This is a genomic window from Sorangium sp. So ce385, from assembly GCF_051474135.1.
GTDB classification, from domain to species: Bacteria; Myxococcota_A; Polyangia; order Polyangiales; family Polyangiaceae; genus Sorangium; species Sorangium cellulosum_D.
Genome location: NZ_CP150337.1, coordinates 14,223,713 through 14,275,612 on the forward strand (window position 1 = coordinate 14,223,713; position 51,900 = coordinate 14,275,612).

Annotated in this window: 35 protein-coding genes (1 of these 35 running past the window's edge); 13 read left to right on the forward strand and 22 right to left on the reverse strand. The window is 73.8% G+C overall.

The features are described 5' to 3' along the window. From WME83_RS52085 to WME83_RS52105, 5 genes are all read left to right on the forward strand, one after another. On the forward strand, nt 1-384 hold the 3' portion of the coding sequence (locus WME83_RS52085) for a Kelch repeat-containing protein (RefSeq protein WP_437317164.1). 1,884 nt of this gene lie to the left of the window's left edge; the window shows 384 of its 2,268 coding nt (coding positions 1,885-2,268); its start codon lies beyond the left edge, outside the window; the stop codon is at nt 382-384. After that, the gene (locus WME83_RS52090) at nt 384-4,499 is read left to right on the forward strand and encodes a kelch repeat-containing protein (protein WP_437317165.1); all 4,116 of its coding nucleotides are present in this window, start codon (nt 384-386) and stop codon (nt 4,497-4,499) included. The genes WME83_RS52085 and WME83_RS52090 overlap by 1 nt, the downstream gene beginning before the upstream one ends. Before the next feature lie 148 nt (nt 4,500-4,647). Continuing rightward, the gene (locus WME83_RS52095; RefSeq protein WP_437317166.1) at nt 4,648-6,345 is read left to right on the forward strand and encodes a protein kinase domain-containing protein; all 1,698 of its coding nucleotides are present in this window, start codon (nt 4,648-4,650) and stop codon (nt 6,343-6,345) included. Between the two features lie 250 nt (nt 6,346-6,595). After that, nucleotides 6,596-8,446 carry a vWA domain-containing protein gene (locus WME83_RS52100; RefSeq protein ID WP_437317167.1) on the forward strand — a complete coding sequence of 617 codons (1,851 nt, stop codon included), beginning with the start codon at nt 6,596-6,598 and terminating at the stop codon, nt 8,444-8,446. Between the two features lie 65 nt (nt 8,447-8,511). Further along, nucleotides 8,512-9,354 (forward strand): hypothetical protein, encoded by an 843-nt coding sequence (locus WME83_RS52105; RefSeq protein ID WP_437317168.1) that lies wholly within the window; start codon nt 8,512-8,514, stop codon nt 9,352-9,354. A gap of 16 nt (nt 9,355-9,370) precedes the next feature. Here WME83_RS52105 and WME83_RS52110 read toward each other — a convergent pair whose 3' ends face one another. Next, a complete protein-coding gene (locus WME83_RS52110) occupies nt 9,371-9,841 on the reverse strand; it encodes an SRPBCC family protein (protein ID WP_437317169.1) in 471 nt (156 codons plus the stop codon). Continuing rightward, nucleotides 9,838-10,428 carry a TetR/AcrR family transcriptional regulator gene (locus WME83_RS52115; RefSeq protein ID WP_437317170.1) on the reverse strand — a complete coding sequence of 197 codons (591 nt, stop codon included), beginning with the start codon at nt 10,426-10,428 and terminating at the stop codon, nt 9,838-9,840. The genes WME83_RS52110 and WME83_RS52115 overlap by 4 nt, the downstream gene beginning before the upstream one ends. Before the next feature lie 258 nt (nt 10,429-10,686). On the opposite strand from WME83_RS52115, the gene WME83_RS52120 reads away from it, so the two are divergent. Both WME83_RS52120 and WME83_RS52125 read left to right on the forward strand, forming a co-directional pair. After that, nucleotides 10,687-11,652 (forward strand): NAD(P)-dependent alcohol dehydrogenase, encoded by a 966-nt coding sequence (locus tag WME83_RS52120; RefSeq protein ID WP_437322142.1) that lies wholly within the window; start codon nt 10,687-10,689, stop codon nt 11,650-11,652. A 21-nt stretch (nt 11,653-11,673) separates the two neighbouring features. Then, nucleotides 11,674-12,165 (forward strand): N-acetyltransferase family protein, encoded by a 492-nt coding sequence (locus WME83_RS52125; RefSeq protein WP_437317171.1) that lies wholly within the window; start codon nt 11,674-11,676, stop codon nt 12,163-12,165. A gap of 78 nt (nt 12,166-12,243) precedes the next feature. On the opposite strand, the gene WME83_RS52130 is transcribed toward WME83_RS52125, so the two are convergent. Next, nucleotides 12,244-13,500 carry a CapA family protein gene (locus tag WME83_RS52130; RefSeq protein WP_437317172.1) on the reverse strand — a complete coding sequence of 419 codons (1,257 nt, stop codon included), beginning with the start codon at nt 13,498-13,500 and terminating at the stop codon, nt 12,244-12,246. 217 nt (nt 13,501-13,717) lie between these two features. Between WME83_RS52130 and mobA the strand changes: the two genes are divergently transcribed. Then, nucleotides 13,718-14,497, forward strand: a complete 780-nt coding sequence (gene mobA / locus WME83_RS52135; RefSeq protein WP_437317173.1) for a molybdenum cofactor guanylyltransferase — start codon at nt 13,718-13,720, stop codon at nt 14,495-14,497. 43 nt (nt 14,498-14,540) lie between these two features. On the opposite strand, the gene WME83_RS52140 is transcribed toward mobA, so the two are convergent. The 4 genes from WME83_RS52140 to WME83_RS52155 form a co-directional block, all read right to left on the reverse strand. Next, complete coding sequence (locus tag WME83_RS52140; protein ID WP_437317174.1) at nt 14,541-15,542, reverse strand: MBL fold metallo-hydrolase; 1,002 nt, start codon at nt 15,540-15,542, stop codon at nt 14,541-14,543. A gap of 8 nt (nt 15,543-15,550) precedes the next feature. After that, complete coding sequence (locus tag WME83_RS52145) at nt 15,551-16,201, reverse strand: hypothetical protein (RefSeq protein WP_437317175.1); 651 nt, start codon at nt 16,199-16,201, stop codon at nt 15,551-15,553. Nucleotides 16,202-16,208: 7 nt separating this feature from the next. Further along, nucleotides 16,209-17,312 carry a serine/threonine-protein kinase gene (locus WME83_RS52150; RefSeq protein ID WP_437317176.1) on the reverse strand — a complete coding sequence of 368 codons (1,104 nt, stop codon included), beginning with the start codon at nt 17,310-17,312 and terminating at the stop codon, nt 16,209-16,211. A gap of 177 nt (nt 17,313-17,489) precedes the next feature. Further along, nucleotides 17,490-19,571, reverse strand: a complete 2,082-nt coding sequence (locus tag WME83_RS52155; protein ID WP_437317177.1) for a serine/threonine-protein kinase — start codon at nt 19,569-19,571, stop codon at nt 17,490-17,492. Between the two features lie 493 nt (nt 19,572-20,064). On the opposite strand from WME83_RS52155, the gene WME83_RS52160 reads away from it, so the two are divergent. Together WME83_RS52160 and WME83_RS52165 are read left to right on the forward strand one after the other, a co-directional pair. Then, on the forward strand, nt 20,065-21,306 hold the full coding sequence (locus WME83_RS52160; protein WP_437317178.1) for a sugar phosphate isomerase/epimerase family protein: 1,242 nt from the start codon (nt 20,065-20,067) through the stop codon (nt 21,304-21,306). 160 nt (nt 21,307-21,466) lie between these two features. Then, entirely contained in the window at nt 21,467-22,609 is a 1,143-nt protein-coding gene (locus WME83_RS52165) for a Gfo/Idh/MocA family protein (protein ID WP_437317179.1), read from the forward strand. A 138-nt stretch (nt 22,610-22,747) separates the two neighbouring features. Here the strand turns inward: WME83_RS52165 and WME83_RS52170 are convergent, their stop codons facing one another. The 3 genes from WME83_RS52170 to WME83_RS52180 all read right to left on the reverse strand — a co-directional run bounded on the left by WME83_RS52170 (nt 22,748) and on the right by WME83_RS52180 (nt 32,341). Beyond that, a complete protein-coding gene (locus WME83_RS52170) occupies nt 22,748-25,156 on the reverse strand; it encodes a hypothetical protein (RefSeq protein ID WP_437317180.1) in 2,409 nt (802 codons plus the stop codon). A gap of 142 nt (nt 25,157-25,298) precedes the next feature. Beyond that, entirely contained in the window at nt 25,299-26,804 is a 1,506-nt protein-coding gene (locus WME83_RS52175; RefSeq protein ID WP_437317181.1) for a serine/threonine-protein kinase, read from the reverse strand. 161 nt (nt 26,805-26,965) lie between these two features. Further along, nucleotides 26,966-32,341, reverse strand: a complete 5,376-nt coding sequence (locus WME83_RS52180) for a cellulose synthase (protein ID WP_437317182.1) — start codon at nt 32,339-32,341, stop codon at nt 26,966-26,968. On the opposite strand from WME83_RS52180, the gene WME83_RS52185 reads away from it, so the two are divergent. Further along, entirely contained in the window at nt 32,283-33,497 is a 1,215-nt protein-coding gene (locus WME83_RS52185; protein ID WP_437317183.1) for a hypothetical protein, read from the forward strand. The two genes, WME83_RS52180 and WME83_RS52185, sit on opposite strands and share 59 nt — an antisense overlap. A 217-nt stretch (nt 33,498-33,714) precedes the next feature. On the opposite strand, the gene WME83_RS52190 is transcribed toward WME83_RS52185, so the two are convergent. Beyond that, nucleotides 33,715-35,292: a hypothetical protein gene (locus WME83_RS52190; protein ID WP_437317184.1), complete on the reverse strand. Its 1,578-nt coding sequence runs from the start codon at nt 35,290-35,292 to the stop codon at nt 33,715-33,717. A gap of 325 nt (nt 35,293-35,617) precedes the next feature. Here WME83_RS52190 and WME83_RS52195 point away from each other — a divergent pair, with 325 nt between their 5' ends. Together WME83_RS52195 and WME83_RS52200 are read left to right on the forward strand one after the other, a co-directional pair. Then, the gene (locus WME83_RS52195) at nt 35,618-36,517 is read left to right on the forward strand and encodes a penicillin-insensitive murein endopeptidase (protein WP_437317185.1); all 900 of its coding nucleotides are present in this window, start codon (nt 35,618-35,620) and stop codon (nt 36,515-36,517) included. After that, on the forward strand, nt 36,514-37,446 hold the full coding sequence (locus WME83_RS52200; RefSeq protein ID WP_437317186.1) for a DNA-methyltransferase: 933 nt from the start codon (nt 36,514-36,516) through the stop codon (nt 37,444-37,446). Before WME83_RS52195 ends, WME83_RS52200 begins: the two co-directional genes overlap by 4 nt. Nucleotides 37,447-37,504: 58 nt before the next feature. Here WME83_RS52200 and WME83_RS52205 read toward each other — a convergent pair whose 3' ends face one another. The 11 genes from WME83_RS52205 to WME83_RS52255 all read right to left on the reverse strand — a co-directional run bounded on the left by WME83_RS52205 (nt 37,505) and on the right by WME83_RS52255 (nt 51,081). Then, nucleotides 37,505-39,802 (reverse strand): tetratricopeptide repeat protein, encoded by a 2,298-nt coding sequence (locus WME83_RS52205; RefSeq protein WP_437317187.1) that lies wholly within the window; start codon nt 39,800-39,802, stop codon nt 37,505-37,507. Next, nucleotides 39,727-41,097, reverse strand: a complete 1,371-nt coding sequence (locus WME83_RS52210; RefSeq protein ID WP_437317188.1) for a hypothetical protein — start codon at nt 41,095-41,097, stop codon at nt 39,727-39,729. The genes WME83_RS52205 and WME83_RS52210 overlap by 76 nt, the downstream gene beginning before the upstream one ends. Nucleotides 41,098-41,739: 642 nt before the next feature. Next, nucleotides 41,740-42,345 (reverse strand): L-threonylcarbamoyladenylate synthase, encoded by a 606-nt coding sequence (locus tag WME83_RS52215; RefSeq protein ID WP_437317189.1) that lies wholly within the window; start codon nt 42,343-42,345, stop codon nt 41,740-41,742. A gap of 186 nt (nt 42,346-42,531) precedes the next feature. After that, nucleotides 42,532-43,500: an ATP synthase F1 subunit gamma gene (atpG, locus tag WME83_RS52220; RefSeq protein ID WP_437317190.1), complete on the reverse strand. Its 969-nt coding sequence runs from the start codon at nt 43,498-43,500 to the stop codon at nt 42,532-42,534. Nucleotides 43,501-43,506: 6 nt separating this feature from the next. Next, nucleotides 43,507-45,408, reverse strand: coding sequence for a F0F1 ATP synthase subunit alpha (gene atpA / locus WME83_RS52225; RefSeq protein ID WP_437317191.1), 1,902 nt, complete (start codon nt 45,406-45,408; stop codon nt 43,507-43,509). Nucleotides 45,409-45,524: 116 nt separating this feature from the next. After that, nucleotides 45,525-46,067 carry an ATP synthase F1 subunit delta gene (atpH, locus tag WME83_RS52230; protein ID WP_437317192.1) on the reverse strand — a complete coding sequence of 181 codons (543 nt, stop codon included), beginning with the start codon at nt 46,065-46,067 and terminating at the stop codon, nt 45,525-45,527. Next, complete coding sequence (locus WME83_RS52235; RefSeq protein ID WP_437317193.1) at nt 46,064-47,086, reverse strand: F0F1 ATP synthase subunit B family protein; 1,023 nt, start codon at nt 47,084-47,086, stop codon at nt 46,064-46,066. The genes atpH and WME83_RS52235 overlap by 4 nt, the downstream gene beginning before the upstream one ends. Next, nucleotides 47,083-47,565, reverse strand: a complete 483-nt coding sequence (locus WME83_RS52240; protein ID WP_236644363.1) for an ATP synthase F0 subunit B — start codon at nt 47,563-47,565, stop codon at nt 47,083-47,085. The genes WME83_RS52235 and WME83_RS52240 overlap by 4 nt, the downstream gene beginning before the upstream one ends. A 250-nt stretch (nt 47,566-47,815) precedes the next feature. Next, nucleotides 47,816-49,288 carry a hypothetical protein gene (locus WME83_RS52245; protein ID WP_437317194.1) on the reverse strand — a complete coding sequence of 491 codons (1,473 nt, stop codon included), beginning with the start codon at nt 49,286-49,288 and terminating at the stop codon, nt 47,816-47,818. A 9-nt stretch (nt 49,289-49,297) separates the two neighbouring features. Next, nucleotides 49,298-49,894 (reverse strand): tRNA isopentenyl-2-thiomethyl-A-37 hydroxylase MiaE, encoded by a 597-nt coding sequence (gene miaE, locus WME83_RS52250; RefSeq protein WP_437317195.1) that lies wholly within the window; start codon nt 49,892-49,894, stop codon nt 49,298-49,300. A 92-nt stretch (nt 49,895-49,986) separates the two neighbouring features. Next, nucleotides 49,987-51,081, reverse strand: a complete 1,095-nt coding sequence (locus WME83_RS52255; protein WP_437317196.1) for a hypothetical protein — start codon at nt 51,079-51,081, stop codon at nt 49,987-49,989. Nucleotides 51,082-51,900: the final 819 nt, after the last annotated feature.

Genomic DNA, 51,900 nt, shown 5'->3' on the forward strand with positions numbered 1-51,900 from the left:
CCGACGCAGTGCCGCGACGAGACGCACAGCATGGAGCAGGTCCTCTGCCCCGCCGATGGGGCCAGCTGCGCGGACCCGAGCAGCGAGGCCAGGGGCGTCGTGGACTGCGCGCCCTACGACTGCGATCAGGCCAGCGGCGCCTGCAAGGTCGAGTGCAGCTCGCTGAAGGATTGCGCCCCGGGCCATGTCTGCGACTTCTCCGGCCGCTGCGTGCCCCCGCCGCCCGCCGCGAATCCGGGTTGCGGCGTCGCGCCTGCCGTCGCGGCGGCGGCGGGCGCCTCCAGGGCCGGCCTCGGCGCCGCGTTCCTCGCGCTCCTCGCCGTCGCGGCGCGGAGATCCTCGGCTTTCCGGGGGAAGCACGCGATGCGGCGGGGGGGCTCCTGATGTCCCGGTTCGGCCTCCTCAAGTGCGTTCTGCCGCGCTTCGCCGCGCTGCTCTGGGCCGCCGCGTGCCTCTCCGGCTGCAGCGCCGAGGTGGATCCGCCTGCGTCCGCCGCCGCCCTGCGCCGCCAGTTCCCGGACCAGTCCGCGGCCGTGCTCGAGGCGCGCGAGGCGTTCGTCGGCGACGCGGACGGGTTCCATCTGGGCTCGGCGGAGGTGAACGGGAGACCGGCGCGGCCTCATGTGGTGCTGCCCCGGGAGGGCAGCGAGCCGATCCGGTTCCGCACGCCGGCAGGGGTCGAGGTGCGGGTGCGAGAGCTCGGGGCCGCGGGGGAGGGCATGGCGGTGGAGCAGGCCGTGGCCTACCGTCGGAGCGGGGGGACGTCGTACTGGTCGGCGACCGAGCGCGGCGTGGAGGAGTGGCTGCTGCTCGACGAGGGCGTCGCGCGCGGCGGCGAGGCGGTGGCGGCGTGGGAGGTGGAGGGCGCGAGGCTGCGCGGGCGCGGCGAGGTGGTGGAGCTCGTCGAGGAGGGGAGGGGGACGGCGGTGCTGCGGGTCTCGGCGCCGCGGGCGTATGCGTCCTCGGGGCGGCCTGTGGCCATGGCGCTCCGGGCGCGGGGCTCGCGCATCGAGCTCACGGTGGACGCGGGCGGCGAGGCGGTGCTCGTCGACCCGTCGTGGGAGCTGACCCATGGTGCGATGAACGTCGCGCGGAAAGTTCATACCGCGACGCTGCTTCCGAGCGGTAAGGTCCTCGTGGCGGGCGGCTGGGACGTGCAATACGCGAAAGAGACGTTCCTCACCCTGGACAGCGCGGAGCTCTACGACCCGGTGACCGACTCCTGGAGCTTCACGGGGAGCATGAACTACGCGCGCGGCGAGCACACGGCGACGCTGCTCTCGAGCGGCAAGGTCCTCGTGGTGGGCGGCCAGCTGGCTGACTTCCATAATGGCATCCTCCACAAGAGCGCGGAGCTGTATGACCCGGAGACCGGCGCATGGACGGCCGCGGCGTCGATGGCTTTCGAGCGCCATGGGCACACGGCGACGCTGCTCTCGAGCGGCAAGGTCCTCGTGGTGGGCGGCCCTGGCGATATCCAGCCCGGGCGCGTGGAGCTGTATGACCCCGAGACTGGCCAGTGGACGTTCACGGGGCCGATGATCCAACCGCGCATCTGGCACGCGGCGACGCTGCTCCCGAGCGGCAAGGTCCTCGTGGCGGGCGGGTCCAGCCCGTTGGGCCCGTTGTTGGCCAGCGCGGAGCTGTACGACCCTGAGGCCGACCAGTGGGAGGTGACGGGGGCGATGAACCACGAGCGCGCTTTTCACACGATGACGTTGCTGAAGAATGGCGAGGTCCTGGCGGCGGGCGGCAGGCATCCTGACGGCACCGGGATCGCGAGCGCGGAGCGCTACGAGCCGGAGGCCGGGCGCTGGACGCTCACGAGCCCCATGACCGACAAACGGGAGGTCCACACCGCAACGCTGCTGCCCGACGGCCAGGTCCTCGTGGCGGGTGGATACGGCGAGCGCAGGCTCCATCGCAGCGCGGCTCTGTACGACCCGGCGGTCGATACCTGGACCGCCACGAGCCCCATGAGCCACGCGCGCGTCGAGCACAGCGCCACGGGGTTGTTGAACGGCGAGGTGATGGTGGCAGGGGGAGGGAACGCTGATTCCTCCTCCATCGCGGAGGCCGAGCGGTTCGGCTCTGCCCGGGGCGAGGCATGCACCGCTGCGTCCACTTGCTTCCCCCCCAACGTCTGCGTCGACGGGGTCTGCTGCGACGCGCCCTGTCCCTGCGGCACCTGCAGTGCCCGAGGGGCGGAGGGGTACTGCGGCGACGCGGGCAGCCCGGCGAAGGACGGCTCGATCTGCGCGCCGTCCAGGTGCGACGGCGACCGCCGCATCTTCGAGGCGGCGCGGTGCACGCCGGCGTCCTCCGCCTGTCCCACGCAGGTGAGTGTCCCCTGCGTCGCCTATCGATGCGATCCGCAGCGCGGCGCCTGCAGGCAGAGCTGCGCCTCGATCGACGACTGCGTGTCGGGCTACGTCTGCAACCTGCGAGGCCACTGCGTCCCGGCCCCGCCTGCGCCGGACGCCGCGTCCGGCTGCAGCGCCGGGCCGGGCCGGGCCACCCCCGTCGCGGCGTGCGCCGCCGGTGCGCTGCTCCTCGCGCTCGGCGTCGCGCGCCGTCGGCGACGCCGCGCCGCCGGCGCGCTCGGCACCCTCGTCGCGCTCGCCGCCGCCTTCAGCGCGGAAGCCGCCGCGCTTGCCCAGCCGGCAGCGGCTCCGGCCTCCCCCGCGCCGCCTGCGGCGTCGCCGCCCGCCGCAGCGGCTCCGGCCTCCCCCACGCCGCCTGCGGCGTCGCCGCCCGCCGTGGCCCCGGCCTCCTCCGCGCCGCCTGCGGCGTCGCCGCCCGCCGCGGCCCCGGCGCCGCCGCCCGCCGCCTTGCCGCCCTCGGACGCCGAGCCTCCGCCCGCCGCGAACCCCGTCGCCGAGGCGCGCGCCCACTTCGAGCGCGGCCTCGATCTGTATCGCCAGGGCGCCTGGGAGCCCGCGCTCGCCGAGTTCCTCGCGTCGCGGCAGGACTATCCGACCTGGAGCGCCACCTCGAGCGCGGCGCTGTGCCTCCAGCAGCTCCGCCGCTACGACGAGGCGCTCGCGCTCTTCGAGACCCTGCTCGCCGACTTCGCGCAGCGGCTGCCGCCGGAGACCAGGAACGCCGCGCAGCAGGCCGTCGTCCGGCTGCGCGGGCTGGTCGGCACCGTCGACGTCGCCGACGCCGAGATCGGCGCCTCGATCATGGTCGACGGCCAGCGCCGCGGCGATTACCCGCTGCCCGCCCCGCTGCGCGTCGGCGCGGGCAGCCACGTGATCCGCGTCTACAAGGACGGCTTCGAGCCGTTCGAGACCCGCGTCGACGTCGCCGGAGGGCAGGTGGTCCGCATCCTGTCGCGCCTCCAGAAGCTCGTCGAGTCGGGGCGCCTGCGCGTCACCGAGGGGAATGGCAAGGCGCTCGACGTGCTCGTCGACGGCTACACCGTCGGCAAGACGCCGTGGGAGGGGCCGCTCTCGCCCGGCCAGCACACGGTGGTGCTGCGCGGCTCGGGCGACCTCGGGACCATGCCCGCCTCGGTGATCATCCGGCTCAAGCAGACGACGCCCCTCGCCCTCCGCGCCGAGGAGCTGAGCGCGACGCTCCGGATCGAGCCCACGCCGGTGTGCGCGAGCGTCACCGTCGACGGCGTGGCGCTCGGCAGCGGCATCTGGGAGGGGCGCCTGAGCCCCGGCCGGCACCGGATCGAGGTCGCCGCGGGCGGCTTCGTCACCGCGCGGCGCGAGGCGGTCCTCGCCCGCGGCGCGCGCACGGTCGTCTCCGTGCCGCTGGAGCGCGTGCAGCTCGAGCGCCCTCCGGGGCGGTTCCTCGTCGAGCTCGACGCGGGCCCGGCGTTCCTGCCGTCGTTCGGCGGCGCCGCCGCGGTCCAGTGCACGGGATCGTGCTCGCTGGGCGTCGGCGTGGGCGGCCTCGGCGCGGTCCACGCGGGCTACGAGCTCTGGTCCGGCTTCGGCTTCGGCGTGACGACCGGCTACCTCCAGGTGCACCAGACCGTGACCGCCCGGCGCATGTCGCTGCAGATCCAGGACATCCTGCCGGACAGCGCCGGCGAGGCCGACGACGCCCTCGCGCTCAGAGGCTTCCTGGCGGGCGTCTGGACCGGCCTGTCGCTCGGTGACCGCCACCGCTTCTCGGTCCGGCTCGGCGCCGGCGCCCTGCTCGGCACCGTGCGCGACGAGCGCACCGGCACGTTCACCTCCGGCAGCGGCATGGAATTCCACCTCGATCCCACGGTGGCGCAGGACCCCGCCAGGTTCTTCGTGATGACGCCGGAGGTGCGCGGGGGCCTGCGCCTCGGGGAGCACCTCGAGGTGACGGCCGGCCTCGCGGCGGCGGTCCTGGTCCGGCTGAAGGAGCCCCTGTGGACGAACCCCCCGGAGGGCGCCTACGGCCGGATCGACCTCGATAGCGGGTACTTTGCCAGGTTCGAGCAAGAGTCGCTCGCCGGCACGGTGATGGTCGTGATCGCGCCCAAGATCGGGATGCGCTACACGTTCTGACGTGGCGTGGGGGGGTCGGCCTGCCTGGCCCGCCCCGTCCTGTGGGAACGCAATAATCCGGCGTGGCAGCACGGATGCCCTGGGCTCGCGGGTCGAGGTAGCATCGCGATTGAGGCCTCGCCTACATCTTCTAGAGTAAAGCTTTCTTGTGGACGGCAAGACCTTGAGCGGACGGTACACCCTGGTCCGCCTCCTCGGCCGAGGAGGGATGGGGGCTGTCTACGAGGCCGACGACGCGGAGCAGGGGCGCCGCGTGGCCGTGAAGGTCATGAACCGCGAGATCGTCCACAGCCGATCTGCGATGGAGCGGTTCGAGCGCGAGGCGAGGGCCGCGAGCGCCATCCAGACCGAGCACATCGTCCGCGTGCTCGACACGGGCGTGGACCGCGAGACGGGCTCGCCGTTCCTGGTGATGGAGCTGCTCCGCGGCGAAGATCTCGCGCAGCTCCTCTCGCGCCTCGGCCCGCTGCCCCCGCGGGTCGCGCTCCGGATCGTGGCGCAGGCCTGCGTCGGCCTGCAGAAGGCGCACGACGCCGGCGTCGTGCACCGCGACATCAAGCCCGCCAACCTGTTCCTCGCCCAGCGCGAGGAGGGCGCCGGGCTCATCGTGAAGCTGCTCGATTTCGGCATCGCCAAGATCAAGCCGGCCCACGAGCCGCGCCGGGACACGACGGGGCTCACCCGGTCCGGGAGCATGCTCGGGACGCCCCGCTACATGTCCCCGGAGCAGGCGCGGGGCATCAAGGACATCGATCACCGGACCGACATCTGGGCGCTCGGGATCGTCCTTTACCACGCGCTCGCGGGGCGCACGCCGACCGAGGACGTCGAGGCCTTCGGCGATCTCATCGCCACCCTGGTCGCCGACCTGCCGGCGCCGGTCCAGGACTTCGCGCCGTGGGTCGCGCCCGAGATCGCCGCGGTCGTCGACGGCGCGCTCCAGTACCAGCCCGTCGCCCGGTACCCGTACGCCTCGGTGATGCTCGACGCGATCAGGCCGATCCTCGGGGACGACCCGCTCTCGCTCGACGAGGGCATGCTGGTCCCGCTCTCGCCGTCGGAGCGCCAGGCCGCGGCGCCGAGGCTCGAGGTCCGGGCGAGCCCGCGCGTGCACCGCCGGAGCAGCGTCGCGGGCGCGGCGGCGGGGAGCGCCGCGAAGCGCTGGCGGGACCAGTCGACCGACTGCGCGACGGTGCCTGCCCTCGAGACGGAGGAGACGCCGCGGGTGACCCAGGAGGCGCCGGCGCCGCAGCGCCCCCGGAGCAGGGCGCACGTGGCGGTCGCCGCGCTGCTCGTGGCGGGCCTCGGCTGGGGCGTGACGCACCGCGCGCGCGCCCCGGCGGGCGCGGCGATGACCGGCATGCACCTCGTCTCCCGCGAGCTCTCGAGGGCGCTCCCCACCGTCCAGCGCGCGGCGCCCCCGGCGGCCGTGCAGACGCCCGTCCAGCACCGGGTCGAGCTGACGATCGTCCCCGCGGACGCCTCGGTCGAGGTCGACGGGGTGCCCGCGCCCCTGAAGGACGGCACCGTCGAGCTCACGGGCGCGCTCGGGAGCAGCCGCAAGGTGCGTGTCTTCAAGGGCAGCTCCGAGATCGAGCGCGACGTCGCCATCACCGAGGAGGGCTCGCGCCCCTCGAAGCTGCAGCTGCCGCTGCCCCGGAAGCGCGCTCCGGAGAGGCGGCCCCGGTCCGCGGCGGCGGGCGCGGTCCCCGCCGCCGCCCCCGCCGGCGCGTCGAGCGCGGCCCCCTCCAGCGGCGCGGGCGCCGCGCCGGCGGGCGCGCCGAGCGCCGCGCCCACCGCCCCGCTCGCGCACGACCCGCTCATGCCCCCGCGCTTCATCGAGTAGCCACCGCCCTCGTCCGGCCGAGCGGCGTGCCTTCGGCCCTGCGGCGCCCTCCAGGGGGAGGCGCTGCGGCGCGCGTCGCCGCGGCGGGCGCCTGCGCGATCGGGCGAACCTCGTTCGCTCGGCGTTGTCTGCCCCTGAGCTCCTCGCCGCCCCCGCGGCGGCGGCGCCGCGGCGAGCGGCGTGACACAACGGATGCGGCGCTGGCCCGTCTGACCGAGCACCCGCGCGGTCCGCGGGGAGGGAGAAGAGCATGGGCGAACTCGGGATGGTGTGGGCAAGGCGCGCGCTCCTCGGCGGCGCGCTGCTGCTGGGGCTCTCGGCGGGAGGGCTCGCGTGCAGCAACAGGGAGGCCTCCGAGTCGGCGGCGCCCCCGAGGGTGTCTCCGGCATCGGCCTCGGGGGAGACGACGGACGGGATGCTCGGGGCGCCGGCGGCCGGGGCCAGGCGCGAGGCGCCGCTGGCGGCCGCCGTGCCCGGGGACGGCGCCGGGGTTGCGAAGGGACGCGCGGGCACCGGCGGCCTGCCGGCGCCCGCCGTCGCGCCTCCCGCCGCGGCGGCGGGCGAGGGCGCGGCCAGGGGCGCGGCCCCCGCCGAGGCGGCCCTCGACCCGAACGGCCGCTTCGCCACCACGTACCGGCCCGGCGGCGGCCACCTGGCGGCGTTCGAGTCGGCCGTCGCGCGCGGCATCGTCCCGGCCGGCGAGCGCGAGCTCGTGAGCGACGTCGGCGCCCGGTACGCGCCCGCGATCGACGTCCCGAAGGGCGTGACCCTCGCCCTGCGCACCGACCTCGAGCGGGCGAAGGTCCCGCCGGGCGGCGGCCCGGTGCACGTGCGCGTCGCGCTCCGCTCCACGGCGCAGGCGCCCGCGGCGCGGCCGCACCTGTCGGTGCACCTCGTGCTCGACGTGAGCGGCTCGATGAGCGGCGAGCCGATGGCGCGGGCGCGCGACGCGGCGCAGGCGCTCGTCGACAAGCTCGACGCGAACGACGATTTCTCGCTGGTCACCTTCTCGAGCGACGCCGCGGTGAGGATCCCCGACGGCCCCGTCGGGCCCCGGCGAGCGGCGATCAAGGCCGCGATCGCGGGCATCGCCGAGGGCGGCGGCACCAACATCGGCCGAGGCCTGGAGCTCGGCTACGCGCAGGCCGCCCAGCCGGGCATCCCCGACGGCGCCGTGCGGGTCGTGCTGCTGCTCTCCGACGGGCGCGCGAACGCCGGGATCATGAGCTCGGAGCGGCTCTCGCGGCTCGCGCTCGACGCCTTCCAGGCCGGCGTCCAGACGAGCACGTTCGGGCTCGGCGCCGACTACGACGGCGCGCTGATGAGCGGCATCGCGAGCGACGGGGCCGGCGGGTACTACTACCTGCGCGATCCGGATCAGATCGCCCCGGCGCTCGCGACGGAGCTCGACAAGCGGCTCGATCCGGTGGCGACCGCGGTCGAGCTCCGGGTGCGGCTGAAGCCGGACGTGAAGCTGCTCCAGGTCTACGGCTCGCGCCGGCTGAGCGACGCCGAGGCGGCGCGCGTGCGGGCGATCGAGGTGGCGGCGGACGCGCAGGCGGCGCGGCGCGATCGCATCGCGAAGGACCGCGAGGACGACGCCGAGGGCGGGATGCGGTTCTTCATCCCGGCGTTCTCGCGCGACGACGGCCACGCGCTGCTCTTCAAGCTCGGCCTGCCCGCCGGCGCGGAGGCGCGGACCGTCGCGTCCATCGAGCTCAAGTACAAGGACCGGGTGACCAAGAAGAACGTCGTCGACGAGGCGCCGCTCAAGGTCGCGTACGCGACCGGCGACGCCGACAGCGCCGCGAGCGTCGACCTGTCGGTCGGCAAGACGATCCAGGGCTTCGCCGCCGGCGAGACGCTGGCCGAGGCCGCCCGGCAGATCGCGCTCGGCGACCGTGCCCGCGCCGTCGCGCTGCTCACCGAGCGGGAGGGCATCCTGCGCGCCGCGGCCGGCGCGCTCGGCGAGCCGCTGTTCCTGAAGGACGCGGACCGCCTCGCGCGCCTCCGCAGCCACGCGGGCGCCGCGGACGGCCTGGGCGACCCGCTCGTGCTGGCGATGCTGCTCGAGACCGCCTCGCGGTCGCACCTCCGCTGAGGGCGCATGACGATGGCCACGATGCCCCGAGCGCGGCGAGCCGCCGGCTCCACCGAGGCGCGGACATGACCCAGACCTTCCCTCTCCGGCGCGATCGCGCGGCGCAGCACGTCGACGTGCCGCCGGGCGGCGAGATCGTCCTTCGCGGCAAGCTCGTGTGCTCGACCGACGCGTCGATCGTCGACGCGGCGACGACGACCTGGCCCGCGGGGGCGCCCGGCGGCGCCTCGGTGGACAGCGGCGGGCTCGTCGACTTCGCGCAGGGCGGCTTCCATGTGACGAGCCGCGATCCGGTCACCCACGAGGTCCACGCCATCGCGACCGGCGAGCCGGCGCCCGCGTGCGCGCTCGCGGGCGTCGAGGCCCCGTGCCTGCCGCTCCGGCTCCTGCCGCTCGCGCGCGCGCGGCTCCAGACGGCGCAGGAGCTGAGCAGCTGTCTGCACGGGGGTATCACCGTCGAGGTGCCGGACGCCGTGATCCCGCCCGTCGCGCCCGCGGCCGTTCCCTATGTGCAGGGCGCGGCCGTGCTGGTCGGCGCCTTCGCGCTGGTCGCGGTCGGGTGGGCGGTGCAGCGCCGGCGCGCCCGCTCGCCGCTCGGCCAGCTGATCGGCCTCGCGAACCGCACGCGGGCCAAGCTGAAGGCCGCCGATCCGGTCGTGGCCGCGCCGCTCCTGCCCGCGGTGGACGCCGCGCTGGGCGCGCTGAAGCGGCGGCGCGTGGACGCCGCCTCGGCCGAGGGCAAGCGGGTCGCGGAGGTGCTGCGGCGGGTGGAGATGCGCCTCGACGCGTCGGCCCTGGAGGCGCGCGCCGACCGGGAGCAGCAGGCGGCGGACGAGATGGTCCGCGAGATCGAGAGCGCGCTCGAGGCGGTCGACGAGGTGGGAGGCGCGCGGCGCGAGCGGGCGTGAGGCGCGCCGGCGCCATTCACGACGGCTCGCGCTCCAGGTTCTCGCGCAGCTTACGCAGCCCGTCGCGCGCTCGGCCGCTCATCACGCGGCGCAGGAGGGGGACCACGAGCCAGCGAAACCACCACCGCTGATTGCGGCTGACCATGCGCCACTCGACGCGCGTCTCGTCGTCGGAGAGCGCCGCGAAGTCCACGCTCATGCGGGGCAAGAGGAAGCCCTCACCTTCGGTCAGCAGACGCTCCCCGACGCGCGCCTCCTTCACCTCGACGTCGATCGTGCCGGTGCGCCCGAAGGGCATGCGCACGGTCTCCCGGTAGCGCTTGCCGAGTTGCCCGTGCTCCAGCGTGTCGAGCTCGCGCATGGCTGCGACGCCCGGGAACCAGGCCGGGAAGTTCTCCATGTTGGACACGTACGCGAACGTCTCGTGCAGGGGCCGGCGGATCTCCACCGAGCCCTGCGCCAAAAGCTCCGGCTGCGCGCCGCTCACGAGCGCCTCCTCGGTGCCGCCTTCATCTCCATCGGCCTGAGCAAGCTCTGCTCCACGCTCCGGCGCATCGCGCGGACGTAACGCGGCCGGGACCAGCTCCGCTCCTCGATGAGATCCTGCCAGTTCCCAATCGACAGGATGGTGGCCAGGAAGTCCGCCGCATCCGACGCCGACCATTCGTCGGCCAACGCGCCTTCGGCCTGGAGCCGCGCCACGAAGCCCGCGCAGACGGCCGTGAAACCGCGCATGCGGTCGCGCCACGCGAGCTCCGCGTCCTCGTCCGTGGCCCGTGCCGCCTGCATGGCCCGCGCCACGTCCGTGATGTGGGCGACGTAGCCCGCCCACGCACCGATGAACTCGGAGAGGATCGCGCGCGCGTCGGGGGCGCGCTCGCACTTTCGGACCAGGTCGGCGAACCCATGCACCTCGTCGACGTAACGCACCAGCGCGACCAAGAGCTGGGTCCTGGTCTCGAAGTGCAGATAGACCGCTTGGCGCGACACCCCGGCCGCCGACGCGATCTCCGCCATCGAGACGCCGCGACGCCCCGGCTCGGTCACCAGCCGGCGCGCGGCCTCGAGGATCACGGCGCGGGTTTCCCCGTCCTTGCTTGACATGGTGTCAACTTGGGGCATAGTTTACACTGTGTCAAGTTCGACGGGCGCGCCGCCGTCACGGTGCCGCCGTCACGATTCGCGCGGGCGACCGCGAAGGGCTCGGGGACTCTGGCGCTGGCTAGAGCGCAGAATAGGTTGAGCCGTCATTGATTCTCGGCGCTCATGCGGCCTCCGCTCTCCAGGCGGTGGAGCATGGACACGCTCAGCGATCCCCGGTATGGTCGAACCATGAGAGCCGCCCGACGGGAACGGTATGGCACGCCGTCCGTCATTCGGATCGAAGACGTGGCAGCGCCCACGCCGGCCGATGACGAGATATTGGTTCGGGTCCACGCGGCGACGGTGAGCCGCACCGACTGTGCCTTGCTCTCGGCCAGCCCGTTCCTCATGCGGTTCATGACCGGCCTTCGCAGGCCCAAGAGCAAGGCGCTCGGCACCGACTTCGCGGGGCGGGTGGAGGCGATCGGCTCGCGCGTGCGCAGCTTTGCGGTCGGCGACGACGTCTGGGGAATCAACGATCTTGGGGCTGGGTCTCACGCAGAGTACCTGGTCATCTCCGCAGACGACTCGGTCGCGCGCATGCCTGCCGGCCTGAGCTTCGAAGAGGCCGCAGCCTCCATCGAGGGCGCCTGGTATGCTTACAGCATCACCCAGCGAGCGGCCCTCGAGAAGGACCGCCGCGTGCTGATCAACGGGGCCACCGGGGCGATCGGATCCGCGCTCCTGCAGATCTGCGTCTACCTGGGCGCCTCCGTGACCGCGGTGGGAAACACCAAGAACCTGGAGCTGTTGAAGTCGCTCGGGGCGGCCAGGGTCATCGACTACGAACGAGAAGACTTCACCCAGGACGACCAGGTCTATGACTACGTGTTCGACGCGGTCGGAAAGAGCACATTCGGCGCCTGCAAGCGCCTGTTGACGCCCCGGGGTGTGTACGTTTCCTCGGAGCCCGGACCTGGCTGGCAGAATCCATTCCTGGCGCTCCTCACGCCCGTGCTCGGCCGACAGTGGGTCGTGTTCCCGATACCCATCGACCGAAAGGTGTTTCTCGAGGTGATGGGCCGGCTCGTTACGGAGGGGCATTTCCGGCCCGTCATCGACCGAACCGTCTCCCTGGATGCGGTCCAGGAGGCCTACGCCTACGTCGCGTCTGGACAGAAGACGGGCAGCGTGGTGCTGAAGCTCGCGGCGTAGTAGCGCTGGGAGGAAATCCAAATGCCTGATCTCCACTTCCGCCATGCCCACCCCGAGGACGCGGCCCGCCTCCAGGCCATCCGTCGCGCCGCCTTTGCGCCCGTGTTCGCGTCGTTCCGCGCGATCCTCGGCGAGGAGATCTACGAGCTGGCGCAGCGGCGGACAGACGAAGCGCAGGAGGGGCTGCTGACGTCGCTGATGGCGGCCGGCTCGGGCTGGGAGGTGTACGTGGCGCAATCCGGCGACGAGGTCGCCGGCTTCGTGGCGCTCCAGCTCAATGCGGAGACGCTCGTCGGCGAGATCGGCCTCAATGCCGTCGACCCCGCGCAGGCCGGAAAGGGCATCGGCACGGCGATGTACGAGTTCGCGGTGGCGCGCATGAAGCAGGCAGGGATGCGGGTCGCCACCGTCGGCACCGGCGGCGACCCGAGCCACGCCCCGGCGCGACGCGCGTACCGGAAGGCGGGGTTCGACGTCGAGATCTCCAGCGTGTGGATGTGCCGCAAGCTCTGAGCTGGCCCGCATCCCGTCCGCTGCACGACAGGACCGCGATCGCTGCGCGCGCGGACCGGCCAACCGTGACGGCGTCGTTCAGCGGATCGGCCCGGCGACCTTCGGCGGCGAGGCGGGAGCGGCCTCCGCGGCGGGCTCGAGCCGCGCGCAGCCGCCGTCGTCGAAGGGGCCGATCGCCGGCTCACCCTTGACGAACGCCGAGACGCGGCGCATCCGCTCGACGAACGCCGCCTCCGTCTCGGCGCGCCGCGGGTCGGCCGCGAGCGGGACGGTCCCGAGGCCCTCGCTGCGCACGGGGCAGATCTCGGCGAGGGGCGGCGCGCCACGCCGAAGGCGCAGGCGCGCGAGCATCCCGAGCTCGACCGCGGGGCCGGTCCGCTTCACCTTCATGATGAAGTTGCCGAGGCTGTAGAAGATGGGCCGGCCGCGGCGGAGCTCGATGCCCTGGAGCACGTGCGGGTGATGGCCGAGGAAGGCGTCGGCGCCGGCGTCGATGGCGGCGGCAGCGAGCGCGCGCGCCGGGGGCAGCGGGGTATCCAGGTACTCGGTCCCGCCGTGGTAGCTCACCACGACGGCGTCCACGCCGGGCTGCTTGCGCGCGGCGCGCACCGCGGCGGCGAGCCCGTCCCGCTCCGCGGCCGCGACGAACTCCCGCGCCGGGTGCTCCCAGAGCGAGCCCTGGTTCCAGATGCCGGTCACGGCGAGCACCGCGACGCGGAAGCCGCGGCGCTCGACGACGACCGGCGCGTACGCCTTCTGCCGCGTCCGGCCGGCGCCCACGTAGGCGACGCCCGCGCGCTCCAGGTGGCCGAGCGTCTCGAGGAACGCCTTCTTGCCGTAATCCCACATGTGGTTGTTCGCGAGCGACACCACGCTGATGCCGGCGCGCGCGAGCGCCTCCGCGCCGGCCGGCGGGCCCGTGAACACGAGCGGCTGGAGCCGGTGCTGGGTCTCCCCGCCCTGGTCGCTGAGCTGGTTCTCGAGGTTGACGAAGCGCACGTCGGCGGAGGCGAACAGCGCCGCGACCGGGGCGAACGGATCGTGCGCCGGGTTGCGGAGCAGCTCCTGGCCGAGCGCCTTGCCGAGGCAGACGTCGCCGCCCGCGATGAGCGTGATCGCGTCGGCCGGCGCGGCGGGGGCGGCGGCGGGCGCGGCGGAGGCGGCGGCGGGCGCGGCGGAGGCGGCGGGCGTGTCGCGAGGCGCCGCGACGTCGCGGGGCGCGACCGCCGCGACGGCGGGCGGCGGGGCGAGACCGGCGCCCACGTTCGCGGGCCGCTCGCAGCCGATCTGCGCGGCCGCGGCGCACATCGCGAGGAAGAAAGGGGCGGAGCGCATCTCGAGCGGCTTCTCGGCGCGCATTATCCACGGGCGCGCGGCCGCGCCCAACAATCCGGGCGCGCGGACCTCCCCGGGCAGGGGCCGCTCAGCCCGGCGAAACGCAGGTGCAGCCATCGGGTCGCCGCCCTCGCCGCCTCGCCGCCTCGCCGCCGTCGCCGCCCTCGCCGCCTCGCCGCCTCGCCGCCTCGCCGCCGTCGCCGCCGTCGCCGCCGTCGTGCGCGCCGCGGCGATCCCGGTGGCCGGCGCCCGCGAGCGCGCCCATGCTGCGGCCGAGGTGACCATGCAGCGGGAGCAGCTCCTCGTGGCGCAGGGCGCCGAGCGCGGCGCGGGCGCCGAGCCCGGCGCGGCGGGCCGCGTGGCCGGGCTGGCGGGCGTGGTGCTGTGCGGCGGGCAGAGCCGCCGGATGGGGCGCCCCAAGGCGTGGCTGCCGTTCGGGGGCGAGGCGCTCCTCCAGCGGGTCGTGCGGCGCCTCGGCGAGGCGGCCTGGCCCATCGCGGTGGTCGCGGCGCCGGGGCAGGCGCTGCCGCCGCTGCCGGACGGGGTGCTGCTCGTGCGCGATCCGGTGGAGGGCCGCGGGCCGATGCAGGGCATCGCCGCCGGGCTCGACGCGGTCGCGCCGCTCGCCGAGCGGGCGGTGGTCACCTCGACCGACGCCCCCTTCCTGCACCCCGCCTTCGTGCGGCGCCTCGCGGAGCTCCAGGCGGGCGGCCATGCCATCGCGGTGCCGCAGGCGGACGGGCGCCATCACCCGCTCGCCGCGGTGTACGCCATCGCGGTGCGCGCCGAAGCGGCGGCCCTGCTCGCGGAGGACCAGCTGCGGCTGACCTCCCTGTTCGCGCGGGCGCGCACGCTGGTCGCCGGGCCGGAGCTGCTGCTCGAGGATCCCGCGCTCCGCGCCGCCGATCCGGGGCTGCGCTCGCTGCGCAACGTGAACACACCCGAGGAGTACGCGGCGGCCCTGCGCGAGCTCTCCGGCGCGGAGGGTGCGGGGTGACGCGCGCGCCTCCGCCCCGGCGCGGCGGGCGCCGCTCCGCCGGCTATCTCCGCTGCGGCGCCGGGGCGCTCGCCCCCGCCGCGCCGCCGGGATCGCCCCGCGCGATCAGGACCCGCTGCTCGCCGTGCCTGGGCAGGATCACCCGATCCGGCCCGAGCCCGCGCGCCGCCATGACGCGCCGGAGCTCGCGGGGCGCCTGGCCGAACGTGTCGGTGCTGTTGATGAAGGTGTCGAAATGGATGGCCATCATCCGCCGCGCCCCGAGGTCGAAGAAGGCCTGGACCGCCTCCGCCGGGTCGACGTGCTTGGACTCCATGAAATCGCGCGGCCCCACCGGCGCGATCGGCATGAGGGCCAGATCGATGGCGGGAAACCGCGCGCGCGTGTCGACGAAGAGAGCGCGATCATAGGCGGTATCGCCGCCGAAATAGACCGTGACCCCGTGGTACTCGACGACATAGCCCGTGAAGCTCTCGGTCATCCAGTCCCGGTCGAGCCCGTAACGGTACCCGGAGTGCCGCACCGGAACCGCCGTGATCTTCAGATCGCCTTGTCGCCATGTCGTCCAGGTCGGGACCTCGACGGAGGCAAAGCGGTAGTTGGGCACGTAGACGAGCCCGCCCCGGGGCACGAGCAGCGTCCGGACCTTCGGCTCGATCATGGATAGCGAGCCGAGCGAGAGGTGGTCCAGGTGCATGTGCGAGATGAGGACCGCGTCGATGGGCGGCAGCTCCTCCGGATCGAGCCCCGGCTCGACGAGGCGTGGCACCATGAGACCCACGGTCGACGTGAAGACGGGATCGGTCAGGATGAGCTTGTCGTCGATCTGCACGAGCACGGTCGCGTGCCCGACCCAGAGGACGGCGAGCCGCGCCTCGGGCCGGTAAGGCGCGCGCACCTTGTCCGGCACGGGCCTCGGGGCCGCGAACAGCCGGGCGACGTTGCTCTGGAGGATGCGCGCGGGCACGCTGCACGAGAGGCCCGCGAGCGCGAGGAGCGCCGCGACGAGCAGGCGAGCTGGCGTCGAGGAGGGGCGAGGAGCCATGCGCGGCGTCAGAAATAGCGAATGCTGAGCGTGATCGTGGTCGATCGCAAGGCGGCCGTCGGCGTGTAGCTCACCTGGGCGCCCAGGGCGCCGAAGAGGGTATAGACCCCCGCCTCGTACGAGGCGCCGAGCCGCTCGCGCGCGTAGATCGCCGAGCCGCCGAGCGAGAAGGACATGTAATCCCCCCGGTGGAGGAGCGGGAAATAGGCGCGGACGCCGCCCCGGAAGATCCAGCGCTCTCCGAACGCGCCCGGACGGGCGATGTACTCGGGAGAGCCGAAGAGCTCGAGCGAGCCGGCGTGGCGCGTGAGCGGCTCCACGACGAACGCGCGCCACGGCGAGAGCTTGCGGTTCATCCCGAACGAGTAAAGGAGCGGGGTCACCTGCCAGCGGACCCCGAAATGCGCCTCGCCGGGGCCAATCCACAGCTCGGGGCTCGGCACGAGCTGGACGAGGAGCCAGGGCACGGTGAGGCGGATGTCGGGCTCCGTGGCGGCCGCCGCCGCGGCGGCCTGGCGCGGGCCTCCCGGCGCCGCGGCGGCGACGGCCTCGCGCGGTCCGTCCGGCGCCGCGCCCGCGGGGTGCGGCCCGCCGAGGAGGGCGGCGCAGGCGGCCAGCGCAGGGGCGCGGCGTCGTGCGGAGCGGCGCGATCGGGGCATGTCGCGGCTACGGCGCTGCGCCGTACACCCTGCCGAGCTGCTTGTACAGGAACCGCGCCGCGTGCTCTCCGTACGGCGTCTGCGCGGCGTACACGTCGGGCGACGCTACCGGCGCGTCCGCCGCGAGCGCGCCCGGCCGGCCGAGCCGGCCGAGATCCTCGGCGAGCGCCTCCATCGAGGCATACCGGTTCTCCGGCCGCTTGCGCAGGCATTTCAGGATCACCGCCTCGAGCGACCTCGCCGCCGGGCTCGCGCCCAGGTGGGGCGGCGGGGGCGGCGTCATGAGCTGATTGGCCAGCACCATGGCCTCCTCCATGGCCGACGAGAGCGCCGGGGAGGAGCCCCGCGTGATGCTGAAGGGGAGCCGGCCGGAGAACATCCGGTACATGAGCACGCCAAAGCCGTAGACGTCCGTGCGCGCGTCGGGCGGGTCGCTGATGGTCTGTTCCGGCGCCATGTACTCCAGGGTGCCGACGGTCACCCCGGCCTGGGTGAGCCCCGAGTGCTCGTACAGCTTGGCAAAGCCGAAGTCGACGACCTTGGCCGCCCAGGCGTCGCCCTTCTCGCCCACGAGGAACACGTTGGCGGGCTTCACGTCGCGGTGGACGATCCCCGCGCGGTGCGCCGCGCCGAGGCCCGCGGCGGCCTGCAGGAGGATGGGGACGCCGGCCTCCGGCGACAGCCGCTTCTCGCGCAGGAGCAGCGAGCTCAGCGACTCTCCGAAGAGGAACTCCATGACGAGGTACGGAGACCCTTCGTGAAGGCCGATGTCGAGGACCTCGACGATGTTCGGGTGCACCACCGTGGCCGCGGCCTTGGCCTCGAGGAGGAACCGCGCCTTCACCTTGGGCTCGCGGCGGAGCCTCGGCTCCAGGAGCTTCAGCGCGACCGGCGCGCCGCCCTGCGTGTCCTCGGCCAGGAACACCTGCGCCATGCCGCCGCTGCCGATCAGCCCCCGCACCCGGTACCGATCGGCGATGACGGCGCCCGCGTGCTCGGTGGGCTTCGCCCGGATCCGCCGGATGTCGAGGCTCTGGACCAGCCTCTCCCCGTCGTGCGGGCAGAAGCGGTGGTCGTCCGCGTACCGCCGGTGGCAGCGAGGGCACAGCATGGAGGTCCCGTTCCGGGCATAGCCCCACCGCGGCCCTCTTTGCAAGGCCCCACCTCCCGCGCCGCGGGGCAACCTCGCGTTACGGCGCGTCACCGCGCGTTACGCCGCGTTCGGCGCGTTACCGCGCGTCACGGCCTCACGGCGCGGCGGCAGCGCCTCCCGGCGCGGCGACCGCGCTCACGACGCGCGCGGCGCCGCCGACGGGAGCTTCGCCGCGGGCTCGTTGATCCGGACCGTCTCGACGCGGCCGAAGTCGTCCAGATCGTGCGTGACGCCCGAGATGCGCCAGCCCGGGCACCGCCGGGGCAGCCCGTCGAGCCGATCGACGAACGAGCTCACCCACGCCTCGACGCTGTCCGGGCGCTCGGCGGGCGAGAGCGCGAGCGCCCTGGCGAACGCGTCGTCGACCTCCGGCGGCGTCCCCGGGAGGAGCGACGAGACCGGCGGCGGGGCGGCGCGCGAGAAGCTCGACAGGACCGTGAGGAGCTCCTCTCCGCCGGCGACGCGCCGCCCGGTGAGCGCCTGATAGGCGACCGCCGCGAAGGAGTAGATATCGCAGCGCGCGTCCACCGGCCTGCCGCTCGCCTGCTCGGGCGCCATGTAGAACGGCGTTCCCAGGAACACGCCCGTCGACGTCGTGAAGGCGTCGGCGGACATCTCCTTGGCGATGCCGAAATCGAGGATCTTCACGCGGAAGCCGCCCGGAGACGTCGACGGGACCAGGTAAATGTTCTCCGGCTTCACGTCGCGATGCACGAGCCCCGCCGCGTGCGCGGCCCCGAGCGCCGACGCCCCCTCGCGCAGCAGGAGCGCGACCTGAGGCGGCGTCCCGGGCCCGTTGTGCCGCATGGCGTGCGCGAGATTGCAGCCGTCCAGCCACTCCATCACGATGTAGCGCGAGCCGTCCTCGAGCTCGCCCGAGTCGTACACCTCGACGACCGACGGGTGCTGGATGCGCGCGACGAGGCGCGCCTCCCGCTCGAAGCGCGCGCGCACGTCGTCGTTGTGGAAGTGCTCTGTCCGGATGGCCTTGATGGCGACCTTGCGCCCGAGCCGCTCGTCGTGGGCCTGGAACACGCGGCCCATGCCGCCTTCGGCGACGACCCGGGTCAGGCGATATCGCCCCGCGATGCGGTAAGGGAACGGCCGCGGCATGCTCAGCGGGGCGCCGTCGTCGCTGCACTGCTGCGCGTTCTGGTCGTAGCAGCGGTGGCAGCTCGGGCACATGTGCAGGACGTCGATCCCGCGGCCCACCATGTCCTCGAGGGTCGCCCTCCGCCGCTCCGCCGCGCTGGCGAGCTCCTTGCGCAGGCGCGACAGCTCGAGCGCGCTGCCGAGGTGGTGAGCGAACGAGTCGACGAGGCGCCTCGTCGTGTCGCTCCACGCGACCCTGCTCCCGACGACGACCAGGGCGCCGTGGATGTCGCCCGACAGGCCGACGACGGGGACCACGACGTCCGACGACCTCGGGAGCAAGCTCCTCGCGAGCGCGGCGCTCCGGAGCTCCTCGGCCGACGGGGCCTCGGTGGCGGTCTCGGTGAGGCTGACCATCCGCTGCTCGTCGGCCTTCCACACCGCGACCTCGCGCGCCCCGATGGCCTCCGCGACCTGCGCCGCGGCGGCGGACGACCAGGTCGCCACGTCGTCGAGCGCCTGCGCCGAGGAGGCGACGAGCTCCGCGAGCTTGTCCTGCTCCTCCGCGAGCTGGCGCGCGAAGTACTGCACCGCGGCGTAGGCGATGGCCGACACCGTGAGGATGTTCATCGCGAAGAAGCAGGCGATGAGGGCCGGGGCCGTGGGCGGCGCGTGCGCCGCGAGCAGGGGATCCACGGCGCCGGCGAGCACCACGAGGAGCGCGTAGGCGGTGAACCACGGGATGGACGCGCGCGACCCGTGAAACAGCAAGAAGGTCAGCGGCGCGAGGAGCGCCCACAGGACGACGCCGCTCGAGGCGACGAACCCGCCCCGGCTCGCGTGCATGAGGAACGGCAGCACGAAGATGAGCAGCGCCTGGCGGAAGCGAAAGCCCGAGAACGCCTTGGTCCGGGCGAAGTGGACAAGGCTGAGGACGGTGCAAACCACGTAGCCGAGCGGGATCGCCGCCGAGCGGACATCCCCGCTCGCCGCATAGGCGATCGCCCAGACGGGGCACGCGCCCGCCTTGAGCGCGGCCGTGACCGTGAGAATCACCTTGTGCTGGCGCAGCCCCGGATCGTCCCCTGGCTTCAGCCCGATCCGAGCGATGGCCTCCGAAAACATCGTTCTGAGCGAGTGTACGACATCGTCCCCGAGGGGCGTCGAGCAATCGGACCCGCACGCGCGACGGGGTTGAATACACCCAAATTGGAATGTTTCTCTTCCTGAAGGGACCGTTCCGGCTGAAAGGGGCCGCCCTCTCGCGTGGGCCGCGGCGGCGATCGAGCGGTGCATCGAGCCCTGCGCGACTGGCCTCGACCCGTGTCTGCGGGTCGCTCGTGTCGCCGGCGATGACGCCTACGTGAAGGCGTTCGCGGGTGCCTATGGCGGGCCTCCCGGCGAGGAGCCCTTGCGCCAGGCCATCGCCAGCTTCGTCCGTTCATCTGCGCGCGCCCTCGGTCGGATCGCGGCGACCTCTCCGCGTCCGGCGCGACGGCCGCGCCGGGGCTTCCCTTGGGGCGCTCTGGCCGGATAGCTATAGATCCCCAACCGCGATCACGGGCAACCGCTACCTTGGGCTCCGTGGCAGCGGAGCCCGCAGAAGGAGGATCCTACCATGGCCGCCAGAGCGTTCGAGCCCAAGTTCATGAAGATGAGCGTCCTCACCGCCGCCCTCCAGGAGCTGACTCCCCGGGAGGCGCGGGACGCGGACCCCGACCGGGCCATCGAGGACTGGCTGCAGTTTGCCCGCGAGCTGGACGTGGAGAACATCCAGCTCTCCGCGGCCCTGCACCCGACCGAGAGCGACGTGCCCGCCGAGGCCATGCTGGACCCGGTGGCCAACACCCTCGACCTGCGCAAGCCCCTCGACAGGAAGCGCGCGGACCGCGTGCTCGCCGCCATGAAGGAGGCGCGCATCGGCATCACCGACGTCGCCTACTTCGACAACCTGCTCACCGACGATGACGCCAACCGGAAGAAGAAGCACGACTTCATGGTCAAAGCCATGGACGCGGCGGTCCTCCTGGGCGCGAGGGCGGTGTGTGGCTTCGTGGGCCGGAACATCAAGCTCAGCATGGACCAGAACCTGGTCATGTTCGAGAAGGAGTTCGTCCCGCTCCTCAAGGCGGCCAAGGACCGCGGCTTGCAGTACCGGGTGGAGCAGTGTCCCATGCCCGGCTGGAACCCCACGGATCTCTGGGTCAACAACATCGCACACGTGCCCGGGGCCTGGATCGCCCTCCACCGGATCGCCGAGAAGCACGGGGTGGGGGACCAGCTCCGCATCCACTACGATCCTTCCCACGCCATCCTCATGGGGCAGGACACCCGCTCCGTCTTCCAGTACCTCAAGGACGCAGGTTACGCCTTCCTCATCGCCGGCTTCCACGTGAAGGGCCAGGTGATCGATGCCAAGGGCGTGGCGGCCTGGGGCTACCAGGGCCAGGTGATGCAGCGCGGCGACTGGAAGCAGGGCGAGGTCTCCGGCGACGCGTCCGACCTCGTCAACGCCTGGAAGAAGCAGGTGGCCTACAGCATGCACGAGCTGCCGGGCACGGCCAGGCACGACCCGCTCGGCTACCTCCAGAACCGCACCGTGGACTGGCTCGACCACCAGCTGGCCGCCCGCGAGCTGCTCGAGCTCGACGTCGCCAACACCCCCCTCGTGGTCGAGCACGAGTTCCCGCCGGCGCGCGTACAGGACAAGGAGAAGCTGAAGCCCATCCTCAAGGGCTCCCTCGCGTTCACGCGCAAGATCGACGAGGCCGCGGCCTGCATGTTCGCGCTGCAGAACGAGGTCATGCCGGCCCAGGGCATCCCGGTGCAGGGCTTCGGGCGGCAGGCGTACAGGACTTGAAGATTCGCCGGGAGCTGCCGGCCCTCGGTCCTCAGAGACAGCTTCTCGGGACGCAGTCGTTCATTCCTGGTGGAAGAGCGGCCCGCGAGGCCACGACGAAGAGCCGAGCGCCAAGGACGAAGAACCCTCGAAGAATCGAAACCAAGGAAAGGTCCTTCCCATGTCCGACATCACCAAGCGACGTCTCCGGGCCGGCATCGTCGGCGGCGGCGCCGGGGCGTTCATCGGCTCGGTGCACCGCATCGCGGCCCAGCTCGACAGCCAGGCCCTCGTGGTGGCCGGCGCCATGTCCTCCGACCCGGCCAGGGCCAAGGCCAGCGCCGAGGCGTGGTACCTCGATCGCTCTTACGACGACTTCCGCACGATGGCGGTGGAGGAGGCCAAGCACCCCCACGGCATCGATTTCGTCATCATCGCCACGCCCAACCACATGCACTTCCCCGTGGCCAAGGCCTTCCTCGAGGCCGGCGTCCACGTGGTGTGCGACAAGCCCCTCGCCTACAACCTGGAGGAGGCCCAGGAACTCGCCACGCTCGTGGAGAAGAGCAAGCTCGTCTTCGGCCTCACCCACAACTACACCGGCTATCCCGCCGTGCGGCAGGCGCGCGAGATGGTCCAAAAGGGCGAGATCGGCGAGATCCGCAAGGTGCTCGTGGAGTACATCCAGGACTGGCTGATGGACCCCATCGAGCAGACCGGCCAGAAGCAGGCGGCCTGGCGCACGGACCCGGCCCGCTCCGGCGTCTCCAACTGCGTGGGCGACATCGGCACCCACGGCGAGAACCTGCTGGAATACATCACCGGGCTCAAGATCACGTCCCTGTGCGCCGATCTCACCTCCTTCGTCCCGGGCCGCACCCTCGACGACGACGCCAACATGCTGCTGCGCCTCGAGAACGGCGGCAAGGGAGTCCTCACCTGCTCTCAGGTGGCCTGCGGCGAGGAGAACAACCTGAACATCCGCATTTACGGCACCAAGGCGGGCCTGGAATGGCACCAGCAGAACCCGAACTACCTCGTCGTGAAGCCGAAGGGCAAGGGATGGGAGACCTGGGGACGCGGCCAGGGCTACATGGGCGAAGCCGCCAAGGAGTGCACCCGCACGCCCTCGGGCCATCCCGAGGGCTACCTGGAGGCCTTCGCGACGATCTACAAGAACGTCTGCGCAGACATCCGCCGGGCGAAGTCCGGGCAGGCGCCCCAGGGCGGCTATCCCACGGTCCACGACGGCGTCCGGGGTATCCAGTTCGTCGTCAAGGCGGTGGAGAGCTCCAGGAAGGGCGCGATCTGGGTTGATCTGTAGACGGAAATACCCCGGTGGGCACCGCCCCAGCGAGGATTTTCTCGATCGCTCCCTTCGCTCCCGCCCGGGAGCTCGGCTGTCCGACCTTCACCGAGCGCCGCTCGACGAGGTGGCGCCCGGGGTCATTCCACGCCTCCCTCAGCCCACCGGCCGCTCCCCCGCCTCCAGATCGAGCTCCGCCAGCCTCCCCACGAGCGGATCGTCCGTGCCGAGCTGCTCGAACGTCACCGGATCGCTCTTCTCGAGCGCCGCCAAGAGCTGGCCCAGCCCGCGCCGCGAACCGTAGTAGTTCGACATCTCGTGATCCTCCTCGGTGATGCAGGCGCGCACCGTGCTGCGGGAGACCTCCGGGAGCCGCAGCGCCTTGAGCGCCATCGACCACAGGCCGTCGATGAAGTTCTGATCCGCGGGGAACTCCAGGAGACCGGCCATCGTGAGGAGGATGGCGCAGCGCTGGCCCCGCGGCGTCGACAGGGCCTCTCCGCCCGAGAGATAGCCGAGATCGAAGGCGCGGCGCATCGCGTCGGCCGCGCAGAGCACGCGCTTCAGCTCCTGGGCCGCGTGGCTCAGGTGGCTGTGGAACATGACCTCGACCGAGAGGCCGCCGAGCGCGTCCTTGGTCTCCTGATAGCGGGTGACCGCCGGGAGCCGCCCGAGATCCTGCTGCGCGGCCTTGCCGGTGGGCACGTCGTGCGGCGGCTCGCGGTGGCTGTAAAAGCCGCCGGACTGGAAGACATAATAGAGCTCGCTGTGGCCCGCGAGCCCGGCCCAGATATCGGAGTACTGCGCCACGCGATTGAGGCTGCCCGCCGCCCAGTTGAGGCCCGCCGCGGCGTCTCCGCTGATCTGCGACGCGCTCACCCCCGGGTCGCGCGGCGTCATCGACGCATCCATGTCCTCGGCGATCTCCGTGAGCTGGAAGTCGAGGAAGCCGTCGTAATAATCCGCGCGCCCGTCCCGGTTCACGTCGGAGTAGCGGGCGACGACGAGCGGGTGCGAGGGCCCGACGAACTGCGAGAACCCGGGGACCTGCGCCTGCGGGTGGTGCCACTGCGCCTCCCGGATGCGCGCGTCGAGCTCGGCGTGCGACGCGCGCTCGCTCATCCCGCGCAGCGCGGCGACGAAGCAATCGAGCCCCTCGGAGGAGCTGACCGCCCCGTCCGACCCGACCCGGAAATACGTCGAGTCCCACGATGAATAGATGTCCGCGTCAGGGAACATCTGGGAGATGGCAAAGCGCGTGGTGAGCCCCGCGCATTGCGAGTTCATCATCAGCTTGTAGCCCTCCTGCCGCACCTTCACCGCGGCCGCGCGGAGATCGAAGGCGCCGAGCTGGGCGTGACGGTTGATGAGCAGCCCGATGAAGAACGTCATCCCCATCTCGAGGTTCTCGTCGCGCGGCGTGGCCGTGCGCGCAAAGACGCGGATGGGCTCGCCGGCGGGCGTCTTGAACGGGGCCTCGAAGGCGCGGTAAGGGCTCCAGCCGCTCGGCGACGGGGGCGCCTCGGGCGGGAGCGGGATCTGCGTGAAGCCGTACTTCGAAACGAGGATACGGCACTCGCCCTCGTGGAACTCCGGGGCGCTGCAGATGGCGAAGCTCCACGGGCCCGTGAGCTCGTCGTAGGGCGGCGCCTCGCGGAGCAGCCCGCGCACGAGCCCCTGCGCGCGCTCCTGCTGGGCCGCCGTGAGCGCCGGGGCGCGCAGCTGGAGCAGGTGAATCGCGTGGGCGCGCAGCGCCGGCCGGGCCGTCTCGTCGCCCGCCTCCTTCTCGATCAGCGCGAAGATCTCCTCGGCGGCGCGCTCGGCGACCGGCGCGAAGCCGCGGTCGTCCAGCGACGTCGCGATGAGGTGCGACAGGACGGTCACCGCCGCCGAGCGGAGGGTCGCGGCCCCGACCGGATCGCGCTTCGCCTCCTCGCCGCCCACGGCCGCCACCTCGATCGCCGCCCGCGCCTGATCGAGCAGCGCCATGCCCCGGCCCGCCGAGAGCCGCTCCTTGCGCACCGGCTCCTCCGGATGGAACGCGCTCGGCGGGAAGAGCTGGGTGAAGGTGCTCGTCCGCCGCGACGAGATCCACCGGGCGGCGGTGACGAGGGCGTCCCGGGCGGCGGTCCCGTCGGGGCCGAGGGCCGGGCTCGTGCTGAACACCCCGACCGGCAGGAGCCAGAGCGGCGCGGCGCCCTCGCGCCCGGCGGTCAGGTCGAGCGGGGCCGCCTGCGACGCCACGCCCTGATCCGGGACGACCTCGACCGTCGAGACGGACACGGCCTGGAGCCGCCGGCGCACCGGCGTGCGCCCCGGAAAGATCACGAGCACCGCATCGCCCTCGCGCTCCCGGAGCGCCGTGAGGCTCTCGGCGGGCACCGGCGCCTGGAGCGAGATGGCATAGTCGCTGTCGCTCGTCGCCGTCGCCAGCAGGTGAATGCCCGGCGTGGATTTGCGCTCTTCGAACGCCGACGGCGCGGCCGGTCCGACGGCGTCCACCGTGCCAGGCAGGTCGACGATCCCGCGGGGGGAACGGATCCGGACGATGACTTCGGTAGGCATTGCCTCTCTCCTAAGAAGGTGAGAGAGCGTCACCCTGTTCAGGAGCGCGGCGCAACAGGAATCCGACCCTGCCCGAACGCCGTCTCAACGCGTCACGACAGCAGTCAGGACACGCCGTACGCGCGGTCTTCGGGTGTTTCCTTCAAGGCATCTCCGGATGATCCGTAGTTGGCTCGCGCACCTCGGCGCGCGCCGGCGCGCCCGTGTCGCTCGGCGCGGTCACGGCCGGCGCGACGAGGCGCGGCGCCTCCTCGGCCCGGGAGGTCGAACAGCGCAGCAGCGACAGGCCTGCTCCTGCGGCGATGAGCACGCCGGCGGCGAAGAGCGTGAGCCCCGCGCCCTTCGCGGCGCGCGCCCTCGCCGGCGGGGCGGCCGCGCCGGCGTCGAGGAGCGCGGCGGCGCCGCCGGCCGCGGGCGGCGCGGAGGGCGCCGCGCCGCCTTGCGCCTCCAGGGCGGCCGCCGCGGCGCGGCGCGCGGACATCGGAGCGCTCGACGGCGGCGCCGGCAGGAGGCTGCCCGCGCGCAGCGTCGCCGTCGACGCCTCCCCGTCCAGATCGGCGGCGCCGGTCGAGAGCGCGTCGCTGATGCGGGCGCCCGGGTCGCTGAGGCGGGCGCTCGGGGCGAGCGCGTCGCTGCTCTCCGGCTCCCTCGGCGCCGCGGGGGGGCCGAAGGGGCGGAGCGCGACGCCCGCGTAGCGCGCGAGCAGCGCGCCGACCTCGCGGAGATCCGCGGGGCGCTGCGCGCGGTCCGGGCGCAGCATGCGATCGATCATCGCCGCGACGTCGGCGGGCAGCGCGGGCGCGATCTCCCCGATCGGCCGGATCGCGCCGGTCAGGATCCGCTTCAGCACCTTGCCCATGTTCTCGGCCTCGGTGGGCCGGACCGAGGTGAGGCACTCGTAGAGGATGACGCCGAGCGACCAGAGGTCGGTGCGGTGATCGACGTCGTGCTCGCCGAGGATCTGCTCGGGCGACATGTAATAGGGGGTTCCGAGCATCTCGCCGGTCCCGGTGCGCCCCGAGGTCCAGCCGGTCACGCCGTGCGCCGTCGTGAGCTTGGCGATGCCGAAGTCGAGCACCCTGACCCGAGCGCCCGCGTCGTCGTCCGGGACGCAGGGCGCCGGCGCGACGCAGCAGCTCTCGTCGGCGGCGCCGGCGCCGGGGCCCTCCCCGGGCGCGCCCGGCGGCGCGGCCACGTCGGGCGCGAGCAGGAAGATGTTGTCGGGCTTGAGATCGCGGTGGACGATGCCCAGGGCGTGCGCGGTGCCGACCGCCGAGATGACCGGCAGCAGGATGCGCGACAGCTCGGGGAGGGGGATCTGCGCCTCGCGCACGAGCCTGTCGCGGAGCGACTCCCCCTCGAGCAGGTCCATCACGAGGAACGGGGTCCCGTTGTCGAGCTCCAGCACGTCGTGGATGGACGGCACGCTCGGGTGATCGACCGCGGCGGCCACGCGCGCCTCCCGGAGCAGGCGCCGGCGGGTCGAGGCGTCCTCCGTCGCGCCGGGACGCAGCAGCTTCAAGGCGACACGCTCGCCGCTCGCGAGGTGGGTGGCGGCCCAGATGACCCCCATGCCTCCCTCGGCCAGCTGGCGATCGACCCGATAGCGACTCGCCACCAGGGCGCCCGGGACCAGGTTGTTGGTCACGCGGAGACAGGATACCACGCGCCGCCCGCGCGGCCGGCGCCGCGCGCCTCGGACGCGATAACGCCGCTCACGTCGGACAAATATGCGAGAGACGCAGCGGGCTTGTTCGAGAGGCGCAGCGCCCGTGTGCGCTGCTGTCGTTGGAGATGAGGTGGTGAGGTCTAGACGGCCGGCCACACCGAGCCTGCGCGGCGGCGCTCGGCGTAGGCCTCGGCCGAGAGCGCGTAGCGCAGGAGCTCGTTCGCGACCGGGTGCTGCAGGAGCAGGCGCGGCTCCTCGGTCGAGCGGGCGATGTCGCGATCGTACCGGCGCAGGTAGTCGATCGCGGCGAGCGCGTCGCCGGAGAGCAGGTAACCGATGCGGTACTCGCTCCGGCGCAGGCCGATGACGAACGCGCGCGCGTCGTAGGACACGTTGACCGTCGACGCGACCTCCTCGAGCATCTTGCGCTGCCGGCGGCCGATCGCCCGCTGCACGCCGGGGAGCATCTGCTGGGTGGCGTGCTCGCGCGCGGGCGAGACGGCGCCCGAGCCGAAGCCCGGATCGATCGTGCGGATCGACGCGAGCAGCAGGCCGTCGGTGGCCTCGGCCGGGATCTCGTCGAGGAACGTGAAGCCGACCGCGACCCGCGCGAACAGGCGCGCGAGCGCGAAGGTCTGCTCCAGCTCCGGCAGCTCGGTGAACGAGGTCGGCGCGACGATGGCGGGGGGATCGCCCGGGAAGACGCGGGCGGCGCCCTGCCACGACGGCACGAGGTAGAGCTCGAACGCCTCGATGCCGAGCGCGCGGCCGACCCGCTCGGCGAGCTGCCGCGTCGGGTGGTTGTCGCGCGGGCTGACCCGCTCGCGCGAGCTGATGCCGAGGTTGCTCAGCTCGAAGCGGATCGCCTTGGCGACGATCGGCGCGATCGCGAGCGCCACGTCGATCCACGGGCTCCGGGCCTCCGGCAGGAGCAGCCGGCCGATCTCGGGGCCCGCGAACGCCCCGGCGTACGGCGCCTCCGAGGGGACGCGCCGGCCCCTGAGCCGCGCCATGCGGTCGGGCGACACCTCGCCGAGGCAGGCGCGCACCTCCTCCACGGTGACCCGCTCCTCGGCGCGCCCGTCCTTGGCGAGCGCCGCCTCGAGCGCGGCGAGCGCGGGGCCGAGATCCGGGAGCCGGCTCAGGACCTCCGCGTCGGACGTGACGACGTCCCGCAGCACCTGGACCGCCTCCGCGTTGCGCCCCGCGGCCTCGAGGCCGCGGCCGAGGGCGGTGCGCGACTCCGGCGGGGCGCCCGGGAGGGCGACCGCCTGCTGGAGGTGCGCGAGCCCGTCGCGCGGCCGGATGAGCAGGGTCGACTCGAGCAGGCCGAGCGTCGTCAGCCAGCGCGGATCGGGCGGGACGCGGCGGGCCGCGGCGAGCTCGATCAGCTGCGCGAGCGCCTTGGCGTACGCCGCCGCCCCCTCGCTCGTGTCGACGCGGTAGAGGCGGGCGAGCGCCGTCCACCCGCGCGTATCGCTGCTCGGCGAGCTCACGATCGCCTCGCAGAGCGTGCGGACCATGCCCGCGTTGTCGCCGGCGTCGCGGTAGGCGTCGGCGAGGCGCAGGGCGGCCTCGACGCGCGCGCCCGGGTCGGTCGACAGCTCGACGAGGCGCCCGAGCGCGCGCAGCGCGAGCGCGTGGTCGCCGCGCGTGACGCCGAGCTTGTGCAGCCGCTCCAGCGCGGGCCGGTTCTGCGCGTCGATCGACAGGACCGCCTGGAGCGCGTCCTGGGCGAGCGCCGGGTTCGCGAGCGGCCCCTCGTACAGGTCGGCGATCAGGAACTGCGCCGCGATCTTCGTCTCGGCGTCGGCCGCCGCGCCCACCGCGCGCTTCAGGGCGTCGCGGGCCTCCAGCCAGACGCGCTGCGCGGTGAGCAGCCGGGCGAGGAGGAGCTGCGCCGGCGCGTCGTTCGGGATCGTCGCGATGACGCGCCGGACGGCCGCGATGCCCACGCCCGGATCGATCGCGCCCGGGCGCCCGTGGTGCTGCAGCACCGACCGGGCGATCTCGGTGCCGAGCAGCGAGATCGCCTCGCGGCTCGTGGCCTTGCCGAGCGCCTCGCCGAGGCGGTCGGTGAGCCGCTGGGGGTCGCCCGCGAGCCGCTGGGCCAGCGCGCGCGCCGCGGCGACGCAGCCCGGGTCCGCGCGGAGCGCGCTCTCGTACAGCTCGAGCGCGCGCGCCGCGCCCTCGGGGGACGCGTCCTCGGCGGTGAGCTCCGCCGCGCGCACGAGGTGCATCGCCCGCGCGGGCTCGCCGAGGACGAGGTCGGCGAGCGCGAGCTGGGCGGCGATGACGCTCGCGCGATCGCCGAGGCGCTGCGCGAGCCGGTCGAGCCCGCGGGCCGCGAGGAGGCTCTCCGGCCAGAGCGCGAGGGCGCTCTGGAAGCCGGCGAGCGCGGCGCGCGCGGCGGCGGGGTCCGCGTCGGCCTGCGCCTCCGCGAGGAGCGCCTCCTCGATGAAGTAGAGCGCGCGCGCGATCGGGTCGGCGGTCAGCTCCCGGCTGTCGCGGATGGCGCTCGCGAAGAGGGCCTCCACCCGCGCCCCGGCCGGATCCGACGGGCCGTTCTTGCCGGCGATGCGGAGGATCGACAGGTGCGCGGCCGCGTCCCGCGGCGCCTCCTTGACGATGCGCGCGAGCGCCTCGAGCGCGGCGCCCGGCCCGAGCTGCTCCTCGAGCGACGCGAGCTCCCAGAGGGCGCCGCCGCGCGCGACGGACGAGGTGAACACCTCGGCCTCGGCGCGGAGGACGGTCGCGAGCGACGTCGGCGCCTCGAGCAGCCGGTAGAGCTGCTCCAGCATGCGGAGCGCGGGGACGTGGTTCGGCACGACGGCGACGAGCCCCTCCAGGATCTCGATGGCCTGGCGCGGGCTGTTCTCCGCGAGGACCAGCGCGAGGGAGATCCGGAGCGCGTGATCGACGAGCGCCGGCGGCTTGCGCTCGAGCCAGCGCGCGTAGAGCCCCGCGAGCTCGCTCGCGATCATGGAGTGGGACATTCCCGGCAGGCTGGGCGCGCGCGCGCCCGTCGTCGGCCGGTGCGCCGCGGGCGCGCCGATGCCCACGCCGAAGCCCGCGCCCCCGCCGCGCACGTAGATGCGCTCCATGGCGTCGAGGATCGCCGGATCGGGCTGGCTCCCGGCGAGGGCGGCGTCGGCGCGGGCGAGCAGGCGCAGCGCGTCCTGATCGCGGCCGAGCGCGAGCTCCTGCACCTCGGCCGCCTGGAAGAGCAGCCGGGCGTGGTCGTCGGGGCGCTGCGCCTCGTCGGCGAGAGCGCTCAGCACCTCGACGAGCTTCTCGTAGTTGCCGGTCTCGCGGAGGAGCCGCGCGATCTCGATCCGGGGCAGCGGGTGCGACGGCCGCTTCCGCGCCGCCTCCCGGTACGACTCGACGGCGCTGTGCGGCCGCTTGAGGCGCCGCTCGTCGAGCGACGCGACCTCGATCCAGAGGCTGAACGCCGCGTCCCCCGCGGGGTCGCGCTGGATGAGCTTGACCAGCGCGCGCCGCGCCTCCTCGTACCGGCCGGCGCGCTCGTCGAGGCGGAAGCGCGCGCGGAGCGCGTCCGGATCGGCCGGATCGATCGCGAGCGCGCGGTCGACGAGCGACGAGGCCCGATCGCGATCGCCGAGCTTGAGCTCGGTGACCTCGGCGGCGCGCAGGAGGAGCCGGCGCTGCTGGACCGGGCTGCCCGTGAGGTTGGCCTCGGCGCAGAGCGCGCGCGCGAGCCGCTGCGCGTCGCCCGCGCGCAGGGCGTTGCGCTGCAGCGCGAGGATCGCGGCGCGCCGCTCCGGGTCGATCTCGAGGATCTTCTCGATCTCCTCGATGGCGCGGGCGGGCTGGGCGAGCTCGTCCTCCCAGATGGAGACGAGCTTCTCGAGCAGCCCGATCTTGCGCGCGGGGTCGTCCGTCGCGCTGGCGGCCTGCGTGTAGAGGTCGAGCCGCGCCTGCACGCCGCGCGGATCCTCCTCGACGGCGAGGGGATCGGGCGCGAGCAGCGCCGAGAGCGCGTCGAAGACCGAGCCGTTGCCCGGGTCGATCGCCCACGCGGCGCGCAGGATGGCGAGCGCCTCGTCGCGCCGCTTCAGGTGGTGCTCGGAGATGTCGGCGGCGCGGAGGAGCGCCGCGACGCGGACGTGCGTGGGCCGGTCCGCGTTGGCGACGGCGGTCCACACCTCGACGCGCTCGGCGTGGTGGCCGAGGCGCTGGAGGGCGCGGTCGAGCCGCTCCCGCGTCGAGCTGTCCTCGGGGTCGAGCTCGAGCGCGCGCGTCGCGTGCAGGGCGGCCTGCTCCGCGTTGCCGAGGGTGTCGTAGAGCTCCGCGAGGCGGACGTGCTCGTGGACGATCGCCTCGTTGTCGGTGAGGAGCGCGAGCTCCTTCTGGCGCACGCTGGCGGCGAGCTCGAGCGCGCCGCTCGCCTCGAGCAGGCGGATCAGCTCGCTGACCACGCGCCGCGCCGTCGGCGAGCCGGACGGGGCCCGCGAGGCGGCGCGCGTCAGGAGGGGCACCGCGTCGGCGGGGGAGCGGATCTTGTCGATGAGCAGCCGCGCCGCCGTGTAGAGCAGCCGCGACGCGCGCTCGTCGTCGCGCTCGTGCTCGGCCTCCAGGGAGAGGGCGCTGACGAGGCCGACGATGCCGTCGTGGTGCACGAGGTGGCGGCGGAGCGCCTCCCGCACGGGGCCGGGCCCCGGATCGAACGTGATCGCGCCCTCGAGGGACGCGAGGGCGAGCTCCGGTTTGTGGAGCTTCCGATCGAGGACGGCGGCGCGCTCGACGTGGACCCAGGCGGTGAGCTGGGCGTCGCCGTCCGGCCGTCCGCGCCCGGGGGCGTAGGCTTCGGCGAGGCGATCGAGGTGGGCCGCGAGGTCCTTTCCGGCCTGCTCGGAGCCGCGCGCGCTCTCGCGGCGGAGGGCGATCTCCAGCCCGCGCAGCGACGCGGCGTGGAGCGGGACGAGCCGCAGCGCCTCGGTGAAGGCGTCGCAGCTCTCCGACGTGCGACCGAGCGCCTGGAGCAGGCGCGCCCGCTTGGCGAGGAGGTCGGCCCGGAGGGCGTCGGTGTCCGCGACGCGGAGCTTGTCCTCGACGACCTCGAGCGCGAAGGCGAGCTCGGTGCGCGCGTTGAGGAGGCGATGGACGCGCGAGACCGCGGGCTCGAGCGTGCGGGACAGGTGCCGCGCCTGCTCGTAGGAGCGGCGCGCGGCGGCGGTGTCCCTGAGCACCCGCTCCTCGTGGATGCCGAGCTCCACGAGGGCGCGCGCCGCGCCGACCGGATCGCTGGCCCTGAGCCGCTCGGCGCGCTGCTGGAGCTCCGCGACGGGGTCCGGCGCGGCGATGTGCGCGGCCTGAGGGGCCTGCGGGGCCGGCGCGGGCGCGCTCGCGGCCGAGCGCGGCGTCGTGGGGGCCGGCGGGCTGGCGGCCGAGCGCGCCGTCGCCGGAGACGGCTGGACGGGCGGGGCGGCGGGCGTGGGCGCGGCGGCCGGCGCGGACGCAGCGGCGGGCGGGGCGGCCGGCGCGGCCGGCACGGGTGCAGCCGAGGCGGCGGGCGCGGTCGGCGCGGGTGGAGCGGCCGGCGCGGACGCAGCCGGGGCGGCGGGCGCGGACGCAGCCGGGGCGGCGGGCGCGGACGCAGCCGGGGGCGCGGGCGGAGCGGCCGGCGCGGGTGCAGCCGGGGGCGCTGGCGCGGCGGCCGAGTCGGGCGCGGGCTCGAGCACCGCGATCGGCTCGATCGTCTCGACCGAGATGGGCGTCGGCGACGAGCTCGGCTCGACCGAGATGGGCATCGGCGTCGCGGTCGGGTCGACCGAGATGGGCATCGGCGTCGTGCTCGCGTCGAAGTTGACGGTCGCCGACGACGCCTGGGCGGGCGCGCCCGGCTGCGAGCCCGGCGCCGGCTTGCCGGGGGGGCGGTTCGGGCTCGGCGGCCGCTGGCCCGGGACCCGCGGCACGCGGGCCGGCGGCGGCACGTCGCCGCGCGGCGCGGGCGGCGGAGCGCCGGTCCGGGTGGAGCCGGGCGCCGACCCCGGCGCCTTGGGGGCGCTGCTCGGCAGCGGCGGCGGTGGCCTCGACGGCGGCGCCAGCGGCGGCGGCAGCGGGCCGGTCGCGACGCTGCCGTCCTTGCGGCGGATCAGCGGCGGCGGCCGGCTCGGTACGGGCGGGGGCGCGCTCGGGACCGGCGTCCGGTTCGGCCCCGGCGGCGGCACGCTCGGCGGCGGCAGCGCGCTCGCGCCTGCGGGCGCGTTCGGCGGCGGCAGCGGCGCGCTCGCGTTCGGCAGCGGGGTCGCCGTTGCCGGTGCGTTCGGCAGCGGGGTCGCCGGCGCGTTCGGCAGCGGGCTCGCCGTCGCCGGCGCGTTCGGCAGCGGGGTCGCCGTCGCCGGCGCGTTCGGCAGCGGGGTCGCCGTCGCCGGCGCGCTCGCGTTCGGCAGCGGGGTCGCCGTCGCCGGCGCGCTCGGCAGCGGGGTCGCCGTCGCCGGCGCGCTCGCGTCCGGCAGCGGGCCCGCGGTCGCCGGCGCGCTCGCGTTCGGCAGCGGCGTCGCCGTCGCCGGCGCGCTTGCGCCCGGCGACGGCTCACCGCCCGGCGGCGCGTTCGCGTTCGGCAGCGCGCCGAGCTTCGGCGTGCCCGTGCCGACGAGCAGCGTCTTCGCGCCGGGCAAAGGTTGCGCGCTCGCGCGCGTCATTTGAGCGTTGTCGGCGTTGGCTTCCCAGCCAGCTTGGTCCGGCATTCCGGGCAAGCTAGGCAAGCCAGGCCGGCGCGACGCTCCCTCTTGCGGATCGTCCCCGTGGGCCACCGCCGCGGATGCTACACATCCGCGCGCCCTCAATCCACAGTCCAGGTGCCTGCTCGCGCCACGCGCGCTCCTCTTTAGGCGTCCGGCGCGCTCCCCGATCCGGCGCGGGTTTACTTGTTGGATGGTGCTGTCGAGGCGCAGCGCAGCAGGCCGAGCTTCATCGCCTTGCCGGCCGGGTGCGCCACGAGCAGCGCCTCCGGGGAGGCCGCGATGGGCTCGCCGCGCCCGAGCGCCGGCTCTGCGTGCAGCCCGCCGGCGAGCTCGCCCCGCGCGGTGAGCGCCGCGAGCTGCGTCGGCCCGGAGGCGTTCGCGATCGCGAGCCACGCGGCGGCGCCGTCGCCCTGCCCCCGGGCGCCGGGGAGGAGCGCCGGGACCCCGGCGCCCACGCCCAGCGCCGCCTCCGGCGGGGCGTCCTGCTCGCGATCGCCGCCGACGAGCACGCGCGGCTCGCTGGTGCCGCCGAGCCGCGCCAGCACGGCGCTGATGCGCCCGCCGATCGAGCCGCTCGGGGTGTCGTCGTCGCGGAAGGCGAGGAGGAGGCCGTCGTCGCCGGCGAGCGTCAGGTCGTACGCGAGCACGTGCCCGTCCTTGGGCGTGATCGCGCGCGGCGTGGACGTGAGCGCGCCGGTCTCGTCGAGCGGCACCACCTCGAGCCACTGGTGGGTGATCGTCTCGCCCGCCGCCGCGGTGTCCTCGTTGCCGTCGGTCGGCTTCTCCGCGGCCTTTCGCGCCGGCTCCTCGGCGCGCGCGATGTACGCGAGCCAGTAGCCGCCCGGCCGGCCGATCACGCGCGGCATCTCGGCGTCGGTGCTCGGCTGCGAGACGGGGCGGGCCGAGGTGACCGAGCGCAGCGTGCCCACGTCGGCGGAGGCGAGCATGATCCGCGACCGCTTGCCGTCGCGGGTCACGTCGTCCCAGACGATGACCGCGCGCTCGCCGGAAGCCGCGATGTCGAGCGCGAGCGACTCGTCGCGCCCCTCGGCGAGCTCGGCCCCCCAGGTGACGTGCTCCCCTTCGATCCTGGCGACCTTGATGGCGCGCCCGCCGGCGTTCGGCTCGAGCATCGCGGCGAGGATCGCGCCGCCTGCGCCGGTGACGACCGGCGGATCCATGTCGCCGCGCGATCGCGCGAGCCGGACGAGCTTCCCCTGCGCGCCGTCGGCCGAGAGCGTGGCCACCATCGCGACGGTCCCGCCCTCCGCCTCCCGCTGCGCGCCCACGGCGAACCCGCCGGAGAACGTCGTCCCGCGGCCGACCTCGACGGCGAACGGCGCGAGGTCCTCGGCGGCCTCCGCGTCGCCGCCCCCCGCGCCGTCGGGCGCGCGCGGGGCCGGCGGCGCGTCGCCGATGACGAACGGCGCCGCGCCCGCGGCCGCGCAGCGCGGCGAAGGCGGCTGCGGCGCCGCCGCGGGATCGGCCGGATCGCTCGCCGCGGGCGCCGCGGCGCTCGCGCCGGGCCGCGCGGCGGCGTCGCTCGCGGCGCGATCGGGCGTGGAGCAGGCGCGCCACACGACGAGGCCTCCGACGACGAGCGCGACGGCGAGCGCCCCTTTCCAGGCGACGCCCTCGGGCTCTTCCTCCGCGCCCGGCCGCCGATCCCCCGTCGGCGTGGGCGGGCGTCGATCCTGCGTGGGCGGGCGTCGATCCGCGCTCGTGTTCCCCTGGGGGGCGCGGTGGTTGGGCTCCATGGGCGGTGGGTGTTAGCGCTGATCGCGGCGTGAGGGCAGGGGGCGCGCGCGGGTCCGGCGCCGCCCCTCCTGCGGCGCGCGCGGGTCCGGCGCCGCCCCTCCTGCGGCGCGCGGGTCCGGCGCCGCCCCTCCTGCGGCGCGCTGGTCCGGCGCCGCCCCTCCTGCCGGCCCGGAGCGCGCGGGCGCGGCGGGCCGGGCCGCCTCCTCGAGAACTTTCCCTCCGGCGCCGGCGAGGGTATCGCGGCAGGAGCGACGCCGGGGCGTCGCCGCGGGCCGCAAGCGCGGGCCGGCGCGGCGGGGGCCGGCGGCGCGCCCGATCGTCGACATGCGAAGCCGTGCTCTCCTCACCACCTTCCTTCTGGCGCTCGTCGCGCTCTCTTGCGCGGCCTGCGTCGGCGCGTCTCCCACGCCGCTCGCCCCTGCGCTCCGCGGCTCCATCGGCGTGCCGCACCACGGCGTCATCACCGACGCCGTCGAGCTCCCGAGGCAGGGCGAGGGCTACCGGCTGCTCCGCAGCAACGGCGTCCGGTGGGGGACGGCGGGGCTGGTCGCCGCCGTCCAGCGCGCCGCCGCCGAGGTGGCGCGCGCGCGGCCGGGCGGCGAGCCGCTCCTCGTCGGCGATCTCTCCGCGCGCTACGGCGGCGCCACCCGCGGGCACCGGTCGCACCGCACCGGGCGCGACGCGGACCTCCTGCTCTACGCGCTCACCCCGGACGGCCGCCCGGTGCGCTCGCCCGGCTTCGTCGACTTCGGGCCGGACGGGCTCGCGCGGATCGGCGGCGGCGCGGATCCCGCGTCGTCCAGCGCGGACGAGTACGTCCGCCTCGACGTCGAGCGCGAGTGGCTGCTCGTGAAGTCGCTCGTCCGCTCGCCCGACGCGCACGTCCAGTGGCTCTTCGTGGCCCGCTGGCTCGAGGCGCTGATCATCGAGTACGCCCGCGCGCTCGGCGAGGACCCGGAGCTCGTCTGGGTGGCCGAGAGCGTGCTGCTCCAGCCGGGCGACAGCACGGCGCACGCCGATCACCTCCACCTCCGCGTCGCGTGCACGCCGGACGCGTTCCTCTCCGGCTGCCTCGGCGGCGGCCCGTACTGGCCGTGGCTGCCTGCGGTCCCGCAGCTCGTCCCGCCGCCGGACGGCGACCTCGCCGCCGCGATCCTCGACGACCTCCTGCCCGGGGGCGCCGCTGCGGGCTCTCGCGTGGCGGCCCCCGACAGCGCGCTGTGAGCCACCTCTTCGCCCTGGGCGACGCGGCCGACGTCTGCGCGGCGCTCCCTGCCGACGTGCGGTTCGATCTCGTCTACCTCGACCCTCCCTTCGGTGTCGGGACGACGATGGCCGCGCGGGCGGCGCGCGGCCAGGCGCGCGGGCGGCGCAGGCCGGAGAGCGGCCCGGACGCCTACGACGACCGCGCGGGCGCCGAGGCGCTCGTCGCGATGCTCGCGCCGCGCCTCGAGGCCGTCCGCGATCGCATGGCCGAGGGCGCGACGCTCTACTTGCACCTCGATCACCGCGCGGTCCACGACGCGAAGGTCGCGTGCGATCGCCTCTTCGGTCGCGGCGCGTTCCTCGGCGAGATCATCTGGGCGCCGGGCAACGGCGGCCGTGGCGCGCGCGGCTTCTCGGTCACGCACCAGACGATCCTCCTCTATGCCCGCGCGGCGAGCGAGCGCGGCCAGGTGGTCTACAACGCCGCCGATCCGATGCTCCGCGAGCCGTACGCCGAGACGAGCCTCGCGATGCACTTCAAGCACCGCGACGAGGACGGCCGGCTCTACCGCGAGCGGGTCCTCGGCGGGAAGGCGTACCGGTACTACGCCGACGAGGGACGCCGGCTCGGGAGCGTGTGGACCGACATCCCCGGGATGGTCGCCAACACCCCGTTGCGCCGCGAGGCCACCGGCTACCCCACGCAGAAGCCGGAGCGGCTCCTGGAGCGCATCGTCCGCGCCTCGTCCGCGCCTGGCGCGACCGTCGCGGACCTCATGTGCGGCAGCGGCACCACGCTCGTCGCGGCGGCGCGGCTCGGCCGCCGCTTCGTCGGCGGCGACCGCAGCCAGCTCGCCTTCGCGACGGCGCGGGAGCGGCTCGACCGGGAGGGGATCGCGTACAGCCTGCTGGAGGTGCCCGCGGCGCACGATGAGGCTGCGCCCTAGCCGGTAAGCGGTGTGAGGTGCCCGGCGAGCGCAGCCTGCCGTGGTGAACCAGGCACCCTCACGAGCTGGGGGCGTTGCGTGCTTCCGGCATGCCTTCTATGGGCTCGACGGCGTGAGGCGCCGCAGCATCGGCCAGGCTGACCGCGCGTGGAAGCCGCCTCTCCATGTCGCGCGTCAGCGGATGATCAGGTCCGAGCTGAGCGCGCAGCGTTTCGTAGGCTCGACGGCGAAGCGCGATGCCACGCTCCGTTTCGCCCATGGCCAGGAGCACGGAGCCCAGGTTCCCCTCCATGACGGCCACCTCGGGATGCTCGGCGGTCCCGTGAACGCGCTCGAGCAACGGGACCGCGCGCTCGAGCGCCTCGCGTGCCCCAGCGAGGTTGCCCTGGGATAGGAGCACCATGGACAGCGACGCGAGCGAGGCGCTGATGTCCTTCGGAGTGTTCGCCCCCTCGACGTTCGTCCTGATGCGCAGCTCTCGCTCCAGCAGCTGATGCGCGTTCGACAGGTCGCCTTGCGCGAAGAGGACCCGGGCGAGCAGGTGGAGCGAGTCGGCGATGCCGGGGTGCTCCTCCGTCCCGTAAACCCGTAGCTGGATGTCCAGCGCCCGCTCCAGGAGCTCGCGCGCCCCCCTTAAATCCGATTGCGCGAAGAGGATGCGGGAGAGGTCGCGCAGCGAGTTGGCGACGCGCGGGTGCCAGTCTCCGTGAGCCTTCGTCTCGATGCGGAGTGCTTGCTCCAAGAGTTCGCGTGCGCGCGTCGCCTTCCCTTGAGCGAAGAGGACGCGAGCGAGGTCGCGCACCGAGGCGGCGACGCGCGGATCTTCCTCGGTCCCGAGCATCCTCGTGAGGAGCGCCGATACCTCCTCCAGCTTCGTGCGCGCGCCGGTCAAATTGCCTGCGGCGACGAGACGCTGAGCCTGCCAGCGAAGCGCGTTCGCGTCTCCAGGGGAGGGCTCGACATCGCGATCGTCGAGGAGCGTCAGCGCCTCTTCGAGCTGCGGGCGGGCTCCCGAGAGATCCATCGCCTGGATCACGCCGGCCAAGTCGTCCACCAGGGCGGCGTGCCCCTCCAACTCGCCCTCCGCGGCAGGTCGGTGCTGGGCGACGGCGTCGCGCAGGATCTCCCGAGCCCGACCCAAGTGTCCTCCTTCAGCCAGCGCCACACCCAGCGCGCGAGCGGCATCGACGCTGCCGCCATCTTCTGCCAGCGCGCGCTGTGCCCAGTGGATAGCCACGATCGGATCTCCCGACACGATGGCGCCGCGAGCGGCATCGAGCCAGCGACGCTCGGAGACGAGCTTCTCGCAAAGGAAAGCGGCATCGCGGCGGGGCGCGATGTTCGTACGCAGCAGGGACGTCCCCGCACTTAGCACCGGCGAGACTCCATTCGCGCTGCAGAGCGGCCACAGCCGCTGCATGGGATCACCCGCTGCGCGCGCGACGTCATCGAGCCGCGCCTGTGGGAGGCCGGCCGCGAGCAGCTTGACGGCCGTCGCGACCGCGCCGCGCTCCAGATCCAGGAACGCCGCGAGCCGTCCGGCGCCCTCGGCGCCCGCGGCCTCGAGCTCTTGGATCGCCTGCGCGAGCGGCATCCGACGCGAGTCCACCTCCAGCAGGCCCATCGGCCCGGCGCCGGGCGCTACGGCGCGGCCGCGCGCCACGACCCGCTCGGTCACGAGCGGCGCTCTCCGCCCAACCTCCACGAGCGCCCAGCGCAGGCGGCGCAGCTCGAAGGAGCTGTCGACCTCGGAGGCCTCGAGCCAGGCGTTGCCCGCCGCCCGGATCGCCTCGACCAGCGCCGCATAGGGCGCCGCCGCGGACACGCGCACCCGCGTGCTCGCTGGCAGCGCCGCCGCGAACGCCTCATCCAGATCTCCTTCTTCCCAGAAGATCCCCCAGCCCCGCTCGTCCGCCGCCCGGATCGCCCACACCGCTGGCGGCCATGGCCCCGGCGGGCACTCCAGCCGGTGCGAGATCCAGTGGAAGAAATCCGGCGCCTTCCTCGCCAGCGCCGCCGACGTCGCCGCGTCGCTGAACAGGATCACCCGCAGCGCCCGCTCGGCCAGGATCGGCCGTTCCAGGTTCAGCCACCCTGCCTGCGCGGCGTCCGGCACGAGCACGACCGCCGCCCCCTTCGGCGCGCGGGCGAGCTGCGTCGCGTCCGCGTGCACCAGGAGCTCCGGCTCGTCCGCCGCGAGGGCACGCACGAGCGACCCGAGCCGCTCGGGCCGCGCCCCGTCGACGAGGACGAGGACGCCCGCCTCGCCGAGCCGCAGGATCAGGCGGCGCCGCTCGTGGAGCGCGCGGTCGGCCGGAGCAGGTGCATGGTCAGGAGCGGATGGGGGTAATACCATCCGGACTCGTTCGGGTAAGGCAGGAGGTGGCCGTACGTGAGGAGCTCCCGCGCCCTTCCGTCGGAGGGGATGCGGTGCCGCGGGTTCGCCATCACCGCCTCGAGCACCTCAATATGGCCCTCATCGAGCCCGGTCTCCAGCAGCCGGCGCATGCTGTCGAGCACCGCGTCGACCAGCGCCGGCGTCGCGCTCGGCGCGTCGTCGAGCCACGCCTGCTCGGCGAGCGCCCGGACCAGCTTCACGAAATCGCGCGCCCTGCCGCCGGAGTAGTAGGCGAGCCGCTCCAGCTCCTGCCGAGGGACGAGATCCGGCGCGCCCAGGTCGGCGGTGCGCCGCGCGTAGAGCTCGCAGAAGAAATCGAGCCCAGGCCCGCGCTGCGTCGGATCGCGGTGATCCATGACGGGCTCGTTGACGAGCGGCAGGATCGGGTTGAAGCGCGGGATCGCGCTCGCCACGGGGCTCGATCGCAGCGCGAACGGGCCGCTCACGACCACGCGGCACTCGAGCTGCGCGATCATCTCCGACTCGATGAACAGCGCCTCGGCCCGATCGAGCTCGACGATCCGGTCCAGCCCGTCGATGAGCAGCAGGATCCGCATCGCCTTCGATTGCACGTGTCCGATGAGGACGTTGACGGCCTGGAGCAGCGTCTGCATCTCGGCGTCCTGATCGCGCCTCCGCCGTGCGGCCTGGCCGATGGGCAGGTTCCACTTGAGCGCGCCGGACGCGGCCTCGAGCACCTTGAGCCCGACCGCCCCTGCGGCCGCGGCGGGAGCGCCGAGCAGCGGCAGGCCTGCCGAGGCCAGCACGACCATCGCCTTCGCCAGCGCGCCCGCGTCCACGACGGCCTGCGCGCCGGGTGTCTCGGTCGCGCGCGCGACCTTCTCCCAGGCGGCCGAGAGATCGGCGACGTACGAGGCGGGGATGGGGTAGGGGAGGAGCTCGCTGGCCGCCCGGACGAGGGCCAGGCCCGCGAGGAACACGACCTCCCAGGCGCCCACGTTGCGCAGGGCCTGCTCGTCGCCGACGACCTCGGCGAAATGGCGGTGCAGATCGAGCACGATGACGAAGTCCTGGCCGCTGCGCGCCTCGGCGATGCGGAGGAGCTCGGTCGATTTTCCGGTGCCGGTCGTGCCGGTCACGAGCGCCCGCGTGTCTCCGAACGGCATGGCCACGCGCTGCACGATCCGGTTCGCGGGGCTCCGCACTCGCTCGGCCCGCCACGCCGGGTTGTCCGCCGGACGGAAGGGGTCGAATCGCTTGTAGAGGGTCTCCCAGATAGCCCGGCGCGACACGGATCGACCTTAGCAGAGCCGGCTTCGGAGCACCTGCGCTGCTCCGGTGCGCCCGACGGGTGGCTCAGGCTGCACGGCTCCCGCGCGACGGGAGCGGTGCGCAGCGCCTCATCCCTCTGGACGCAACCTCGCCCTTCGGCGCCCGGCAACGCCGCACGGATCGCGCGCGGACGCAGCCTCGCCCTTGAAAGGCCCTGCCCAGAGACGCAGCGGCGCCTTTCAACGCATGAAATGGCCGTCTGGGCCGCCCAGTGACCCTTCTCAAGGCTTGAAGCGGCCAACTCGGCCGCCCAGTGACCCTTCTCAAGGCTTGAAGCGGCCAACTCGGCCGCCCAGTGACCCTTCTCAAGTCTTGAAACGGCCAACTCGTCGGCCGAGAAGCCCGTTTCAACGTTTGCATCAAGCCTTGCAACCGCCTTGCCCGGCTTCCGCGTAGACCGTAGGCCCCCTGGGAGGGAGGCGGTCGCGCGGCACGGCGCGGGGGATGGGCCGATGTCTGAGCCTGGAACCTCATTCGTCCGGCGCTCGCGCCGGACGAATGAGGTTCCAGGCGAGTTCGGCGGGGCCCCCGCGCCGTGCCGCGCGACCGCCTCCCTCCCAGGGGGCCGATCCGCCCGGATCCCCGCGCCCCCTGGCTCCGCCTCAGACGAGCTCGTCCGTCGGCCCCGCCCCCTCGCGGACGACCTGCACGTCGCCCTGGCTCAGGTCGATCACGGTCGTCGGCACCGACCCGCCGGTCCCGGCGTCCAGCACGAGCGCGAGCCCCGGGAACCGATCGTCGATCTCGCCCGGATCGATGATCGGATCCTCGCCCGGAGGCGCCGCGGTGGTGCTGATGAGCGGCCGCCCGAGCGCGCGGACCAGCGCGAGCGCGACCGGGTGGTTCGGCACCCGGATGCCGACCGTCTTCTGCTTGAGGTGCACGTACTTCGGCACCTCGCGCGTGGCGGGCAGGATGAACGTGTACGGCCCCGGCAGGTACCGCTTGAGGATCCGGTACGCCTGGTTCTCGACGATCGCGTAGCGCGCGATGTCGCTCAGATCGGGGCAGATGAACGCGAGGTTCTTGTTCTGGCGCATCCCCTTGATCTGGTACACGCGCTCGATCGCCTGCTTGTTCATCAGGTCGCACCCGAGCCCGTACACGGTGTCGGTCGGGTAGCCGATGACCTCCCCCTTCTGGATGAGGTCGACCGCCCGCGCGATCTTGCGCGGCTCCGGATGATCGGGGTTGATGGGCTGAAGCACGGGACCGACACCATGGGGTCGCCCGGGCGGTTCGGCCAGTGCTGGCCGCGAGGAGCGACCAGCGCTGCCGGGCCGACGAGCGGTTGCTGAGACGGAAAAGGGCGGGGCGACGCCCCGAGAGGCGAGCCGGCCGCAGGCCGGCGACGGCCGCGAGGCGGCCGTCCGAGGACCGGCAGGCGCGCGGCGCTACTCCTTGAGCGCCTCGCTGCCGCCGATGATCTCCATGAGCTCCTTGGTGATCGCCGCCTGACGCGCCTTGTTGTACTCGAGCGTCAGGGTGTCGATCATCTCCTTGGCGTTCTTGTTCGCGGCGTCCATCGCCGTGAGCTTCGCGCCGAGCTCGCTGGCCATCGACTCGTAGAGCGCCCGCAGGATCGAGATGTCCACGTACATCGGGACGAGCCGCTCCAGGAGCGCGCCCTTGTCCGGCTCGTAGAGGAACTCCGCGGCCGCCCCGGGCGAGGCGTGATCGCCCTCGTCCGCCTGCTCCTGCGCCGCCCCGCCGGCCGGCAGGAGCTTTTCGACGACGACGGTCTGCGTGATCGCGCTCTTGAACTCGTTGTAAACGAGGTAGATCGCGTCGATCTCGTTCTTGTTGAACGGGGCGAGGAGCTTCGCGCCGACCGCCTGCGCCGTCTCCAGGCTGAGCTTGTCCCAGACGCCGGGCAGGTACTCGAGGATGGGCGCGTTGCGGCGGTTGAAGTAGTCGCGCCCCTTGCGGCCGATGATCGCGAGCTGGACCTCCTGGCCGGCCTCGGTCCGGCTCTTCCACTCGCGCTCGGCGCGCTTGTTGATGTTCGTGTTGAAGGCGCCGCAGAGCCCGCGGTCGCTCGTCAGCACGAGGAGCAGCACGCGCCGCTCCGGGCGGGTCACGAGCAGCGGATGCGCCGCCCCCTCCCGCCCGGTGAGCGCGCCCGCCTCGCCCTCCGCCCCGGTCCCCGCCGCCGCGGGCGCTTCCGCCGCGGAGGCCGCGACCGCATCGCGCGTGATCTGCCAGAGCACCTCCTGCACCTTCACGGCGTAGGGGCGGAGCTCGGTGATGCGCTGCTGCGCCTTGTTGAGCTTGGCGCCCGCGACCATCTTCATGGCGCGGGTGATCTTCTGCGTCGACTTGACGCTCGAGATCCGCTTGCGAATGGCCTTGAGGCTGGGCACGGCTGCCTACTTCTCCTGGGCCTTCGAGGCGCCCTTCCCGTTCTTCGACTTCGCCTTGGGCGCCGGCGCCTCCTCGTCCTCGTCGCCCGCGTCGTCGGCGGCCGCCGCGGCGGCCCCGGTCGAGGCGCCGCGCGCGTCCACCACGAACCGCTTCTTGTAGGCCTCGATCGCCTTCGTCATCCGGGACTTGAGGTCGTCGTCGAGCGCCTTCTTCTCCCGGATGTCCGCGAAGATCTGGGGGTGCTTGCCCTCGATGAACTTGTAGAGCTCGTCCTCGAAGCGCGCGAGCGAGCTCACCGGCAGGTCGTCGAGCAGCCCCTGCGTGCCGGCGTAGATGATGAGGATCTGCTTCTCGACGGCGAGCGGCACGTACTGGCCCTGCTTCAGGATCTCGGTGAGGCGCGCGCCGCGCTCGAGCTGCGCGCGGGTCTTCGCGTCGAGGTCCGAGGCGAACTGCGAGAACGCCGCCATGGCGCGGTACTGCGCGAGGTCGAGGCGGAGCGTGCCGGCGATCGACTTCATCGCCTTGATCTGCGCGTTGCCGCCGACCCGGCTGACCGAGATGCCGACGTTGATGGCCGGGCGGACGCCGGAGTAGAAGAGGTCGGCCTCGAGGAAGATCTGCCCGTCGGTGATGCTGATGACGTTCGTCGGGATGTACGCCGACACGTCGCCGGCCTGCGTCTCGATGACCGGCAGCGCCGTGAGCGAGCCGCCCGACTTCGGATCGCGGACGATCTCGTAGTCGCTCGCCTTCGCCTTGTCCGAGAGCTGCTGCTCGAGCTTCTTGATCTCGTCCTTCTTCTCTTCCTTGCGCGCCTGCTCGAGCTTCTCGAAGACGGCAGCGTCGACCGTCTTCCAGAGCGAGTCCTTCGCCGAGTGCATCCCGTGCGCCCCGACGTGGGCCTTGCCGTCCACGCCGCGGTACGCCGGGTCGCCGCCCTCGATCTTCGTGCCCTTCGTGACGACGTAGAAGATGTCGGCCATCTTCGCCGCGCGCTCGAGGAGCCGGGAGTGGAGGTAGAAGACGTCGCCCGGGTACGCCTCGCGGCCCGGCGGGCGGCGGAGCAGGAGCGAGAGCTGGCGGTACGCGACCGCCTGCTTCGAGAGGTCGTCGTAGATGCACAGCGCGTGGCGCCCGCTGTCGCGGAAGTACTCGCCGATGGTCACGCCCGTGTACGGCGCGATGAACTGGAGCGGCGCGGTCTCGCTCGCCGTCGCGGCGACGATGATCGTGTACTCGAGCGCGCCGTGCGCATCGAGCTTGTCCACGACCTGGCGCACCGTCGACAGCTTCTGGCCGATCGCGACGTAGACGCAGATGACGCCCTTGCCCTTCTGGTTGATGATCGCGTCGACCGCGACGGCGGTCTTGCCGACCTGCCGGTCGCCGATGATGAGCTCGCGCTGGCCGCGGCCGACCGGGATCATCGCGTCGATCGCCTTGATGCCGGTCTGCATCGGCTCGGTGACCGGCTGGCGCTGGATGATGCCGGGCGCCTTCACCTCGACGCGGCGGCGCTCCTTCGCCTCGATCGGCCCCTTGCCGTCGATCGGCATGCCGAGCGCGTTGACGACGCGCCCGAGGGTCGCCTCGCCGACGGGCACCTCCATGATGCGCCCGGTGCGCTTCACGGCGTCGCCCTCCTTGATGACGCTCGTATCGCCGAAGATGGCGGCGCCCACGTTGTCCTGCTCGAGGTTCAGCACGAGCCCCATCAGGCTGGCACCCTCCGAGCCGGTGAACTCAACGAGCTCGCCGGCCATGGCGCGGCTCAGGCCGTGCACGCGGGCGATGCCGTCGCCCACCGTGAGCACGGTGCCCGTCTCGGTGACCTGAGCGGCCTTGTCGATGTTCTGGATTTGCTTCTTGATGATCTGAGAGATCTCTTCGGCGCGGAGCTGCATGCGGAGTCCTCTGTCCGGAGACGCTTGGGCTTCGGAGTCAACGTCGTCAAGGTCAAGGGGTCGGCGAACGCCGAGCCCCGACCTCGTGGGAAACAGGGGTGCGTGTTCGCGTCCCCTCAGGTTCGGAGCAGGTTGTCACGGAACGCCGACAGCCGGGTCCGGAGGCTGCCGTCGATCACCTGATCGTCGATCTGGGTGACCACGCCCGCGATGAGCGAGGGATCCTGCTTGTGGGTGATCGAGATCTTCCGGCCGGTCGCCCTCTCGAGCTCGGCCCGGAGGCGGTCGAGGTAATCGCTGGTCAGCGGGCCCGCGCTCGTGACCACGGCCCGGGCGACGTTCTGCTCCTGATCGACGAGCAGCGCGAGCTGCCGGGCGATCTCGGGCAGCGCCGAGAGCCGCCGCCTGCGCGCGAGCAGGAGCAGCGTGTTCTTGGTCACCTCCGAGAAGCCGGCGCGGGCGCCGATCTCGCGGAGCAGCTCCTCGCGCGGGGCCTCGGGGATGAGCGGGTTGTCGAGGACCAGGCGGAGCTCCTCGCTCGCCGCGTACGTCGCGCTGGCGTCCCCGATCTCCCTGGCGAGGGCCGCGAGGGTGCCGGTTTCCTTGCCGATCTCGAAGATCGCGCGCCCGTAGCGTCGGGCGACGGCCTCGTAGCTCATGTCACTGCTCCGGTGGTCTGGGCCCCGCGGCGGCTCGCGCCGGCGGAGACGGCCGCGGGGATGGCCTTCAGGTACTCTTCGTTGGCCCGCTCGAGGTCCTCCCGGCCGACGCGCTGCCGGAGCAGCTCCTCGGCCGCGGTCACGGCGCTCTGCACCGCCTCCTGGAGGAGCATGACGCGCGCCGCCTTGAGCTCCTGCTCGATGCGGAACTCGGCGTCGCGCCGCATCCGGACGCGGCGCTGCTCCGCCTCGGCGAGCACGTGGGCCTTCTCGCGCTCGGCCTGCGTCGCGTGCTCGGCCTTGAGCTCCGCGAGCGTCTCCTCGAGCCGCGTGAGCTTGTCCTCGTACTCGTCGAGCCGCTTCTCCGCCTCCTCCTTGAGGCGCGAGGCGTTGTCGAGCTCCTGCGTGATCGTCTGCTTGCGCTTCTTCAGCGCCTCGGCGATCGGCTTCCGGCCGAAGCGGTAGATGATGAACGCGAGGAGGCTGACGTTGAGGACCGAGGCGAGGAACGGCGGCGGCTCGTTCTTCGGATCGCAGGGGTTCTGCTCGTTGTGGTAGCGCCAGAGCAGCGCGTTGATGCCGCCCTTCGCGGCCGCCTCGTTGTTCACGCCGATGAGGCCGTGCCACCAGTTGACGTGGGGCGGCGGATCGGTCGGGCCGTGCCCGGGGCAGTGCTCCTCGCCGTGCGAGGCGTGCTCCGTGGTCTCCGGCGGCGCGGTGCGCGCGCGCTGCATGCCCGGCTGCGGCCGGAGCCCGTGGCCCGGAACGAGCGGGCGCCCGCCGGGGCCGAGGGGCCGGCCGGGCTGCGCCTCGCGCGGGCGGGGCGTCGGCTGGGCCGCGCCGGGCTGGGCGGCGCCGGGCTGCGCCGGCTGGGCGCCGAGGGGCGGGTGCCCGGGCGGCAGCCCCGGCTGCGCGGCGGGCTGCGGCTGCGCGGCGGGCTGCTGCGCGAGCGCCGTGCCCGCGGTGAGCGCCGCGGCCAGGCCGAGCGCGAGGGATGAGCGGCGGAGCGGGTTCTTCACTGGCGCACCTCGCGGCCGAGCATGCTGGCGGCGATCTCCGCCGCGAGCGCGGGCTGGGCGGCGGCGAGCTCGCCGCGCATGCGGGCGACCTCGGCCGCGATCTTCGCCTTGCCGTCCTCGAGGATGCGCGCCGTCTCGGCGCGGGCCTCGGCCATGATCTGCGCCTCGATCTTCGCGGTCTCGGCGCGGAGCCGCTCGCGCTCGACCCCGGCCTCGCGCCGGACCTTCTCGATCTCGGCCTCGTAACGGGTGAGCAGCTCGCCCGCGCGCTCATCCATCTCGCGCGCCTCCCGCTTGGCGCCGTCGGTGCGCCGCTCGCGCTCCTCGAAGACGCGGAGCAGCGGATCGAACAGCAGCGGCTTGAGCACGACGACGAACGTCGAGAACAGGACGACCTGCGCCAGGAACGTCAGATCGAAGTCGACGGAGATGGCGCTGGCGCCGGACGCGAGGAGAGGGTGCATTGCGTTCGGATTCACGGGTGCTTGTTCGGCGACGAGGGCGGCGCAGCGGGAGCTGCTCGCCGCGCGCCCCGGAGGGGGGCGATTTCGCGAGCCGGCACCTAGCACGTGTCAGTGAAAGCTGGAAGGGCTCTCGGCAGGGCCGCCGGCCCGCCTCTTCGCGGCGCGCAGCGCTTGCGCGCCCCTCGCGTTCGCCGCTCGACGCGCCCGCTCGCCGGCGCGATCCGGCCGCTCCGAGCGCGCGTTTTTTGCGCGCTGGGACCGAGCGCTAGAGGCTCGCGAGCGCGCGCGCGAGCTCGCCGAGGCCCGCCTCGAGATCGGCTTCGCTGGCGCGCCGCGACGCCGGCGAGCGCGGCGCGCCGTCCTCGTCGCGGAGGGCCTCGGCCGCGCGCGGGTTGCGGAACCAGTCCTCGTCGAAGCGCTCGATCAGATCGCGGCGGTCGCGCGCGGCCAGGACCGCCCCGGCGAGGCGGGCGGCCGCGCCGGGATCGAGCGCCGGCAGGACCCCGGCGAGCGCTCCCGGGATCGGCGCGCCGAGCGCGCGCGCGGTCACCTCCTCGAAGCGATCCCGGCGGTCCCGCGCTCCCCGGAGCAGCACGTGCCCGCCTCCGTCCTGGCCGGAGCGGAACACGAGCGCCACGGTCGCGGCGTCGAGGCGGAGCGAGAGGAGGAGGCTCCGCGCGGTCGCGCGCGCCTGATCGAGCGCGCGGCCCCGGCCGAGCCCGAGCGCGCGGGTACAGAAGACGGGATCGGCGACGAGGCCGCCGAACAGCGCGGCGCGGCGCGCCCGGCGGAGATCGAACGGCGCGTGGGTGAGCGCGAACGGCCCGCTCGCCGTTCCACCTGCGCCGAACGCGAGCGCCGCGCCGAAGCGGGCGAGCGCGCGCGCGAACGAGGCGGCGCCGAGCGGGCGCGGCAGCGGCCCGAGATCGATCGCGAGGCCCTCGGTGAGCTTCGTCGCGCGGAACAGCTCCTCGATCCACCGCGGGCTGAGCCGCGCCGGCCACCCCGACGCCGCGTCGCGGCCCACGGCGCGCCCGAGCGCGCCGTACCAGGTCGGCGCGCGCTCCATCATCGGCTCGGTCCGCTGCAGCAGCGCCTCGGCGGCGGCGATCGCGGCGTCCGGGGGATCGCAGGGGATCTCGATGGCGCGCAGGCCCTCCTCCGCGAGCAGCCGCGCCGCCTCGTGCCGCCGCTCGACGAGGATGCGCGCGGCGTCGGCGACGGCGCCGGACCCGCGGGCGAGCACCTCGGCGAAGGTCTGCCGTCCGGCGTCGGTCGGATCGGCGAGCAGCCGGAGCCGCGCCTCGCGCGGCGACACCCGCGACGGCTCGGGCAGATCGATCGTGAGCGACGCCGCGTGCCAGGCGGCGGCGAGCCGGACGCGGTCGGGCCAGACGACCCGCTCGAGCGTGAGCGTGTAGACCCAGTCGGCGAGCGGGGCCGCGAGGCCGGTCGGGTCCGGCGCGGCGGCCGTCGTCGGGCTCGCGAGCCCGAGCTCCGCGCCGAGGCCGGGGGTCTTGCCGGTGAGCTCGAGGTAGGTCGTCCGCGCGCTGACGCGCCGGAACGGCTCGAGCGGGTTCTCGAGCCGGGCCCTCGCCTCGGCGGCGCTCGGGCCGCCCTGGTCCTCGGCGGGCGGGGCCGGACCGCGTCGGGTGAGGTCGCCGAGCGCCGCGCGGAGCGCGCGCGCCGCTCGAGCGACGTCCCGATCGAGGCGGAGCAGATCGATCTCCATGCGCATCTACCCCCGTTACCCGTGCACCGCGGGTGCCGTCCCGAGCCGCCCGGCGATCTCGCCCTCGGCGCGCGCGAGCTCGGCCAGCCGCGCCCGCGTCGCGACCTCGTCGCCGGCGACCTCGACGGCGAGATCGACGAGGGTCCGGTAGTGCCGCGCCTCGGACGCGAAGAGCTCCTCGTAGAGCGGCGCGAGCTCGTGCGCGCGCGCGGCGAGCCCGTCGGCGAGCAGGCGGAAGCGCTCGCACGAGCGGGCCTCGATGATGGCGCCGACGAGCAGCCGATCGACCAGGGCGGCCTTCGCGTTGCGCGCGCAGGTGGTGGAGGCCGCCTTGCGCAGCTCGCTCGCGTAGACGTCGGTCTCCGGCTTGCCGAGCGCGAGGCCGCGCTGCTCGATCACGTCGAGCAGCGCGCGGAAGTGCCGGAGCTCCTCCTCGGCGAGGTCGACGAGCGCGCGCGCGAGGCGCGGTATCGACGGCCAGCGCGCGGCGAGGGACAGCGCGTTCGACGCCGCCTTCATCTCGCAGTGGGCGTGGTCGGTCAGGAGCGCCGGCAGGTCGGCGAGCGCCAAGTCAGCCCAGCGTGGATCGGTCGGTAGGGTCAGGCACAGCACGCAGGGCCGACCTAGAGCAGGCGCGGCGCGGCGAGAAGGGGGAGGCGGCCTGCCGTGGCGCCCCGGCGCGGCGCGCGCGCGACGGCGGCGGTCTACAGGCCCTCGGACGACGCGCGGGTCAGCCCGCTCGACTCGAGGTGGTACGAGAGCCCGACCACGAACGTGGTGGGTCCTCCGCTGGTGAGCGCCCGCCGCACGGTGCCCTCGACGGCGAACTGGGTGCCCACGTAGCCGGCGCCGAACGAGAGCGCGTGCTGCCCTGCGCCCTGGTCGAAGCGGTAGCCGGCGCGGAGCGGGAAGCGATCGGCCACGAGGTACTCGCCGCCCGCCATGAGGCGGTACGAGGTCTCGCGGTAGGAGTGGAGGTCGGCGAGCCCGTCGACCTCGATCGAGAAGTCATTGGTGCCGAACCCGACGCCGCCGCCGACGGTCGTGGGGAGCAGCCCGTGGTCCGGGAAGGTGAGGTTCTGTCCGACGGCGGCGATGTAGAGGTTGTCGGTCGCCTTGACGGTGAGCGCCGCGTCGAACGTGAACTCGTTGACGAAGGAGTGACGTCCCACCGGGACGGGCACGTTCTCGCCGGCCGCGTCCTTCTTCACGACGACCTCGTCCTTGTCGCGCAGGCCGCCGGAGACCGGACCGGCGTCGAGCCACCGCCCGCCGAGGGCGCCGTCCTGCGTGATCTTGGCGTAGCGGCCGGTGAGCCCGACGAAGATGCGATCGGTGATCGGGTAGGCGAGGGCCGCCCGCGCGTCGAGGTAGGAGCGCCTGAGCCCGCCCTCGCCCATGTCGACGTAGCCCCCGACGAAGGAGAGCGCGCCGGCGAGGTTCCCCGTGACGGAGTCGACGACGACGCCGCCGTAGACGTGGCGTCCGGCCTCCGGGCTGCCCTGGAAGAGCGCCTGGAGGTGGTAGACGCGGGTCTCCACCATGGCGGACGGGTTCAGGAAGATGGCCGACGTCCCGTTCCCGAGGGCGCGCAGCGCGCCGCCGAGGGCCGCCGCGCGGGGCGTCTCGTTCTCTCCGTAGGCGTAGGCGAGCTGCGGCGGCAGCTCCTCGGCCGCCGCCGGCCCCGCGGCCGCCGCCAGCGCGAGCGCGCCTGCAGCGGAGAAGGCCTTGGCCCGCGCGGCGGTCGTCGACGCCGCCCGGCGCGACGGCCGCTGCGCCAGGAGGGCCCCCCTTGTCAACCGGATCCACGACCGCATCGCTTCGCCATACCTCAGACCGAGGCCCTGGGGACAAATTCTCGACCCCCCGAGAACGGCGCGCGCCGGTCGGTCTGTGCTGGACGACCTCCGGGTTTCCAAAAAAGCTGGAAAATCAGCTACCTTTAGCCTCTTGACGACGAGATGAGCGGGTTTTGCTCTGCAATCGTGAGCGCGTCGTGAAAATCACCGACCCGCGTCGGGAGTTTTGGCGCCTGGTGTCCGGAGGGCGGAGCGCGGGGGACGCGAAGCCGCTTTCGCAGTGCGCCAGGGACTGAATTTACCCCAATGAAGTTCGATACTTGAGTCAGGTTTCGCAGTTGGGCATAGACGCCCGGACTCACCCGGTGCTACCTCGGATTCGTCCTCGGGGCGGTCCTGCGCCGCACCGGGTCCTCCAAAGGGTGGCCCCGAAAGGGGCGCTGCGGGCTACCGAGCTCTGTGAGGCGGTATGGGGGACGGCTGTGCCGATCTGTCTTCCAATGCAATGGACCTCGACGCGACGGTTGCACCCCCACCTCGATCGGCGTGCTCGGCGGCTGCCGAGCCGAGCGCCGGTGCAGTGGGGCCGTACCATCCCCCCGCATTCGATGGAGGCATGCGGACGATCTCCCGAGGGCGAAGCGGCCGTGGGCGGACTGTTGAAAAGTCGACACGCCGTTCGATTACATTCAGAATAACACAGTGATCTCCAGAAGTTAGAGGCGAGTCCTCGCTGGGAGACCTGTGGATAAGTTGGGGGCGACGGTTTCATCGGTCGCCCCCGAAACCTATTTTCGTGGAGCGGACTTCAGAGCAGCG

Coding starts and splice junctions, on each gene's coding strand:
- WME83_RS52120 (WP_437322142.1), top strand. CDS start 10,687: ATGAGAGCCGCCCGACGGGAACGGTATGGCACGCCGTCCGTCATTCGG.
- WME83_RS52125 (WP_437317171.1), top strand. CDS start 11,674: ATGCCTGATCTCCACTTCCGCCATGCCCACCCCGAGGACGCGGCCCGC.
- WME83_RS52160 (WP_437317178.1), top strand. CDS start 20,065: ATGGCCGCCAGAGCGTTCGAGCCCAAGTTCATGAAGATGAGCGTCCTC.
- WME83_RS52205 (WP_437317187.1), bottom strand. CDS start 39,802: ATGGTATTACCCCCATCCGCTCCTGACCATGCACCTGCTCCGGCCGAC.
- WME83_RS52140 (WP_437317174.1), bottom strand. CDS start 15,542: ATGGCTCCTCGCCCCTCCTCGACGCCAGCTCGCCTGCTCGTCGCGGCG.
- WME83_RS52150 (WP_437317176.1), bottom strand. CDS start 17,312: ATGCTGTGCCCTCGCTGCCACCGGCGGTACGCGGACGACCACCGCTTC.
- WME83_RS52245 (WP_437317194.1), bottom strand. CDS start 49,288: ATGCGCATGGAGATCGATCTGCTCCGCCTCGATCGGGACGTCGCTCGA.
- WME83_RS52165 (WP_437317179.1), top strand. CDS start 21,467: ATGTCCGACATCACCAAGCGACGTCTCCGGGCCGGCATCGTCGGCGGC.
- atpH (WP_437317192.1), bottom strand. CDS start 46,067: ATGAGCTACGAGGCCGTCGCCCGACGCTACGGGCGCGCGATCTTCGAG.
- WME83_RS52130 (WP_437317172.1), bottom strand. CDS start 13,500: ATGCGCTCCGCCCCTTTCTTCCTCGCGATGTGCGCCGCGGCCGCGCAG.
- WME83_RS52190 (WP_437317184.1), bottom strand. CDS start 35,292: ATGGAGCCCAACCACCGCGCCCCCCAGGGGAACACGAGCGCGGATCGA.
- WME83_RS52105 (WP_437317168.1), top strand. CDS start 8,512: ATGACCCAGACCTTCCCTCTCCGGCGCGATCGCGCGGCGCAGCACGTC.
- WME83_RS52195 (WP_437317185.1), top strand. CDS start 35,618: ATGCGAAGCCGTGCTCTCCTCACCACCTTCCTTCTGGCGCTCGTCGCG.
- atpA (WP_437317191.1), bottom strand. CDS start 45,408: ATGCAGCTCCGCGCCGAAGAGATCTCTCAGATCATCAAGAAGCAAATC.
- WME83_RS52170 (WP_437317180.1), bottom strand. CDS start 25,156: ATGCCTACCGAAGTCATCGTCCGGATCCGTTCCCCCCGCGGGATCGTC.
- WME83_RS52145 (WP_437317175.1), bottom strand. CDS start 16,201: ATGCCCCGATCGCGCCGCTCCGCACGACGCCGCGCCCCTGCGCTGGCC.
- WME83_RS52100 (WP_437317167.1), top strand. CDS start 6,596: ATGGGCGAACTCGGGATGGTGTGGGCAAGGCGCGCGCTCCTCGGCGGC.
- WME83_RS52090 (WP_437317165.1), top strand. CDS start 384: ATGTCCCGGTTCGGCCTCCTCAAGTGCGTTCTGCCGCGCTTCGCCGCG.
- WME83_RS52155 (WP_437317177.1), bottom strand. CDS start 19,571: ATGTTTTCGGAGGCCATCGCTCGGATCGGGCTGAAGCCAGGGGACGAT.